General features: G+C 71.1%; 57 protein-coding genes and 2 tRNA genes (1 of these 59 only partly in view). 26 read left to right on the forward strand and 33 right to left on the reverse strand.

Going from position 1 to position 55,549, the window contains the following annotated elements; translation table 11 throughout:
- The 5 genes from ABZK10_RS09955 to ABZK10_RS09975 all read left to right on the forward strand — a co-directional run.
- On the forward strand, window positions 1–1,073 hold the 3' portion of the coding sequence (locus ABZK10_RS09955; RefSeq protein WP_353809032.1) for a hypothetical protein. It extends 889 nt beyond the left edge of the window; only the last 1,073 of its 1,962 coding nucleotides appear in the window; the start codon falls outside the window, past its left edge; the stop codon is at window positions 1,071–1,073.
- 92 nt (window positions 1,074–1,165) lie between these two features.
- Window positions 1,166–2,329 (forward strand): sensor histidine kinase, encoded by a 1,164-nt coding sequence (locus tag ABZK10_RS09960; RefSeq protein WP_353809033.1) that lies wholly within the window; start codon window positions 1,166–1,168, stop codon window positions 2,327–2,329.
- Window positions 2,326–3,474 (forward strand): hypothetical protein, encoded by a 1,149-nt coding sequence (locus ABZK10_RS09965; RefSeq protein ID WP_353809034.1) that lies wholly within the window; start codon window positions 2,326–2,328, stop codon window positions 3,472–3,474. Before ABZK10_RS09960 ends, ABZK10_RS09965 begins: the two co-directional genes overlap by 4 nt.
- Complete coding sequence (locus tag ABZK10_RS09970; RefSeq protein ID WP_353809035.1) at window positions 3,464–4,201, forward strand: helix-turn-helix transcriptional regulator; 738 nt, start codon at window positions 3,464–3,466, stop codon at window positions 4,199–4,201. The genes ABZK10_RS09965 and ABZK10_RS09970 overlap by 11 nt, the downstream gene beginning before the upstream one ends.
- Window positions 4,202–4,813 (forward strand): thymidine kinase, encoded by a 612-nt coding sequence (locus ABZK10_RS09975; protein ID WP_353809036.1) that lies wholly within the window; start codon window positions 4,202–4,204, stop codon window positions 4,811–4,813.
- A 3-nt stretch (window positions 4,814–4,816) separates the two neighbouring features.
- Here ABZK10_RS09975 and ABZK10_RS09980 read toward each other — a convergent pair whose 3' ends face one another.
- Window positions 4,817–7,681 carry a hypothetical protein gene (locus ABZK10_RS09980; protein ID WP_353809037.1) on the reverse strand — a complete coding sequence of 955 codons (2,865 nt, stop codon included), beginning with the start codon at window positions 7,679–7,681 and terminating at the stop codon, window positions 4,817–4,819.
- 144 nt (window positions 7,682–7,825) lie between these two features.
- Here ABZK10_RS09980 and ABZK10_RS09985 point away from each other — a divergent pair, with 144 nt between their 5' ends.
- The 4 genes from ABZK10_RS09985 (at window position 7,826) to ABZK10_RS10000 (ending at window position 13,059) form a co-directional block, all read left to right on the forward strand.
- Entirely contained in the window at window positions 7,826–8,908 is a 1,083-nt protein-coding gene (locus ABZK10_RS09985) for a DUF418 domain-containing protein (protein ID WP_353809038.1), read from the forward strand.
- 62 nt (window positions 8,909–8,970) lie between these two features.
- The gene (locus ABZK10_RS09990; RefSeq protein ID WP_353809039.1) at window positions 8,971–10,269 is read left to right on the forward strand and encodes a UDP-glucose dehydrogenase family protein; all 1,299 of its coding nucleotides are present in this window, start codon (window positions 8,971–8,973) and stop codon (window positions 10,267–10,269) included.
- 192 nt (window positions 10,270–10,461) lie between these two features.
- Window positions 10,462–11,916, forward strand: a complete 1,455-nt coding sequence (locus tag ABZK10_RS09995) for a sugar transferase (protein ID WP_353809040.1) — start codon at window positions 10,462–10,464, stop codon at window positions 11,914–11,916.
- A gap of 93 nt (window positions 11,917–12,009) precedes the next feature.
- Window positions 12,010–13,059 (forward strand): LCP family protein, encoded by a 1,050-nt coding sequence (locus ABZK10_RS10000; protein WP_353809041.1) that lies wholly within the window; start codon window positions 12,010–12,012, stop codon window positions 13,057–13,059.
- 12 nt (window positions 13,060–13,071) lie between these two features.
- Here the strand turns inward: ABZK10_RS10000 and ABZK10_RS10005 are convergent, their stop codons facing one another.
- The gene (locus ABZK10_RS10005) at window positions 13,072–13,554 is read right to left on the reverse strand and encodes a VanZ family protein (protein WP_353809042.1); all 483 of its coding nucleotides are present in this window, start codon (window positions 13,552–13,554) and stop codon (window positions 13,072–13,074) included.
- Between the two features lie 26 nt (window positions 13,555–13,580).
- Here ABZK10_RS10005 and ABZK10_RS10010 point away from each other — a divergent pair, with 26 nt between their 5' ends.
- Window positions 13,581–15,437 (forward strand): glycoside hydrolase family 15 protein, encoded by a 1,857-nt coding sequence (locus ABZK10_RS10010; protein WP_353809650.1) that lies wholly within the window; start codon window positions 13,581–13,583, stop codon window positions 15,435–15,437.
- A gap of 56 nt (window positions 15,438–15,493) precedes the next feature.
- On the opposite strand, the gene ABZK10_RS10015 is transcribed toward ABZK10_RS10010, so the two are convergent.
- From ABZK10_RS10015 to ABZK10_RS10025, 3 genes are all read right to left on the reverse strand, one after another.
- Window positions 15,494–15,570: transfer RNA gene (locus ABZK10_RS10015), tRNA-Pro, on the reverse strand.
- Window positions 15,571–15,639: 69 nt separating this feature from the next.
- Window positions 15,640–16,620, reverse strand: a complete 981-nt coding sequence (locus tag ABZK10_RS10020; RefSeq protein WP_353809043.1) for a metallophosphoesterase — start codon at window positions 16,618–16,620, stop codon at window positions 15,640–15,642.
- Entirely contained in the window at window positions 16,617–19,238 is a 2,622-nt protein-coding gene (locus ABZK10_RS10025) for a transglycosylase domain-containing protein (RefSeq protein ID WP_353809044.1), read from the reverse strand. Before ABZK10_RS10025 ends, ABZK10_RS10020 begins: the two co-directional genes overlap by 4 nt.
- 79 nt (window positions 19,239–19,317) lie before the next feature.
- Here ABZK10_RS10025 and sp36 point away from each other — a divergent pair, with 79 nt between their 5' ends.
- Window positions 19,318–19,545: a Sp36 family protein gene (gene sp36 / locus ABZK10_RS10030; RefSeq protein WP_353809045.1), complete on the forward strand. Its 228-nt coding sequence runs from the start codon at window positions 19,318–19,320 to the stop codon at window positions 19,543–19,545.
- Window positions 19,542–20,015 carry a RidA family protein gene (locus ABZK10_RS10035; protein ID WP_353809046.1) on the forward strand — a complete coding sequence of 158 codons (474 nt, stop codon included), beginning with the start codon at window positions 19,542–19,544 and terminating at the stop codon, window positions 20,013–20,015. The genes sp36 and ABZK10_RS10035 overlap by 4 nt, the downstream gene beginning before the upstream one ends.
- Window positions 20,016–20,112: 97 nt before the next feature.
- Here ABZK10_RS10035 and acs read toward each other — a convergent pair whose 3' ends face one another.
- The gene (gene acs / locus ABZK10_RS10040; RefSeq protein WP_353809047.1) at window positions 20,113–22,065 is read right to left on the reverse strand and encodes an acetate--CoA ligase; all 1,953 of its coding nucleotides are present in this window, start codon (window positions 22,063–22,065) and stop codon (window positions 20,113–20,115) included.
- A 504-nt stretch (window positions 22,066–22,569) separates the two neighbouring features.
- Between acs and ABZK10_RS10045 the strand changes: the two genes are divergently transcribed.
- The 8 genes from ABZK10_RS10045 to ABZK10_RS10080 all read left to right on the forward strand — a co-directional run bounded on the left by ABZK10_RS10045 (window position 22,570) and on the right by ABZK10_RS10080 (window position 28,302).
- Window positions 22,570–23,037: a sugar 3,4-ketoisomerase gene (locus ABZK10_RS10045; RefSeq protein WP_353809048.1), complete on the forward strand. Its 468-nt coding sequence runs from the start codon at window positions 22,570–22,572 to the stop codon at window positions 23,035–23,037.
- Window positions 23,034–24,257 carry an FAD-dependent oxidoreductase gene (locus ABZK10_RS10050; protein WP_353809049.1) on the forward strand — a complete coding sequence of 408 codons (1,224 nt, stop codon included), beginning with the start codon at window positions 23,034–23,036 and terminating at the stop codon, window positions 24,255–24,257. The genes ABZK10_RS10045 and ABZK10_RS10050 overlap by 4 nt, the downstream gene beginning before the upstream one ends.
- 14 nt (window positions 24,258–24,271) lie before the next feature.
- Complete coding sequence (locus tag ABZK10_RS10055) at window positions 24,272–25,126, forward strand: glycosyltransferase family 2 protein (RefSeq protein ID WP_353809050.1); 855 nt, start codon at window positions 24,272–24,274, stop codon at window positions 25,124–25,126.
- Window positions 25,127–25,243: 117 nt separating this feature from the next.
- Window positions 25,244–26,320 (forward strand): TadA family conjugal transfer-associated ATPase, encoded by a 1,077-nt coding sequence (locus ABZK10_RS10060; protein WP_353809051.1) that lies wholly within the window; start codon window positions 25,244–25,246, stop codon window positions 26,318–26,320.
- Window positions 26,317–27,315 (forward strand): type II secretion system F family protein, encoded by a 999-nt coding sequence (locus tag ABZK10_RS10065; protein ID WP_353809052.1) that lies wholly within the window; start codon window positions 26,317–26,319, stop codon window positions 27,313–27,315. The genes ABZK10_RS10060 and ABZK10_RS10065 overlap by 4 nt, the downstream gene beginning before the upstream one ends.
- Before the next feature lie 118 nt (window positions 27,316–27,433).
- Entirely contained in the window at window positions 27,434–27,616 is a 183-nt protein-coding gene (locus ABZK10_RS10070) for a DUF4244 domain-containing protein (protein ID WP_353809651.1), read from the forward strand.
- 28 nt (window positions 27,617–27,644) lie between these two features.
- Window positions 27,645–27,953, forward strand: a complete 309-nt coding sequence (locus tag ABZK10_RS10075; RefSeq protein ID WP_353809053.1) for a TadE family type IV pilus minor pilin — start codon at window positions 27,645–27,647, stop codon at window positions 27,951–27,953.
- A 1-nt stretch (window position 27,954) separates the two neighbouring features.
- Window positions 27,955–28,302 (forward strand): helicase, encoded by a 348-nt coding sequence (locus tag ABZK10_RS10080; protein ID WP_353809054.1) that lies wholly within the window; start codon window positions 27,955–27,957, stop codon window positions 28,300–28,302.
- 11 nt (window positions 28,303–28,313) lie between these two features.
- Here ABZK10_RS10080 and ABZK10_RS10085 read toward each other — a convergent pair whose 3' ends face one another.
- Window positions 28,314–28,553 carry a hypothetical protein gene (locus tag ABZK10_RS10085; RefSeq protein WP_353809055.1) on the reverse strand — a complete coding sequence of 80 codons (240 nt, stop codon included), beginning with the start codon at window positions 28,551–28,553 and terminating at the stop codon, window positions 28,314–28,316.
- A 59-nt stretch (window positions 28,554–28,612) separates the two neighbouring features.
- Between ABZK10_RS10085 and topA the strand changes: the two genes are divergently transcribed.
- The 6 genes from topA (at window position 28,613) to ABZK10_RS10115 (ending at window position 35,741) form a co-directional block, all read left to right on the forward strand.
- Window positions 28,613–31,597: a type I DNA topoisomerase gene (gene topA / locus ABZK10_RS10090; RefSeq protein ID WP_436408509.1), complete on the forward strand. Its 2,985-nt coding sequence runs from the start codon at window positions 28,613–28,615 to the stop codon at window positions 31,595–31,597.
- Window positions 31,594–32,238 (forward strand): dTMP kinase, encoded by a 645-nt coding sequence (gene tmk / locus ABZK10_RS10095; RefSeq protein ID WP_353809057.1) that lies wholly within the window; start codon window positions 31,594–31,596, stop codon window positions 32,236–32,238. Before topA ends, tmk begins: the two co-directional genes overlap by 4 nt.
- 9 nt (window positions 32,239–32,247) lie before the next feature.
- Complete coding sequence (locus tag ABZK10_RS10100; protein WP_353809058.1) at window positions 32,248–33,408, forward strand: DNA polymerase III subunit delta'; 1,161 nt, start codon at window positions 32,248–32,250, stop codon at window positions 33,406–33,408.
- Window positions 33,405–34,934, forward strand: coding sequence for an alpha/beta hydrolase (locus ABZK10_RS10105; protein ID WP_353809059.1), 1,530 nt, complete (start codon window positions 33,405–33,407; stop codon window positions 34,932–34,934). The genes ABZK10_RS10100 and ABZK10_RS10105 overlap by 4 nt, the downstream gene beginning before the upstream one ends.
- A gap of 55 nt (window positions 34,935–34,989) precedes the next feature.
- Window positions 34,990–35,628 (forward strand): TetR family transcriptional regulator, encoded by a 639-nt coding sequence (locus ABZK10_RS10110; protein ID WP_353809060.1) that lies wholly within the window; start codon window positions 34,990–34,992, stop codon window positions 35,626–35,628.
- Window positions 35,629–35,668: 40 nt separating this feature from the next.
- Window positions 35,669–35,741, forward strand: a tRNA-Thr gene (locus ABZK10_RS10115).
- Window positions 35,742–35,922: 181 nt separating this feature from the next.
- Here the strand turns inward: ABZK10_RS10115 and ABZK10_RS10120 are convergent.
- The 26 genes from ABZK10_RS10120 to ABZK10_RS10245 all read right to left on the reverse strand — a co-directional run bounded on the left by ABZK10_RS10120 (window position 35,923) and on the right by ABZK10_RS10245 (window position 55,470).
- Window positions 35,923–36,162, reverse strand: a complete 240-nt coding sequence (locus ABZK10_RS10120) for a hypothetical protein (protein ID WP_353809061.1) — start codon at window positions 36,160–36,162, stop codon at window positions 35,923–35,925.
- Window positions 36,163–36,186: 24 nt separating this feature from the next.
- Window positions 36,187–36,525, reverse strand: a complete 339-nt coding sequence (locus tag ABZK10_RS10125; RefSeq protein WP_353809062.1) for a hypothetical protein — start codon at window positions 36,523–36,525, stop codon at window positions 36,187–36,189.
- Window positions 36,522–36,971, reverse strand: coding sequence for a hypothetical protein (locus ABZK10_RS10130; protein ID WP_353809063.1), 450 nt, complete (start codon window positions 36,969–36,971; stop codon window positions 36,522–36,524). Before ABZK10_RS10130 ends, ABZK10_RS10125 begins: the two co-directional genes overlap by 4 nt.
- A gap of 8 nt (window positions 36,972–36,979) precedes the next feature.
- Window positions 36,980–37,906 carry a M23 family metallopeptidase gene (locus tag ABZK10_RS10135; protein ID WP_353809064.1) on the reverse strand — a complete coding sequence of 309 codons (927 nt, stop codon included), beginning with the start codon at window positions 37,904–37,906 and terminating at the stop codon, window positions 36,980–36,982.
- 63 nt (window positions 37,907–37,969) lie between these two features.
- Window positions 37,970–40,315, reverse strand: a complete 2,346-nt coding sequence (locus tag ABZK10_RS10140) for a LamG-like jellyroll fold domain-containing protein (RefSeq protein ID WP_353809065.1) — start codon at window positions 40,313–40,315, stop codon at window positions 37,970–37,972.
- A gap of 3 nt (window positions 40,316–40,318) precedes the next feature.
- Window positions 40,319–41,236, reverse strand: coding sequence for a hypothetical protein (locus tag ABZK10_RS10145; protein WP_353809066.1), 918 nt, complete (start codon window positions 41,234–41,236; stop codon window positions 40,319–40,321).
- Window positions 41,237–41,239: 3 nt separating this feature from the next.
- Window positions 41,240–41,662 (reverse strand): phage tail fiber protein, encoded by a 423-nt coding sequence (locus tag ABZK10_RS10150; protein ID WP_353809067.1) that lies wholly within the window; start codon window positions 41,660–41,662, stop codon window positions 41,240–41,242.
- Between the two features lie 2 nt (window positions 41,663–41,664).
- The gene (locus tag ABZK10_RS10155; protein WP_353809070.1) at window positions 41,665–42,546 is read right to left on the reverse strand and encodes a hypothetical protein; all 882 of its coding nucleotides are present in this window, start codon (window positions 42,544–42,546) and stop codon (window positions 41,665–41,667) included.
- Between the two features lie 10 nt (window positions 42,547–42,556).
- On the reverse strand, window positions 42,557–43,369 hold the full coding sequence (locus tag ABZK10_RS10160) for a phage tail family protein (RefSeq protein ID WP_353809071.1): 813 nt from the start codon (window positions 43,367–43,369) through the stop codon (window positions 42,557–42,559).
- Window positions 43,362–45,404 (reverse strand): phage tail protein, encoded by a 2,043-nt coding sequence (locus ABZK10_RS10165; protein WP_353809072.1) that lies wholly within the window; start codon window positions 45,402–45,404, stop codon window positions 43,362–43,364. Before ABZK10_RS10165 ends, ABZK10_RS10160 begins: the two co-directional genes overlap by 8 nt.
- Before the next feature lie 42 nt (window positions 45,405–45,446).
- A complete protein-coding gene (locus tag ABZK10_RS10170; protein ID WP_353809074.1) occupies window positions 45,447–45,749 on the reverse strand; it encodes a hypothetical protein in 303 nt (100 codons plus the stop codon).
- Between the two features lie 50 nt (window positions 45,750–45,799).
- Entirely contained in the window at window positions 45,800–46,087 is a 288-nt protein-coding gene (locus tag ABZK10_RS10175) for a hypothetical protein (RefSeq protein ID WP_353809075.1), read from the reverse strand.
- Window positions 46,088–46,179: 92 nt separating this feature from the next.
- The gene (locus tag ABZK10_RS10180; protein WP_353809076.1) at window positions 46,180–46,731 is read right to left on the reverse strand and encodes a phage tail tube protein; all 552 of its coding nucleotides are present in this window, start codon (window positions 46,729–46,731) and stop codon (window positions 46,180–46,182) included.
- 70 nt (window positions 46,732–46,801) lie between these two features.
- Window positions 46,802–47,200, reverse strand: coding sequence for a hypothetical protein (locus ABZK10_RS10185; protein ID WP_353809077.1), 399 nt, complete (start codon window positions 47,198–47,200; stop codon window positions 46,802–46,804).
- The gene (locus ABZK10_RS10190; RefSeq protein WP_353809078.1) at window positions 47,187–47,456 is read right to left on the reverse strand and encodes a hypothetical protein; all 270 of its coding nucleotides are present in this window, start codon (window positions 47,454–47,456) and stop codon (window positions 47,187–47,189) included. Before ABZK10_RS10190 ends, ABZK10_RS10185 begins: the two co-directional genes overlap by 14 nt.
- A gap of 11 nt (window positions 47,457–47,467) precedes the next feature.
- The gene (locus ABZK10_RS10195; RefSeq protein ID WP_353809080.1) at window positions 47,468–47,806 is read right to left on the reverse strand and encodes a hypothetical protein; all 339 of its coding nucleotides are present in this window, start codon (window positions 47,804–47,806) and stop codon (window positions 47,468–47,470) included.
- The gene (locus tag ABZK10_RS10200) at window positions 47,803–48,231 is read right to left on the reverse strand and encodes a hypothetical protein (protein WP_353809081.1); all 429 of its coding nucleotides are present in this window, start codon (window positions 48,229–48,231) and stop codon (window positions 47,803–47,805) included. The genes ABZK10_RS10195 and ABZK10_RS10200 overlap by 4 nt, the downstream gene beginning before the upstream one ends.
- 114 nt (window positions 48,232–48,345) lie before the next feature.
- Window positions 48,346–49,254 (reverse strand): phage major capsid protein, encoded by a 909-nt coding sequence (locus ABZK10_RS10205; RefSeq protein ID WP_353809082.1) that lies wholly within the window; start codon window positions 49,252–49,254, stop codon window positions 48,346–48,348.
- A gap of 50 nt (window positions 49,255–49,304) precedes the next feature.
- The gene (locus ABZK10_RS10210) at window positions 49,305–49,757 is read right to left on the reverse strand and encodes a hypothetical protein (RefSeq protein WP_353809083.1); all 453 of its coding nucleotides are present in this window, start codon (window positions 49,755–49,757) and stop codon (window positions 49,305–49,307) included.
- A 93-nt stretch (window positions 49,758–49,850) separates the two neighbouring features.
- Window positions 49,851–50,579 carry a VG15 protein gene (locus ABZK10_RS10215; protein ID WP_353809084.1) on the reverse strand — a complete coding sequence of 243 codons (729 nt, stop codon included), beginning with the start codon at window positions 50,577–50,579 and terminating at the stop codon, window positions 49,851–49,853.
- 3 nt (window positions 50,580–50,582) lie between these two features.
- Window positions 50,583–52,133 carry a phage portal protein gene (locus ABZK10_RS10220; RefSeq protein ID WP_353809085.1) on the reverse strand — a complete coding sequence of 517 codons (1,551 nt, stop codon included), beginning with the start codon at window positions 52,131–52,133 and terminating at the stop codon, window positions 50,583–50,585.
- Window positions 52,016–53,470, reverse strand: coding sequence for a P-loop NTPase family protein (locus ABZK10_RS10225; protein WP_353809086.1), 1,455 nt, complete (start codon window positions 53,468–53,470; stop codon window positions 52,016–52,018). The genes ABZK10_RS10220 and ABZK10_RS10225 overlap by 118 nt, the downstream gene beginning before the upstream one ends.
- Entirely contained in the window at window positions 53,421–53,672 is a 252-nt protein-coding gene (locus tag ABZK10_RS10230) for a hypothetical protein (protein WP_353809087.1), read from the reverse strand. Before ABZK10_RS10230 ends, ABZK10_RS10225 begins: the two co-directional genes overlap by 50 nt.
- Window positions 53,665–54,204 (reverse strand): HNH endonuclease, encoded by a 540-nt coding sequence (locus tag ABZK10_RS10235; RefSeq protein WP_353809652.1) that lies wholly within the window; start codon window positions 54,202–54,204, stop codon window positions 53,665–53,667. The genes ABZK10_RS10230 and ABZK10_RS10235 overlap by 8 nt, the downstream gene beginning before the upstream one ends.
- Before the next feature lie 97 nt (window positions 54,205–54,301).
- A complete protein-coding gene (locus ABZK10_RS10240) occupies window positions 54,302–54,604 on the reverse strand; it encodes an HNH endonuclease (RefSeq protein ID WP_353809088.1) in 303 nt (100 codons plus the stop codon).
- A gap of 176 nt (window positions 54,605–54,780) precedes the next feature.
- Entirely contained in the window at window positions 54,781–55,470 is a 690-nt protein-coding gene (locus ABZK10_RS10245; RefSeq protein ID WP_353809089.1) for a hypothetical protein, read from the reverse strand.
- Window positions 55,471–55,549: the final 79 nt, after the last annotated feature.

Consider the following 55,549-nt stretch of genomic DNA (forward strand, 5'->3'; position numbering starts at 1 on the left):
GGACGGTCGCGATCGAGTCCGCGGCGCGGCGGCGCTCGCCGATGCCCGGCGACCGCTACGGCCTCGCCGTCGCGCTCGCGATCGCGGCGGCCCTCGCCGAGAACGTGAGCACCCAGGGTGCGAACACGCTGCTCTACGACGACTTCGGCCCGGCGCTGGCCGCACTGCTGATCGTGCTGCTCGCCCCGTTCGCCAGCTGGCGCACGGCCGCGGCCGTCGGGGCCGCGGCGGTGATCGCCACCGGGGCCATCGCCGCCGGCGCAGCGGCCTTCGTGCCGATCGCGGCTCCCGTGCTCACGTTCGCGGTCGTGTCCGCGACGCCGGTCGCAGTCGCCGTCTCCGCCGCCGTCGGCTTCTCGGCCACGTTCGCGCACTTCGTCACCCGTCGTGATCGCACGACCGTCGCCACCGAGTTCGCGCGTCGTCGCGCCGCCCATGCCGACCGTCCCGTCGCGGTGGCGGCACCCGGTGCGGGGCACGACGGCGCCGCGGCGGAGTGCGTCGATCGCATCGAGCTGCTCGACGCCGAGGTGCTGCCGTTCCTGCGCGCCGTCGCGACGTCCGGCCGCCTGCGGTCGGAGGACATCGCGATCGCGCGCCGGCTGGGTGCGCGCCTGCGCGTGGCATCCGCCTGCCGCACCGACGCGACCTGGCTCGACGACCTCGCGCGGCTCGAGTCCGGACACGCGATCCGGGTCCGGGTCGATGACCCCGCGGGAATCGCCGACCGGCTCGACGCGACGCAGCGGGACTGCCTGGCCTCGCTCATCGAGGCGGTGGCACGCCAGTCGCGGCGCGGATCGGTCGAGGTCCGCCTCGACGCACCCGAGCCCGGTGAGTGGAAGCTCGCCGTGCAGGCGCCGCCGCCCGCCGCGGGTGCGGCCCCCCGCCTGCTCGACACCATGGTGCAGGCGCTGCGGGCCGTGTTCGATCGTGCCGCCCTCATCTCCGATCCGGATGCCGTGCGCGTCGTGCTGCGTCACCGCGACCCGCCCCAGCGGCCCACGGCCCCGGCCCCGCGATCCGACACGGATGCATCGGCATTGGCGCCCGTCGCGGCGCAACTGCGATAATCGGCGGACGCGGTCGCCGATCCGGCGGCGACCCACCGATGCCGTAGGCCGCAGCTGCACGCGACGTACGGCCCACCCGAGAAGGCTGCCCCATGTCCATCGGCGTACCGCGCGAACAGGTCGCGGAGGTCTTCGGGCGGTCGCTGACGGTCAGCATGCTGTGGGGCGCCTGGGCGGCGATCGCGATGGCGTTCTCGCTCTCGGCAGCGACGGCGCTGGTCGAGGGCACGTCGGCCGCCTGGATCGGATTCGCCCTCGTGACCACGACGACGCTGACGCTGGCGGCGGTGTCGTGGCGTCCCTCGGTCTGGGCGAGCCTGCTCCACCTCCTGGCCGGCGCCGGCGCCACCTACGGCATCGCGGTGCTGGTGCTCGTCGAGTACCCGGTCGAGGGATTCGCGAGGACCGCGCTCGTCGCCGTGCCGTGGATCGTGATCGTCCTCACGGCGTCGCCGCGTCCGCGCTCGTCCGTCGCGATCTGGTGGGCGACCGCCGGGTACGCGGCCGGCTCCGTCGCGATCATCGTCGCGCTGGGGGTCGTCGACCTCCCCTGGGAACTGAACGTCCCCGCCACGGTGGCGTTCGTCCTCGTCTTCGTCGTGCGCGCCTACGACGCGTGGAACCTCCGATCCGGTCGACGCGAGGCGGCCGGCCTGCACCGTGCACAGCGCCGGGTGCGCGAGATCGAGATCCGTCGCGAGTTCGAGGAGCGTGCGACTGCGCGACTGCACGACACCGCCCTGAACCACCTGCTCGCGATCGGAGGGCGCGGCTCGGGCCCGCTCGACCACGCACTGCGCGCGGCGATCCTGCACGACCTCGACCTGATCGTGGGGCGCGACTGGAGCGAGGAGAGCCGTGCCGAGGACCCCTCGGTGCTCGAGTCCGCGGTGTCGGTCGCGCGTCGACGGGGACTCGAGGTGCGCGTCTCGGGCACGCCCGAGGTGCTCGAGCGGCTGGACCCGGAGGTCACGGCGGCGCTCCGCGACGCCGTCACCCAGTGCCTCGTGAACGTCGCCGACCACTCCGGAGCCGACCGGGCCGAGGTCTCGGTCGCGACCGACGGGGACGAGCTGACCGTGGCGGTCGTCGACGACGGGGCCGGCTTCGACCCGGGATCCGTCCCGCCGGACCGCCTCGGACTGCGCACCTCGGTGCGCGGCAGGATCGAGCAGGTCGGCGGCGAGGTGCGCCTCTGGTCGACTCCCGGCGTCGGGACGACGGTCCTGCTCGCCGTGCCCGAGGCGGACGCGTGACGGGCGAGCGGCTGCGCCTCACGCAGCAGGCGGTCGACCCCGTCGCATCGGTCGCGACGTGGCTGCTCGCCGTCCTGCACGGCATGCTCGCGGCCGCGGGCATGATCGCCGTCATGGTGATGCACGCCGACGAGGTCGTCGCGCCCGTGCTCGGCACGATGGCGATCGGGTTCGCCGTGGCCGCGGCCGCCGCCGTCGCCGTCTGGACGTCGCCGCGCCTGGCGCCGATGACGAACGAGCGACTGTGGGTCGTCACCGCCCTCGCCCTCGGCGCCGCCATCTCGGAGAGCGCCAGCACCGCCGGCGCGAACTCCCTCCTCTCCGACGACGTGGGCCCGATCGTGGTCGGGCTCATGCTCGTCGCGCTGGCGCCGTACTGCACCTGGCAGTCGCTCCTCACGGCGTGCGGCGTGTCCGCCGGCATCCTCGGGATCCTGACGATCGAGACGGCGCAGTACTCGCTCGTCGATGCGCCCGCCGTGTCGTTCGTCGCGGTCGCCGCGTTCCCGGTGCTCGTGCTCGGCGCCGCCGCCGCGGGGTACTCGCGCACGGTCGTGCGCGAGGTGCTCGCATTCGACCGGGCGGCCGCGGTCGCCGTGCTGGCCCGGGACCGGGAGCTTCGCGCGGGCATCGCACGATCGGTCCAGCAGAACCGCGTGACGCTGCTCGGCCGGGACGTGCTGCCGCTGCTGGCCGACGTGACGCGCACCGGCACGGTCGCGCCCGCGCAGGCCGACCGGGCGCGCGAGCTCGCGCACCAGTTGCGGATCGCGCTCGTCGCCGGGGCGGACGCCACCTGGCTCGACGACCTCGTGCGGTTCGAGCAGGGCCGGGGTGCGACCCGCATCACGCTCGACGACCCGCACGGCGCGGCGGGCCGACTGCCCGAGGCGCAGCGCGCGACCGTCGCCGCCGTCGTCTCCTGGGTCTGCGGTGGGCGCGTGACGAGCGAGGCGCTCGAGATCCGGGTGCACGACGAGGCGCCCGGGTGCCTCATCACGCTGACCGCCACCGGGGTGCCCGTCCGCACCGGCGTGCGGGCCGAGGTCGAGAACTTCGTCGGGGTGGTCCGGATGAGCTTCGCGCACGCCGCGCTCCGCGTCGGGGACGACTCCATCCACGTGGAGCTCGCACATGCGGGCTGATCACCCCGCCGACCGCGGCGCGCACCGCAGCACCCTGGCCGTGCTGGACGACCACCAGGTCGTGCTCGACGGCCTCGTCTCCTGGGTGGAGGCCAACGCCCCCGACCTCGTCGTCGCGGTGCGTGCGACCACGTGGCTGGAGCTCGTGCGGTCACCGCGATTCCCGGTCGAGCTGGTGCTCATGGACTACCAGCTCGCCGAGCCCGTGTCGATCGAGTCGCGCGTGCGGACCTGCCGTGCGGCGGGAGCAGCGGTCGTGGTCGTCAGCGCCCTCGACTCGCGCGAGGCGCGCACCCGTGCGATCGACGCGGGCGCGGCGGCCTTCATCCCGAAGTCGCAGCCCGGCACGCGCGTGCTCGCGGTCGTCCGCCGGGTGCTCGCACGCCTGTCGTCCGGGGCGGTCGGCACGGCCGACCGGGACCGCGTGACCGAGGACGGCGTCGTCACCTACGCGCACTGGATGGGCGTGTCCGAGGTGGAGGCCGCGTCGGCCCTCGAGGCATCCGGTGCGCCCGCACCTTCGCTCAGCGCAGCCGAGCTCACCGCGCTCCGACTGTACGTCGGCGGACGGACCACCGCCGACGTCGCCGACGAGATGGGCGTCAGCTATGAGACCGTGAAGACGTACCTGCGGCGAGTGCGCGAGAAGTACGCGCGCCTGGGCCGCTCCGCGAGTCGCAAGGGCGACCTCACCCGCCGTGCGGCGGAGGACGGATTCCTCGAGTAGATGGCGAAGCTCTACTTCCGATACGGCGCGATGAACTCGGGCAAGAGCACCGCGCTCCTGCAGGCGGCGTTCAACTACGAGGAGCGCGGACAGCGCGTGCTGCTCGCCAAGCCCGCCGTGGACACCAAGGGCGCCGAGCACATCGTGTCCCGGCTCGGCGTCACGCGCGAGGTCGACTTCGTGTTCGCACCGGGCGACGACGCGCTCGCCGCGTTCCGGCGGCATCGCGCGGCGGTCGTCGCCGCCGACGGGCAGGACGTCAGCTGCCTCCTGGTCGACGAGGCCCAGTTCCTCTCGCCGCGCCAGGTGAACGACCTCCTCCGGGTCGCGCTCGTCGAGGGCGTCCCCGTCCTGGCGTACGGCATCCGCACCGACTTCCAGACGACGGCGTTCCCGGGCAGTCGACGGCTGCTCGAGGTGGCCCACAGCCTCGAGGAGCTGAAGACCATCTGCCGGTGCGGTCGCAAGGCGATCTTCAACGGACGACTGGTCGACGGGCGCTACGTGTTCGACGGGGACCAGGTCGCCATCGACGGCGTCGAGGTGACGTACGAGTCGCTCTGCGGCGCCTGCTACCTGCAGGAGTCCGGCGGGGCGCTCGACGGTTCCTGACGCTCACCGCGCGCGGTCGTCGCGGCCGGACGTCCCCCGGGCCTCCGGCGGCTGGAGCGCGGCGACGAGCTCGTCCCGGGCGTGCAGGTACTGCCGGGTGGCCAGGTAGTCGTTGTGCTTCGCCACGCCCCAGATGTAGCGGTCCGGTGCGCTCTCCGTGGCGCCCAGGTCGATCGGGTTGCCGGCCGCGTTGTAGCTGAAGGCGGGGAAGCCCAGGTAGTCCGTCCGCCGCCACAGGCTCCGCCAGCGCGGGGGAGTGGCGGGGTCGCCGTCGTACCCGAGCACGCTCGCCAGCGTCTCGTCGGCCCGGTCGGCCGCGAACGGATCGACCCCGCGGCGGCGCCGGTCCGGGAAGACCTCCGGCCACTCCAGCCGCACCTGCGACCACCAGGGGTCCGCCTTGCGCAGCGAGGGTGCGCGGCACCCGGGGACGCCGAGCACCTGGTGCCCGAGCACGGAGGGGAAGAACCGGCTGAAGTAGGCCCGCAGCTGCGTGCCGTACGAGAGCAGCCCGACCCGGTCGGCCGCGCACGCCGCGTCGTCGCCGCGCACGAGGTGCGGCAGCGACCGCGTCGTGCGCTCGTTGGAGAGCGCGAGCACCGATGCCGCGGCGATCACCGTTCCCATCGAGTGCGCCGAGATGACCACGCCCGTCGGAGCCAGCTCCGGACGCCGCAGCCACGTGCAGGTGCGGGCGGTGAGCTCCGGCACGGCGCGCTCGCCGTAGCAGGGCGGTGCGAACGGATGTCCCGCCCTCGGGAAGAAGCACATGATGTCCCAGAGCAGCGCGAGGGGGCGCTCGGTGTGGGACGCGGCACGCGCGGCGACCGCGCCGACCGCGGCGATCGCGACCGCGGCCAGGATCGCCACCGCGGCGTCTCGGATCCCGACCCGGACGTGGTCGGCGGGCACGACGCTCCGGAGCAGCTCGAATCCGAGGCTCGAGGTGAGCGGCAGGAACCCGACGGCCGCGAGCGCCGCGACGAGTCCGAGCACCCCCTCGCCACGATGCACGATGGTCGCCGACGTGCGGGCGCCGACGATGCGTCGCGCTCGGCCCACCACGGCGTCGCCGTCCTCGCGCGCCGCGTAGTCCGGAGCCGGGTCGGTGATGCCGAGGAGGTTCGCGTCCGAGGTCGCGTCCTCGACGTCGTCGTCCGCGAGGGGCGGCACGGTGAACTGCGTGCGCCGGGTCACCGCGCGCAGCGCGGAGACGCCGCCGACCACCAGCACGAGCACGGCGATGGCCGCGATGACCACGCTGTAGCGCTCGTACGCGTCGGGCGCGTCGAGCGGGGTCGCCCCGGGCGCCGGGGGCGTGCGCCAGATGAAGCGCGTCTCACCCGCATCGGTGGAGGTGCCGAGCCATGCGCTCACCCCGAGCACGAGCAGGCTCGAGATGACCATCGACGTGAGCAGCGCGAGCAGCATGCCGACTGCGGGGCCGGTCCCCGCCCAGGCGACGAACCGGGTGTCGGTTCGCCGACCGCGGCCCCAGACGACCAGGAAGAACCCGACGACGCAGGCGACCCCGGCGCCCAGCAGCGCCCAGTCGAGGCGGATGCCGGCGACGGCCACGTCCTCGGGCACGAGTTCGCTCGCCAGCAGGAGGAGCAGCGCTCCGGGCAGCAGCGTGAACGAGACCGCCCTCGGCACCCCGCGGACCCATCCGGCGCCCGCGTACGCGACGCCGAGCGCGACCACGGCGAGCGCGTTCGGCGTCGCGACCAGGCCCAGGAAGGGAGCGCCGTCCGGGCCCGTGCCGTCGCGCGTCGAGGTGGTGGCGAGCATGCCCGCGACGTAGGTCAGGTACGCGACGATCGCGACGGCGAGGATCAGCGTCGCCCACCTGCGGTTCGACGCGGCGCGCCGCGGGGTCCGCGGACTCGTCGCGAGCCAGACGAACACCGCCGAGGCGACGAGGATCACGCCGCCGACGAGGATCACGCTCGGGAAGAGCGGTCCCGAGGCGGTGACCGCCTCCCAGCAGATGCCGTCGCACGCGTCGGGATCGCCGTCGAGTGCCGCATCCCAGCCGAGGAGCAGGAGCACGAGGCCGATCGAGGCCGCGAAGTGGAGCTGCTCGCTGGTCGCGGTCACCCGGGCCATCGACCAGAATCCGCGGGTGGCGAGCAGCGGGCGGCGCCGGGCGTCCGACATGAACGTGCTGCTGAACTCCGCGACGTTCGACTCGTAGTTCACGCGCCCGCGGCGCGCGATGAGGTAGATCAGCGTCATCGCCGCGATCGGCGCCAGGCTGAAGAGGGCCGCGCGCGCGGTGCGGTCCAGGCCGAGCAGGCCGTCGAACAACGCGGGCAGCGCCGCGCACACGCGGTCCCCGCGGAAGCACTGCGCGGCGATGAGGTCGACCGCCACGGACATGAACGCGGTCACGTAGATCAGGGTCAGCGTGAGCGCGAAGATGCGGAGCGTCGCCGCGCCGCGTCCGGCCGTCCAGCCCTGGTGGTCCGCGCGGTCGGGGAGCGGGATGCGGCGCGTCCAGTAGGCGATGTTGGTGAGGCCGAACGGGAGCAGGAACAGCCAGCCCAGGTGCACGAAGACCCGGCCGACGACCGCGAGCGCCGTGCCGCCGGTGCGCGCGAGGCTGCCCCACGAGTACGCCTCGGTGGAGGCGATGCCGGTCGCCGGGTCGATCGTCTCGTTGTCGTCGTCCTTCCGGCTCCAGAAGGATCCGAGGTCGTCGCCGAGACGGCGGGTGATCTCCTCGGGCTCCGACTCCAGCATGACCGCGGGCGGTGCGTTCGCGATGCCGTGCACGCGGATCTCGAGCACGTGCGCCGGTCGTCCTGCGCCGGTCGCCGTCGCCGCACTGCCCGGCGTCGCGTCGTCGGTGGCCTCGTCCTGCATCCGGAACACCCCCCATCGCTCGGGCGGGCGCGCGTGGCGTCCGGGGCCAGTCTCGTGCGCGCCGGTGGTCGCTCGGAACCGTGCAGGCCCGGATCGGGGGCTCCGCGTGGGCGCGGAGGCGGGCACCGTGCGACGATGGCTCGCATGACCGGTCCCGACGTGCGCACGCGCACGTCGGCCGAGCGGTTCCGGCTCGGTCGCCGGATCGTCGGCGTCGACGCCGCGCGCGGACTCGCCCTGGTCGGCATGTTCGTCGCGCACCTGGCGCCCGACCCGCCCGAGGGCACGGTCGGCGCGGTCGCGCTGTCGCTCGCCGACGAGCGTCCCCGGCTGCTCTTCGCCCTCACCGCCGGCATCGGCCTGGGGCTGCTGACGGGCGGCGCCGTGCCGGCCGGGGCCGACCAGCGGGCGGAACTGCGTCGGCAGGTCGCCGTGCGCGCCGTGCTCCTGCTGCTGCTCGGCCTCGCGCTGGCCACGTTCCTCCGCCCGCTCGCCTCGGTCATCCTGGACGAGTACGGCATCGCCTTCCTGCTGCTCCTGCCGCTGCTCTTCCTGCCGCGAGGCGTGCTGCTCGGCATCGGCGCGGGCCTGCTCGCGCTCGCGCCGGGGGCCGCGGTCGCGCTCGCCGCGACCGACGCGGTCGGCGACGCCCGCGGCGGCGCCTGGCGGCTCGTCGTGGACTGGTTCGTCGCCGGTGCGTACCCGGTGCCGGTCTGGGTCGGGGTGATGCTCATCGGCGTCGCGATCGCGCGGGCCGACCTGCTGCGTCCGGCGACGGCGTCGGCGATGGCGCTCGCCGGGTCGGCGGCCGCCGTCACCTGCGTGCCCGCCGCGGCGTGGGTCCGCGACGTGGGGGCTCCGGCCGACGCGGCCGTCGCCGAGTCGCTCGCCGCGATCGGCAACGTGGGCGTCGGCCTGGTCGTCACGGCTGCGCTCGTCGGTGCCACGCAGTGGGGAGGGGAGCGGATGCGGCGCGCATCGCGGATCACGCTCGCGCCGTTCACGGCGATGGGCGCGATGCCGCTCACCGTCTACACCGCCCACATCGTCGTCGTCTCGCAGGCGATCCGGGTCGAGGACGGCGCCCTCGCCGACGATTCCTGGCCGCTGCTGGTGCTGACCGTCGCCGGATCGATGCTGTTCGCCCTCGCCTGGGGACGCTGGGTCGGGCGGGGGCCCCTGGAGGCGCTGTTCCGCCTGCTCAGCGGTCGCGATCGCACGGCCTGAGCGCGCGCGTGTGCGCCGCGCGTCCGCGTGGGAGAGAATTGAACCCGCTCTTGAGGAGGAACATGAGAATCTCGGTGATCGGCTGCGGCTACCTCGGCGCCGTGCACGCGTCCGCGATGGCGGAGCTCGGACACGACGTGATCGGCATCGACGTCGACGAGGGGAAGATCGCACGACTCGCCGCGGGCGATCCGCCGTTCTACGAGCCGGGCCTGCCCGAGATCCTGACCTCGGCGGCGCAGAGCGGACGCTTGCGGTTCAGCACCGACTTCTCGGAGGCTGCCGACGCCGACGTGCACTTCATCGCGGTCGGCACCCCGCAGACGGCGGGCGGCTATGCCGCGGACCTGACCTACGTGCACGCCGCGGTCGACAGCCTGATGCCCCACCTGAAGCCGGGTGCACTGGTGGCGGGCAAGAGCACGGTGCCGGTGGGCACCGCGGCCGAGCTCGCCGAGAAGCTCGCCGCAGGCAGCGAGGCGAGCCTGGCCTGGAACCCCGAGTTCCTCCGCGAGGGCTTCGCCGTCGAGGACACGATCCGGCCCGACCGGCTCGTCTACGGCGTCGCCGACCAGCGCGCGGCCGACCTGCTCGACGAGGTGTACGCGCAGGCGCTCGGCGCGGGGACGCCGAGGATCATCACGGACTACGCCACGGCGGAGCTCGTCAAGGTCTCCGCGAACGCGTTCCTGGCCACCAAGATCAGCTTCATCAACGCGATGGCCGAGATCGCCGAGTCGACGGGCGCCGACGTGACCGCGCTCGCGGATGCGATCGGGCACGACGCGCGGATCGGCCGACGATTCCTGAACGCCGGCGTGGGCTTCGGCGGCGGGTGCCTGCCGAAGGACATCCGCGCCTTCAGCGCGCGCGCCGAGGAGCTCGGCCGCGGCCAGTCGGTCGCATTCCTCAAGGAGGTCGACGCGATCAACCTGCGGCGCCGTCAGCGCGTCGTCGACCTGGCGGTGGGTGCGCTCGACGGGGAGATCCACCACTCCAAGATCGCCGTGCTGGGGGTGACCTTCAAGCCGGACTCGGACGACGTCCGCGACTCCCCGGCGCTCGACGTGGCCGTGCAGCTCAAGGGGCTCGGCGCCCGGGTCGTCGCGACCGACCCGCAGGGGATCGAGAACGCCCGGGCGCGGCACCCGCAGCTCGAGTACGCCGTGTCGACCGACGACGCGCTCCGTGATGCCGACCTCGTGGTGCTGGTCACCGAGTGGACCCAGTACCGCGAGCTGGACCCGGTCGCGGTCGCCGGGCTCGTGGCGACGCCGACGGTGATCGACGGGCGCAACGTGCTGTCGCCGGAGGCCTGGCGCGCCGCCGGGTTCGCCTACCACGGCATGGGTCGTCCCTGACCGGGCGCCGGGCGCCGTAACGATCCGGGCCCGATCACCCCAGAACGGGGGGCATTGTAGTGCGTGGCGCGCGCCCGCATGCCACGATTGCAGGACCCGCGTGTTCGAAAGGTCGAGCACGATCCTCGACCGACCATCCCCTGCGTCGGAGGCACGCACGCGGGTTCGGGCGGGAACGGGAGGAGCCGGCGCGTGACGACGACCAACCAGCGGTCTCGGGCGGCCAGCCGCCTCGAGCGCTGGCAGCGTGACTACGCGGCCCGCCTGTTCGCCACCGACCTCGTCGTCATCGTCGTGGCCGTCTTCGGCTCGCAGCTGCTGCGCTTCGGCGAGAACGCCGCGGCCCAGCGCGTGGCCGAGCAGGAGATCAGCTACACGCTGGTGTCGATCCTGCTCATCGTCGTGTGGATGGTCTCGCTGGACCTCTTCTCCACCCGCGACCACACCGTCATCGGCGCCGGCGCGGCCGAGTACCGACGCCTGGTCGACGCGACGATCCGCGTCTTCGGCGTCCTGGCGATCGTCGCCTACCTGCTCCAGTCGCAGCTCGGTCGCGGATACGTGCTGATCGCGTTGCCGGGCGGCGTGCTGCTGCTCATCGCCAGCCGGTGGTGCTGGCGCCAGTGGCTGGTGCGCCAGCGCGCACGGGGCGCGTACAGCCGCCGGGTGCTGCTCGTCGGCGAGCGCGCGAAGTCCGTCCACGTCGCCGAGCAGATGGGGCGGGCGCCGACCGGCGGCTTCCGCATCGTCGGGGCGGTGACCGACCACGGCTCGGTCGACCAGGACCTCGTCCGGGGCGTCCCGGTGCTGGGCGACTTCCCGCGCGTGCTGGAGGCGCTCGAGGAGGCGGACGCGGACACGGTCATCTACGCCGGTTCCGACCTCGTGCGACCCGATCAGCTGCGGGAACTCGGATGGGACCTCGAGGAGCGGGAGGTGAGCCTCGTCATGGCGCCCGCGCTGGTCGACGTCGCGGGGCCCCGCATCCACGCCACCCCGGTCGCGGGCCTGCCGCTCATCCACGTGGACTACCCGAGGTTCATCGGGCGCAAGTACGCGACCAAGCGGGTGTTCGACATCGCGGTCTCGTCCGTCGCGCTCCTGGTGCTGAGCCCGGTGTTCCTCGTGATCGCCCTGCTGGTGCGACGCGACAGCGCCGGGCCCGCGTTCTTCGCCCAGGAGCGGGTCGGCCTGAACGGCGGCACGTTCCACATGCTGAAGTTCCGCTCGATGGTCGTCGACGCCGAGGGCCAGCTCCCCGGCCTCCTCGACAAGTCCGACGGCAACGACGTCCTCTTCAAGCTGCGCGCCGACCCCCGGGTCACGCGCGTCGGCGCGGTGCTGCGCCGATACAGCCTCGACGAACTGCCGCAGCTGGTCAACGTGCTCCGCGGGGAGATGTCCCTGGTCGGGCCGCGCCCGCCGCTCCCGCGTGAGGTCGAGCGCTACGGTCGCGCGGCCGAACGGCGGCTGCTCGTCCGCCCGGGCATCACCGGGCTCTGGCAGGTCAGCGGCCGCTCCGACCTGTCGTGGTCGGACAGCCTGCGTCTCGACCTCTTCTACGTCGAGAACTGGTCGCTGACCGGCGACATCATCGTGCTCATGCGCACGGTGCGTGCGGTGGCGAGCTCCCGCGGCGCGTACTGACCCGCGAGTCCGGAAACACGCACCCCGAACAGGGGATCCGTTCTCGGTGGATACTCGGCTGTGAGGTCCCCCGTGCGGGATACGATTGCGCTCGTGTCACTGAATCTCGACGAGTCCGAGGTCGCTCCTCGCAAGCGCACCGGGCTGCGCGTCACGCTCATCACGCTCGGGGCGATCCTCGGCGTGATCGCGATCGGCATCGCCGTCGTCGCGATCTTCATCGGCACCATCGCGCGCACCTGGGACGAGGAGACCGCGAAGCTGCTCGAGGAGGACACCTTCCCCGAGGAGAGCCTCCGCCCGCCCGTGATCGAGGACGGCGACGCCGCCAACGCGGTCAACATCCTGCTGCTCGGATCGGACACGCGCGACGCCGTCGGCGACGACATCACCGACCTGCCCGGCGGCCAGCGCTCCGACACGATCATGGTCGTCAACATCTCGGGCGACCGCGAGCACGTCACCGTCATGTCGATCCTGCGCGACAGCTGGGTCGAGATCCCCGGCCACGGCACCGCGAAGATCAACGCGGCGCTCTCCTACGGCGGCGTCCCGCTGGCCGTGCAGGTCATCGAGGGCCTCATCGACGCGCGCATCGACCAGGTCGCCATCGTCGACGCCGAGAGCTTCAAGGGCCTCACCGACGCGCTCGGCGGGGTCGACCTCAACAACCCGATCGCGTTCCAGAGCACCCACATCGACCACTTCTTCCCGCAGGGGATGCAGCACCTCGACGGCGAGCTCGCGATGGCCTATGCCCGGGAGCGCAAGGCGTACGCCGACGGCGACTACCAGCGCGTGCGCAACCAGCAGCTGTTCATCAGTTCCGTGATGGACACGGCACTGAGCGCCGACACCGCACTGAACCCCGGTCGCGTCGCCGACATCGTGAGCGCCGTCTCGCCGTTCATCACGGTGAGTGAGGGGCTGAACGCCGCGTACGTGGGCGGGCTCGCGCTCGAGATGACCTCGATCCGCAAGGACGACATCACGTTCTTCACGATGCCCACGTCGGGCATCGGGGTCTCCGCCGACGGGCAGTCGATCGTGATCGTCGACGAGTCGCGCATCCCCGAGATGCAGGAGGCGTGGGCCGAGGACGAGGTGAACGAGTTCGCGAACCTCGTGAAGTCCGGCGGCTGATCGGGCCGTCGCTCAGGCGCCCGTGACGCGTGCCGCCGTCGCGCGCCGTGCCTCCCGGTGGTCGAGGGCCATGGCCAGCACGCAGCCGAGCAGCACCCCGATGGTGTTCGAGATCACGTCGCGCAGGTCCGCAGTGCGCTCGGGGAGGAACCGTTCCTGCAGCGCCTCCGCCGTGATGCTGAGCGAGGTGCCGACCGCGAGCGTGAGTGCGGCGCGCGCCCACCGCGCTCGTCGCACCCCGGGGACCCGGCCGGTGAACGCGTAGCCGAACAGTCCGAGCGGCAGGAACAGCAGCACGTTCGACGTGAACTCGATGAGGATGTACGTGTAGCGCGAGGCGATGCCGATGCTGCCCATCGCGTCGAGCACGAGCACGAAGCGCGTGCCCCGCTCGCCGTCGATCGGGTACGGATAGCCGAGCGTCAGGCCGAGCAGTGCGAAGTAGGCCACGACCAGCACGGCCGTGAGCCACGGGCGCCGGCGGAACCATCCCACCCGCACAGCCTAGGTGGCGACGACGGATCCGGGAAGCGCCCGGGGGCGCCGGCGGGGCGCACGTCGGCGGATGGCACGATGGGGGGATGGCACGACCCATCGAGGACTACGCACTGATCGGCGACTGCCACACCGCCGCCCTCCTCGCGAGCGACGGGAGCATCGACTGGCTCTGCCTGCCGAGGTTCGACTCGGCGTCGGTGTTCGGCGCGCTCCTCGGCGACGAGGAGCACGGCATGTGGCGTGTCGCGCCCGCAGGGGCGGCCACGTCGACCACCCGCGCGTACCGTGACGACACCTTCGCGGTGACCACCCGCTGGGAGACCGAACGCGGGGCGGTGGACGTGATCGACGTGATGCCGCGCGGCGACCGGCGCGCCGACGTCATCCGGCGCGTCCGGGGGGTGCGGGGCACGGTGGACATGGTCGAGGACCTGCGCATCCGGTTCGACTACGCCGCCGCGCTGCCGTGGATGCGGCAGGTGGGCACCGAGGAGCGACCGGCGCTCCTGGCGGTCGCCGGGCCGGACGCGATCATCGTGCGCGGACCGCAGCTGGTGGCATCCGACCACCGCCACCTGGCGCACTTCACGGTCGCCGAGGGCGAGACCGTCGACATCGTGCTCACCTGGTACCCCGCCTACCGTGAGCCGCCGCCCGCGATCGACGTCGACCGGCGGCTGGAGGAGGACCACGAGTGGTGGCGCGCCTGGGCGTCCGCGTGCATCGAACCGGGTGCCTACGACGACGCGGTGCATCGCTCGCTGCTCGTGCTGCGCGCGCTCACGCACGAGGACACCGGCGGCATCGTCGCGGCCGCGACGACCAGCCTGCCGGAGCGGTTCGGCGGCTCGCGCAACTGGGACTACCGGTACGTGTGGCTGCGCGACGCCGCGCTGACCCTCGAGTCGCTGTTGCTGCACGGCTACGACGAGGAGGCGCTCGAGTGGCGCAACTGGCTCCTGCGTGCGATCGCGGGGGACCCGGGCGACGTGCAGATCATGTACGGGCTCTCCGGAGAGCGGCGCCTCATGGAGTACACGCTGGACGTGCTGCCGGGCTACGACGGCGCGGCGCCGGTGCGGATCGGCAACGCGGCGTACGCGCAGGTCCAGACCGACGTGTTCGGGGAGGTGCTGGTCGCGCTCGACCGCGCCCGTGCGGCGGGCGTGGGGGAGGACCGATCGTCCTGGTCGCTCCAGGTGGCCCTGCTGGGCTTCGTCGCGCGCACGTGGCGGCAGGCCGACCGGGGCATCTGGGAGATCCGGGGGGCCGAGCGGCACTTCACCCACTCGCGCGTCATGGTCTGGGCGGCGTTCGACCGGGGTATCCGCGGGGCCGAGCGGTACGGGCTCGACGCCCCGGTCGAGGAGTGGCGTCGGATCCGCGCGGAGATCCGCGAGGAGGTCGAGCGCACCGGGTACCGAGCGGACCTCGGCTGGTTCGTCCAGCACGACGCGACCGACGAGGTGGACGCCTCGCTGCTGCAGCTGCCCCAGGTCGGATTCGTGCGCCCCGACGATCCCCGGATGCTCCGCACGGTCGCCCGCATCGAGGAGACGCTGCTGCACCACGGCCTGCCCCTGCGGTACCGCACCGGCTCCGGCGTCGACGGACTGGACGGCGAGGAGAACCCGTTCCTCGCGTGCGCGTTCTGGCTGGTGGAGCAGTACGCCAGGTCGGGGCGCGTCGAGGACGCCGTACGGCTCATGGACCGCTTGGTCGGGTTCGCGAACGACGTGGGGCTGCTGTCGGAGCAGTACGACCCGGTCGCGCGCCGGCACGCGGGCAACACCCCGCAGGCGCTGTCGCACCTGGCCCTCGTGCGCGCCGCCGACGCGATCGCGAAGTCGCGTGCGGGCGAGGACATGGACGATCGCTGACCCGTGGTCGCGGAGACGACGAGACCCCCTCCGCGGAGGGGGTCTCGTGCACCTGGTGGTCGGGGTGACAGGATTTGAACCTGCGACCTCTTCGTCCCGAACGAAGCGCGCTACCAAGCTGCGCCACACCCCGGTGGCCCGAAGGCCTCAACAAGGATAGCCGATAATCCGAGTGCTGCTGACCACCCGGCGACCGGCCCTGCTAGGGGGCCGGCACCAGCGTGAGCAGCGTCGCCTCGGGCGGGCACGCGAAGCGCACGGGTGCGGTGATGGCCGTTCCGAGGCCGGCCGACACGTTCAGGTACGCCGTGTGCAGCCCGTGGCCCCACAGGCTCAGCCCACGCGCCTGCGAGCGCGGGATGTCGCAGTTGGTCACCAGTGCCCCGTAGCCGGGCACGCGCACCTGGCCGCCGTGGGTGTGCCCGGCGAGGATGAGCTGGGCGCCGTGGTTCACGAAGGAGCCGAGCACGCGCCGGTACGGTGCGTGGGTGACCCCGATGGTGACGGTCGGGCGGTCGGGACCGCCTGCGTCGTCGTCAGACCACGAGTCGTCGCCCCACGGGTCGCCCTCGCGCAGCTCGTCGATCGCGGCGGTGATGAGGTCGAGCCGGTCGTAGCCCTTGTGCGCGTCGTCGACGCCGAAGAACTCCAGGTGCGTGCCGCGGAGCTGCATGGCTGCGGCCGCGTTGTCGAGGTCGATCCAGCCGAGCTCGTCGAAGAAGGCGTGCAGCGCGTCGATGTCGAGCCGTGCGGCGTTCGGCCCGCCGACCTTCGACGGCCCGGCGAAGTAGCGGAACGGGTTCTTCAGCGTCGGGCCGAAGTAGTCGTTCGAGCCGTTGACGAAGACGCCGGGGATGCCCGCGAAGGGCTCGAGCGCGCGCCGGACTCCCTCGAGTCCCCGCTCATGGCCGAGGTTGTCGCCGGTGTCGACGACCAGGTCGGGCTGCAGTTCGGCGAGGCTGCGCACCCACTCCTGCTTGTCGCGCTGCCAGGGCGCCATGTGCAGGTCGGAGAGGTGCAGCACGCGCAGCGGTTCCGCGCCGTCGGGGAGCACCGGCACGGTGACCTCGCGCAGCGTCCACCGCGTGCGCTCCACGAGGGAGCCCCACGCGAGGGCCGCGAGGCCGACCGCACCGACGAGCGTCAGTGCGGTCGAAGCCCCGCGGTGCCCGGCTCGAGTCACCCGCCGCCGCCGCTGTTGCCGTTGGTCCCGCCGCCGTCGCCGCCGCCGTCACCGGGGCCGGGGTCCACGAATCGGCCGATCACGATGGTGACGCGCGAGCCCTGTCGGGCGTTCTCGCCGGCGCCGGGGTCCTGCGAGATCACGACGCCGTCCTGGGTCGGATCGGTGACGTCCTCCTCGCGCACCCGCACGTTATAGCCGCTGAGCTGGTCACGCGCGGCCTGCTCGGTCATCCCGACGACGTTCGGCACGTTGGCGACCTTGCCGTTCGAGGTGTTCACGGTGATGACCGTGCCGCGGCCGGCCTGGCCCTCGGGGCTGATGCTCGAGACGGTGCCCTTCGGCTGGCTCGAGTCCTCCTCGCTGCCCTCCTGGTACACGAAGCCGGCCTCCTCGAGTGCGGTCTGCGCCGCCTCGGGGCTCAGCCCGATGACATCCGGAATGTCGACCAGCACCTGCTTGAAGTACTCGGGGTTCGCCTCGGGGAACGCGTCGCCGCCGTACTTCGCGTCGGCCACCGTCATGATGTCCTTCCACATGCGGTGACGCGCGGTCGCGGCGGGACCGGAGTCCCAGTAGATGTTGCGCAGCGCGACCTGCCTGCCGGGAGGAGCGGTGACGTGGCCGACCCAGACGGCGGTGGCGACCTTCGTGCTGGCGCCGTTCATCCAGGTGTCCTTGGAGTCGTCGGTCGTACCCGTCTTGCCGATGTGGGGCACGCCCGAGTACGTGTTCGACGCGACCGCGGTGCCGCCGCCGGCGAAGGTCTGCTGCATCGCGTACTGCATGGCTGCGGCGACGTCCTCGGTGACCGACTGGGTGCAGTCGGGCTCGGGGACGTAGACGTCGTCGCCGGCCGAGTCGCGCACCAGGTGGATCGGGTTCGGGGCGCAGGTGAGGCCGTTGTTGGCGATGCCCGCGTAGGCGGCCGCCATCGTGATCGGCGCGATCTCCTGCGTGCCCAGCACGTCCGAGGGGTTCATCTGGAGCGCGTTGCCGTCGGCGCGGTGGATGCCGAACGCCTGGGCGGTCTCCTTGATGCCGCAGAGGTCGAGCTGCTGCGCCATCGCGACGAAGCTGGTGTTGACCGACCACTTCACGGCGTCGACGGCGTTGGTCGCCACGCGACCGTCGTCGTTCTTCGGGTCGAACGAGCCGACGAAGTTGCCGTCGCACGTGTTCGTGAAGTTGGTGAACACCCGACGCTGGCCGTTGAACGACTCCAGCAGCGAGTGGCCCTCGTTCAGCCACTCTGCGAGGGTGAACACCTTGTACGTCGATCCGGGCTGGAACCCGCTCGAGCCGCCGTACGCGTAGTCGGTGTTGTAGTTCACCGCGGAGTACTGGGCGCCCTTCGCAAGCACGTCCGGATCGTTGGAGAAGGTCTTGTTCTGCGTCATCGCGAGCACGCGGCCGGTGCCCGGCTCGACGCTCACGGCGGTCGATCCGACGTCGAATCGCGCGTCCACCGACGGCACGTTCGCCTTCATCGTCGCCACGGAGGCCTTCTGGAGGTCCATGTCGATCGTGGTGTAGATGTCCAGGCCGCCCTTCTGGAGCAGCTGGAGGCCCTCGTTGACGTCCTCGGTCTCGGGGTCGTCGAGCTTGTTCTTGATCTCCCAGGTGACGTAGTCGCAGAAGTACCCGAGGTCGCCGGCCGACTGGCAGCCCGTGCTGGGCTCGGTGATCTTCGGTTCGACGGGCGTCGCGACCGCCTCGTCGTACTCCTCCTGGGTGATCTTCTTGTACTCGAGCATCTCGCCGAGAATGTAGTTGCGGCGCTCCATGTTGGCCGCATAGGGCACGGCCTCGCCGTCGGCGTTCACCGTGTCCTTGCCGTTGGTCTCGCTGTCGGGGTAGTCGAGGCGGAACTTCTCGGGGTTGTTGACGATCGCGATCAGGCTCGCCGCCTGTGCGAGCGAGAGGTCGGCCGCACTCTTGTCGAAGTAGTACTTCGACGCCGACTCGACACCGTACTGGCGCCCGCCGAAGTGCGCGATGTTGAGGTACCCGAGGAGGATGTCGTCCTTCGAGTTCTGCTTCTCCAGGGTGATCGCGTAGCGCATCTCCTTGAGCTTGCGCTCCGGGGTGGTCGCGGTCGCCTCGGCGTAGGCCGCCTGTTCCTCCTCGGCGGTGGTCGCCTCGGCGATGCCCTGCTGGATCAGCACGTTCTTCACGTACTGCTGCGTGATCGAGGAACCGCCCTGGACGTCGCGGTTCAGCACGTAGGTGCTGACGGCACCGCGAATGGTGCCCTGGAGGTCGACGCCGCCGTGCTCGTAGAACCGGGGGTCCTCACCCGAGATCGCGGCGTCCTTGATGTACTGGCTGATGTTGTCCCAGGAGACTTCCTCGCGGTTCTGGTCGAAGAACGAGGCGATCTCCTTCCAGTTGTCCCCATCCTTGGCGTAGATGGTGGACTTCTGCGACAGGTCGTCGATCTCGAGGTAGCCGGGGAGGTTCTCGAACATGCTGATGCTGCTGTTCGCGGCCATGCCGGTCACGGCGAGTGCGGGGGTCACCGTGGCGGTCACGAGCACACCGGCGAGGGCGCTCAGGCCGAGGATGCCGAGCAGGCCTCCGGCAGCCCCGCTCAGGGTACGTTTTTCGGCAGACATATAGTGGAGCCTAGCGCCGGAGGCTGGCAAACCGCTCCACCGGCGCCCGCCTCCGCCAGACCTGCGACGAAGGAGCCAGATGCCCGCCTGGGAGTACGTGACGACCCCCCTGCTGATCCACAACACGGCAGCGATCCTGAACAACTGGGGACGCGATGGATGGGAGCTCGTGCAGATCGTCTCCGGGCCCGAGGGCGGGCTCGTCGCCTACCTCAAGCGCCCCGTCGGCGGCGGCGACTCGCAGGCCGCGTCCGCCGGCGCCGCCGCAGCCGCCGAGGCCGCGAAGCAGTTCGAGGGCGAGCAGTGACCGGTTCGGTCGCCGCGCGCCTCGCCGAGCTCGGCCTCGAGCTCCCCGCCGTCGCCGCGCCGGTGGCCGCGTACGTGCCGGCCGTCGTGAGCGGCAACCTCGCGTTCACCTCGGGGCAGCTCCCGTTCGTCGCCGGTGCGCTGCCGGAGACCGGCAAGGTGGGCCTGGGCGAGGGCCTGGTCGACCCGGATGCCGCGAAGGGCTACGCCCGCACCTGCATCCTGAACGCGCTCGCCGCCGCCGAGTCCGTCATCGGCTCGCTCGACCGCGTGACGCGCGTCGTGAAGGTCACCGGCTTCGTGGCATCCGACCCGTCGTTCACCGGCCAGCCCGGCGTGATCAACGGCGCGTCCGAGCTGCTGGGCGAGGTCTTCGGCGATGCCGGCCGCCACGCGCGCTCGGCCGTCGGCGTGCCCGTGCTGCCGCTCGACTCGCCGGTCGAGGTCGAGCTCGTCGTCGAGTTCGCGTAGGCGACGACCGCGCCCCTCGGGAACGCGGACGACGACCGCGCCCCTCGGGAACGCGGGGGAGGGGCGGACGCCGGCGCGCGGCATCCGCCCCGCCGCGTCAGCGCACCTGCGCGCTGATGATCTCCATGATCGACGTGTCGGCGAGCGTGGTGGTGTCGCCCACCTCGCGGCCCTCGGCGAGGTCGCGCAGCAGGCGCCGCATGATCTTGCCCGAGCGCGTCTTCGGCAGCTCGTTGACGATGAACACCTGGCGCGGGCGGGCGATGGCCCCGATCTCCTTCGCGACGTGCGCACGCAGCTCCTGGCTGGTCGCGTCGGTGTCGCTCGCTGCCGAGACCTGGCGGTCCTTCAGGATCACGAAGGCCACCACGGCCTGGCCGGTGGTCTCGTCGGACGCGCCGACGACCGCGGCCTCGGCGGTCATGGGGTGCGCGACGAGCGACGACTCGATCTCGGCCGTGGAGAGCCGGTGGCCGGAGACGTTCATGACGTCGTCCACGCGGCCGAGCAGCCAGATGTCGCCGTCCTCGTCGCGGCGGGCGCCGTCGCCGGCGAAGTACTTGTCGCCGAACTTGTCCCAGTAGGTCTCCTGGAAGCGCTGCGGGTCGCCCCAGATGCCGCGGAGCATGCTCGGCCACGGCTCGGTGACGGTCAGCAGTCCGCCGTCGGTGCCGGAGACCGGCTCGCCCTCGTCGGTGAGGATGTCGATCGAGATGCCGGGCACGGGCACCTGCGCGCTGCCCGGCTTCAGGTCGGTGATGCCGGGCAGGGCGGAGATCATGATCGCGCCGGTCTCGGTCTGCCACCAGGTGTCGACCACCGGGATCGACCCGCCGCCGATGACGTGGCGGTACCAGATCCACGCCTCGGGGTTGATCGGCTCGCCCACCGAGCCGAGCACGCGCAGGGTGCGCAGGTTGAACGACTGGGGAATCTGCCGGCCGGCCTTCATGAAGGAGCGGATGGCCGTGGGCGCCGTGTAGAAGATGGTGACGCCGTACTTCTCGATGATCTCCCACCAGCGCCCGGGGTGCGGGGTGTCGGGGGTGCCCTCGTAGATGACCTGGGTCGCGCCGTTCGCGAGCGGACCGTAGACGACGTAGGAGTGACCGGTGATCCAGCCGACGTCGGCCGTGCACCAGTACACGTCGGTCTCGGGGTGGAGGTCGAACACGTTCCTGTGCGTGAAGGCCGCCTGCGTCAGGTAGCCGCCCGAGGTGTGCAGGATGCCCTTCGGCTTCCCGGTGGTGCCCGAGGTGTAGAGGATGAAGAGCGGATGCTCCGCGTTGAACGCGGGCGCCTCGTGCTCGTCGGACGCCTCGGCGGCGAGCTCGTGCCACCAGTGGTCGCGGCCCTCGACCCAGTCGACCTCGTTCTCGCCGCGTCGCACCACGAGCACGTGGCCGACGGAGCCGGCCGACTTGGCGACGGCCTCGTCGACGGTCGGCTTCAGCGGGAAGACCTTGCCCTTGCGGTAGCCACCGTCGGCGGTGATGACGACGGACGCCTCGGCGTCGTCGATGCGCGAGGCGAGGCTGTCGGCGCTGAACCCGCCGAACACGACGGAGTGGATCGCCCCGATGCGGGCGACCGCGAGCATCGCGACGACGGCCTCGGGGATGAGCGGCATGTAGACGGCCACGCGGTCGCCGGGCTTCACGCCCAGGCCGACGAGCACGTTGGCGGTGCGCTTGACGTCGGCGGTGAGCTCGGCGTACGTGATCGAGCGGCTGTCTCCGGGCTCGCCTTCGAAGTGGAGTGCGACGCGGTCGCCGTTGCCGGCCTCGACGTGACGGTCGAGGCAGTTGGCCGCGACGTTCAGTTCACCGTCGTCGAACCACTTGGCGAACGGCGGGTTCGACCAGTCGAGCGTGCGGGTGAACGGGGTGCTCCAGGTGAGCAGGGAGCGGGCCTGGTCGGCCCAGAAGGCGAGGCGGTCCGCGGACGCGGCCTCGGCGAGCTCGGTTCCGGCGACGGCCTGGGCTGCGAACTCGGGGCTCGGCCGGAATCGGCGGATCTCCTCGAGCGTGTGATCGATCTGGACGTTCATGTCGTACGGTCGCTCCTTCGCGAACGGGATCTTCGGTGGGTTTCGCCTGCCCGGTACGACCCTATCCCGCGGTCGGGCCGGGCGTGGAATCGGCGGTTTGTCCCCCGTTCGGTCCCGAATCGTGTCCCCCATCTGTGCCTCAGCCCAGAGAAATCTGCGCGTCCGCACAAATGAGGACAAAAGGTACTTGCGCATGGATCCCTGACCCCTAAACTGGGGCGTGCCTGAACGAGTTTTCCAGGCCTGCAGTGTGGTGATTCCCCCCAATCGCCCGCTGCCGAGGCGGCACCTGTTCCCCCCAATGGGTGCCGCCCCCTCCTTTTAAGCGGGGCGTCGCGACGAGGCGCCATCACCGCTCCCGCATGACCCACCCCGGCCCCGGCCGCCACGACGGCGCCGGGGTCGAATGCTTGTCGCACGGCGCGCACGGCCGCTAGGTTCGATCCACCGATCGTCCCATCAGCTGGTCCGAGGACCGCATCCCCGCGAGGAGTCCAGGCGCGCATGCCGTCCGCCCCCAGGCCGCACGCCGGCCCGTCCGTCGCCGTCGCCGCGACCGACGCGCTGGCGTCGCGCGTCCGCATCCTCGACGTCGATCGCTTCCGCGACGACCGCGGCACGCTGGTGCCGATCGACCTCGCTGCGCTCGCGTTCGACGTGACCCGCGTCTTCGTCGTCACCGCGCCCGCCGGCGCGGTGCGCGGCGGGCACGCGCACCGGCGCGTCCGCCAGATCCTCTTCCGCGCGGCCGGGGAGATCGAGCTGGAGGTGCGGTACGGACACGAGCGGGCCCGACTGGTGCTGGACGCGGAGCGGCCCGCGGTGCTCCTCGAGCGGGGGGTCTGGGCCCGTCAGGCCTCGCCGGGCGGCGCCACGACGCTCATCGTGCTCGCCGACGGGCCGTTCGACCCGGACGAGTACGAGTACGAGGCCGAGGATCCGAGCGCGGCATCCACGGATCCGCTGCCGTGACGCGCCGCAGGATCGCGATCCTCGGTGCGGGGATCATGGGCGGCGCGCTGGCCATCGAGCTCGCGCGGCGCGGCCAGGACGTCACCGTCCTCGATCGGGCCGAGGCGCCGATGTCCTCGGCCAGTCGCTGGAACGAGGGGAAGATCCACCTCGGCTACCTGTACGGCGCGGACCCGACGCTCGCGACGGCCCGGCACGTGCTGCCCGGCGGGCTGGCGTTCGGCCCACTCGTGCGCGACCTGGTCGGCACCGACCTCGACGGCCACGTGACCCGCGCCGACGACGTCTACCTGGTGCATCGCCACTCGGTGTGCGGGCCGGACGAACTGGGCGCGCGCTTCGCGGCGATCGACGAGCTGGTCCGGGCGCATCCCGACGCGGGCCGCTACCTGGTCGACGTCACGGCCGCGCGCTCGCGTGCGCTCGGTGCGGCCGAGCTCTCGGCGATCGCCGGGCCGGAGGTCGTCGCGGGGTTCCGCGTGCCGGAGCGTTCGGTCGAGACGCGCTGGCTCGCCGATCGCCTCGCCGCGGCCGTCGCGGCGGAGCCGGGCGTCACCGTGCACGGCGGGGTGGAGATCGTCGGCGCGGAGCCGGTCGGCGACGTCGACGGCCGCTGGCGGGTCCGCGCCGTCGCCGGCGCGGCATCCGTCGACCTCGGGCCCTTCGACGCGGTGGTGAACGCGCTCTGGGGCGGGCGGCTCCCGGTCGACGTCGCGGCGGGCGTCGCACCGGAGCCCCCGTGGACGCATCGCATCCGCCTGTCCGCCTTCGTGCGCACCCGGGGCGAGCACCAGACGCCGAGCGCCGTCGTGAGCATCGGGCCGTTCGGCGACGTCAAGAACTACGACGGGCGGAACTTCTACCTCTCCTGGTATCCCGTCGGCCTCGTCGCGCAGGGCGACGGGCTCGAGCTGGCGGAGCCCGCTCCGCCCACGGGGGGCGCGGCGGACGCGTTCGTCGCCCGCGTGCGCGCGGGGCTGGAACCGGTGCTGCCCGGCATCGGCGCCGTCTTCGACGACATCGAGGACGCGGTGGTCGCGGGCGGGCCCGTCTTCGCGCGGGGCGCGGGCGCGCTGGACGACCCCCGATCGGGCCTGCACCGTCGGGACCGCTTCGGCGTGGCCCGACGCGGTTCGTACCACTCGGTCGACACCGGGAAGTACTCCACGGCGCCCTGGCTCGCTCGTCGCCTGGCCATCGAGATCACCGAGCGCGACTGACGGACGGAGCCCCCATGGATGCAGGAACGCCGACCCCGCTGGTCACGGCGCTGGTCCCCACCTACAACGGGGCGCGCTTCATCCGGCGCACCCTGGACAGCCTGGCCGAGCAGACCTGGCCGAACCTCGAGATCCTCATCGGCGACGATCGCTCGACGGACGATACGCTCGAGGTGGTCCGCCGGTTCGCGGCGGGCCGCACGGACACCCGCATCGTCGAACGCGCGGAGAACCTGGGCTGGCTCCGCAACTCGAACGACCTCATGTCCCGGGCGCGCGGCGAGCTCATGTGCTTCGCCTTCCACGACGACGTCGTCGCACCGACCTACGTCGAGCGCCTCGCGGGGGCGCTCGCGACCGACCCGCAGGCGGTGCTCGCCTTCAGCGACATGACCGTCCACGAGCTGGACGGAGACGGCGTGCAGGTGGCCTTCACCGACCTCGACGGCGTCGATGGGGCGCTCGAGCGGGGCCGGGTCATGGTGCGCCGGTCCGGTGCCTGGTGGGTCCCCAACCGCGGGCTCTTCCGCACGTCGGCCTTCCATGCCGTCGGCGGCATCCGCCCGAACGCCCGCGGCGAGTACTCGGCCGACTGGACCTGGCTGCTCGGCCTCGCGCTCCGCGGCGCCTTCGTGCGGGTGCCGGAGGACCTCTGCACGAAGTACTACACGGCGGGCAGCCTGTCGAAGACGTGGCCGCACGACGCGGGACAGCTGCGCGCGCTGCGACGTTCGGGCATCGAGGAGATCCGCCGCAGCCCACTGCCGTGGCGCCAGCGGGCGGAGCTCGCGGGCTACCTCCGGCGCCGGGTGATCGGCCACCGGCTGCCCGGGCGGATCAAGCGGGCACTGCAGCGCGTCGGGTTCTGATCCGGGGTCGTCGGGGCGGCCATCGCGCGTCCTCCACACCGGGTGGTCGGGGGCAGGGCGGCCGGATGCCCCGGGGCCGCGCCCGCCCGAGACCCGCCGCCGCCTACCGTCGAGGCCATGCCAGCGAACCCGCACCACGTGCCCTACGTCGCCCGGCCCTCGTGGGCACCGGCGGCCGGTGCCGTGCCCGCGCCGGGGCCCGACGGCGCGCTCCTCGTGCGCGGCGCGCGGGCGGAGGAGGCGCACGATGCGGCCGAGGCGGTCGACCTCGCGGTGCTCGGGCCGCTCGCCGCGCACGCGGTCGACGCGACCGACCTGTTCGTCAACGGCGACCGCGGGCTCTGGGTCGACCGGGGCGACGGCGCGGTGCGCGAGGCGGCGTGGACGGCAGGGGAGTCGATGGTGCGGGCGCTGGCCGTCGCGCTCATCGCGCGCGGCGGCCGCCATGTCGACGAGGCGTCGCCTGCGGTGGACGCCCGGCTTCCCGGGGGCATCCGCGTGCACGCCGTACTGCCGCCCGTGTCGACGGCCGGAACGCTGCTCTCCGTGCGCATCCCGCGGCACCGCACGCCAGGGTTCGACGCGCTCGTCGCGGCCGGGCTCTGCGGTGCCGCCGTGGCGCAGCGCCTGCGCCGCGCCGTCGTCGCGCGCGAGAACCTGCTGGTCACGGGGGCTGCGGGCTCGGGCAAGACCACGCTGCTCGGCGCGCTCCTCTCGGAGGCGGCGCCCGCCGAGCGCATCGTCCTGATCGAAGACGTGGCGGAACTGCGCATCCGGCACCCGCACGTGGTGTCGTTGCAGGCCCGGCAGCCCAACCTGGAGGGCGCCGGGCGGGTGGGGCTCGACGCGCTGCTGCGGGAGGCGCTGCGCATGCGCCCCGACCGGCTCGTCGTCGGCGAGTGCCGCGGCGCCGAGCTGCGCGAACTGCTGTCCGCGCTCAACACCGGGCACGACGGCGGTGCCGGCACGCTCCACGCGAACGCGCTGGCCGACGTGCCGGCACGGCTGGAGGCGCTCGGGTCGACCGCCGGTATGGGGCCCGACGCCGTGGCCCGCCAGGCGGCCAGCGCGTTCGACCTCGTGGTGCATCTCGAGCGCACCGGCGCGACCCGTCGCATCCGCGAGGTGGGTCGCCCGCGACTGGAGGCCGGACGGCTCGTCCTCGCGCCCGATCCGGCGGGGTCCGGCGCATGATGCGGTGGCGCTCCGGCGCGCGGGCGAGGCGACGCGCGCGGCCCGGCGACGGGGCCGACCGGGTCGCGACGACCGTGCATCGGCTGGCCGTGCTGCTGGCGGCCGGGGTGGCGCCCGCGGCCGCGTGGCGGCACCTCGCCGAGGCCGGGCCGGCCGACCGCGGTGACGCCCGCATCGGCGACGGCGTCGCCGGCCCGCCCGTCGTGTCGGTCGCGGCCGACGCCGCCGCTCGCGGCGCTGACGTCGCCGGCGCGATCGTCGCGCACGTGGGCGCGGTCGGGGACCCCGGCGCCCTCGGCTGGCGGGCGGTCGCCGCGGGCTGGACGGTGGCCGAGCGGGCGGGGAGTCCCATCGCGGGCATGCTGCGCGACACGGCCGGGACGCTGCGCGACCTCGCGGCGCTGCAGCGGGACCTCGACGCGACGCTCGCCGGGCCGCGGGCGACGGCGCGCCTCGTTGCGCTGCTGCCCCCGGCGGGGGTGGGCCTCGGCATGGTGCTCGGCTTCGACCCCCTCGGCGTGCTGATCGGGTCGCCCCTCGGCGTCGCGGCGGGCGCCACGGGGGCGGGGCTCCTGCTCGCCGCCCGGGCCTGGTCGAGGGCGCTGGCCGATCGCGCGGCGCGCCCGGACCCGGCTCCGGGCCTGGCGATGGACCTGCTCGCGATCGCCCTCGCCGGCGGGGCGAGCGTCGCCCGCGCCCGCGCCAGCGTCGACGCGGCGCTCCGGGCCTGCCTGCCCGAGGTCCACGCGGGCCCGGAGGCCGACGACGCCGTCGAACTCAGCCGGCGCGCCGGCGTGCCGGTCGCCGAGCTGCTCCGAGCGGAGGCAGGGCAGGCGCGCCTGGCCGCGCGGGCGGCCGGCCAGGCGCGCGCCGCCGCCCTCGCCGTGCAGCTGATGGCGCCGCTGGCGCTCTGCACCCTGCCGGCGTTCGTGCTGCTCGGCGTCGTGCCGATGCTCGCGTCGGTCGTCGCGTCCACCCTCGCGGACCTGTCGTGACGGCCGCCGCACCCGCTGCTCGTGCCACCAGACCGGGCGAGTACCCGGACCAGAGAGAGGAGTACGCATGCACGACGAACCCACCGGCGGGGAGGACCTGCCCGCGCGGCGGCGCTGGATGCGCGCGGCGGCGCGCACGCGGCTGCGCCTGGCGCAGGAGCGCGGTGCCGCGACGGCCGAGTACGCGGTGGCGACCATGGCGGCGGTGGGCTTCGCCGGCCTGCTGGTCCTCATCCTGCGCGGCGACGAGGTGCGCGGCATCCTCACCGACCTGGTGCGCGATGCGCTCACCGTCGGCTGAGACCGGCCGTGCCGGCGACCGGGGGAGCGTGGCGGCGGAACTGGCCGCCGCGCTCCCCGCGGTCGCGCTCGTGCTGGCGGCCTGCCTCGGCGGCGTCGGCCTCGTCGCCCGCCAGGTCGTGCTGGCGGATGCGGCCGCCGGCGCCGCCCGCGCGCTGGCACGCGGCGAGGACGAGTCGCGAGCGCGTGGGCTCGTCGAGCGGGCGGCGCCGCGTGCGGCGGTCGGCGTGGAGCGGGACGGCGACTACGTGTGCGTCCGGCTGCGCGAGCGGGCGCCGTTCGCCGCGCTCCCGATCGATGTCACGGCACGATCGTGCGCGCTCGACGGCGGGTGGTGACGTGCGATCGGAACGCGGCGCCGGATCGGTGCTGGCGCTCGCCGTGGTCGGCGCGACCAGCGCGCTGGCGTCGGCCGTCCTCGCTGCCTGCGCCGTGCTGCCCGCCGGCCGCATGGCGGCGAACGCGGCCGACGCGGCGGCCCTCGCCGCAGCCGATGCGGCCGCCGGGGCGGTCGGCGGCCAGCCGTGCGCACGCGCCGCCGAGGCGGCGGCCCGGAACGGCGCGGTGCTCGAGGCGTGCGCGCTCGACGGCCTCATCGCCGAGACCGGCACGAGCGTCACCATCGCCGGGTTGCCCGTGGGCGCACGTTCCCGTGCCGGACCACCCGGTGGGGCGTCCGTGCCCTGACCCGACTCAGTTCAGTCGAAGACCGCTTCGATGTAGCGGTACGAGACCGACGACGGCCGGTTCGCGTGCTCGGCGTCGAACTCGACGCCCGAGCCGCGAGAATAGATGTAACGCTTGCCGCCCGACTCGGCCGGGATCTCCAGCCGTGGCTTCGGATCGCCCGAGTCGAGGAACGCGACCGTGATGGTCTTGCCCTCGAGCGGCCCGTCGGTCAGCTTCGCCGTGTACGTGCCTGCGGTTGACGTGTCCATATCGCCATTGTCCTCCCGCTGGCGGCGCTCGCAAGGGGTGGCTCCCGGTGTGTATGTGTATGGTGTGCGATGAACGGGAGGGGTGCTCCCGCGAAAGGAGTCCGGTGCCGGGCAAGAAACTGGTCATCGTCGAGTCGCCGACCAAGATGAAGTCCATCGCCAGCTATCTGGGCGAGGGCTACGAGGTGCTGTCCTCGGTCGGTCACATCCGCGACCTCGTCGAGCCGAAGAACCTCCCGCCGGAGCTCAAGAAGGGCTCGATGGGCAAGTTCTCCGTGGACGTGGAGAACGGGTTCGAGCCGTACTACGTCGTCTCCGACTCCAAGAAGAAGACGGTCGCCGAGCTCAAGCGCGCACTGAAGGGCGCGGACGAACTCCTGCTCGCCACCGATGAGGACCGCGAGGGCGAGGCCATCGCGTGGCACCTCCTGCAGGAACTGAAGCCGAAGGTGCCCGTGCGCCGCATGGTCTTCCACGAGATCACCAAGGACGCGATCCTCGCGGCCAAGGACCACACCCGCGAGCTCGACACCGCCCTCGTCGACGCGCAGGAGACGCGGCGCATCCTCGACCGCCTCTACGGGTACGAGGTCTCGCCCGTGCTCTGGCGCAAGGTCGGCCCCGGCCTCTCCGCGGGCCGCGTGCAGTCCGCCGCCACGCGCCTGGTGGTCGAGCGCGAGCGCGAGCGACTCGCGTTCGTCGCCGCGTCCTACTGGGACCTCACGGCCACCTTCGCCGAGTCGGATGCCGCGGACGCGACCGCGTTCGAGGCGCGCCTGGTGCGCCTCGACGGCAACCGCGTGGCCACCGGCCGCGACTTCGACGACGCCGGGCGGCTGAAGAACGACGCGGTCGTCCTCGACGAGGCATCCGCTCGTGCGCTGACCGCCGCGCTGCGCGCCGACGCCGTGCCGTCGACGGTCGCGAAGGTCGAGTCCAAGCCCTACTCCCGCAAGCCGGCCGCGCCGTTCACCACGTCGACGCTCCAGCAGGAGGCCGCCCGCAAGCTGCGGTTCTCGGCCCGCCAGACCATGTCGGTGGCCCAGTCGCTCTACGAGAACGGCTACATCACCTACATGCGCACCGACTCGCCGTCGCTGTCGAAGCAGGCGATCGACGCCGCGCGCGCCCAGGCCGTCTCGCTCTACGGCGCCGACTCGATCCCGGCGTCGCCGCGCATCTACAAGGGCAAGAGCAAGAACGCGCAGGAGGCGCACGAGGGCATCCGGCCGTCGGGCGACACCTTCCGCACCCCCGCGTCGCTCGCCTCGACCCTGCGGGGCAACGACTTCAAGCTGTACGAGCTGATCTGGAAGCGCACCGTCGCCTCGCAGATGGCCGACGCGAAGGGCAAGACGGCGACGCTCACGATCGCCGTCGGCCCGACCGCCTCCGACACGGCGGTGGCCGCGGATGCCCCCGCGCCGACGTCGCCCCGCCCCGAGCTGGCCGGCGCGACCGCCGAGTTCACGGCGAGCGGCACGGTCATCACGTTCCGCGGGTTCCTCGCCGCCTACGAGGAGGGCAAGGACGAGGAGCGCAACGCCGACGACAAGGCGGGCAACGCCAAGCTGCCGCCGCTCGAGGAGGGCCAGTCGATCACGCTGGCGAACCTCGAGTCGAAGGACCACGAGACCAGCCCGCCCCCGCGCTTCACCGAAGCGAGCCTCGTGAAGCGGCTCGAGGAACTCGGCATCGGCCGTCCCTCGACGTTCGCGTCGATCATCTCGACCATCGTCGACCGCGGCTACGTGACCCCGCGCGGGCAGGCGCTCGTGCCGAACTGGATCGCGTTCAGCGTCGTACGGCTGCTCGAGGAGCACTTCACCGACCTCGTGCAGTACGACTTCACCGCCGAGATGGAGGAGGACCTCGACCGCATCGCCGGCGGCGACGCCGACCGCGTCGACTGGCTCAAGGGCTTCTACTTCGGCACCGACGACTACCTGGGCCTCCGGCAGATCATCGACAACCTGGGCGACATCGACGCGCGCAGCATCAACTCGATCCCGATCTCCGACGACATCACGCTGCGCATCGGCCGCTACGGGCCGTACCTCGAGACCCCCGACCCCGAGGCCGGGCCGGATGCCCCGCCGCGGCGCGTGAACATACCCGCCGAGCTCGCGCCCGACGAACTCACCGAGGCCAAGGCCCGCGAACTCGTCGACGCGCCGGTGCAGGGCGACCTCGTGCTCGGCCTGAACCCGGAGAACGGCAAGCAGGTCGTCGCCAAGGACGGCCGCTTCGGCCCGTACGTCACCGAGCTCGAGCCCGAGCCCGAGCCCGAGCCGGAGGCGGCGCCCGGGGCGTCCGTCGACCCGAAGACCGGCGAGGTGCTCGAGGCGCCGAAGAAGAAGCCCGCGAAGAAGGCCGCCGCGCCGAAGCCGCGCACGGCGTCGCTGTTCAAGTCGATGGACCTGCAGTCGATCGACCTCGACACGGCGCTCCGGCTGCTGTCGCTGCCCCGCACCGTCGGCGACGACCCCGAGTCGGGCGAGCCGATCACCGCGCAGAACGGTCGCTACGGACCGTACCTGAAGAAGGGCACCGACACCCGCTCCCTGCCGAGCGAGGATGCCATCTTCGACATCGACCTCCCCGGGGCGCTCGAGCTGTACGCGCAGCCCAAGTACGGCGCGCGTCGCGCGTCGAGCTCGCTGAAGGAGTTCGACGCCGACCCCGTGAGCGGCAAGCCGATTCGCGTGAAGGACGGCCGCTTCGGCCCCTACGTCACCGACGGCACGACGAACGCGACCATCCCGCGCGGCGACACCGTCGAGGAGATCACGTTCGAGCGCGCCGCCGAGCTGCTGCAGATCAAGCGCGACAAGGGCCCGGCGAAGCCGCGCGCCGGCGCTGCGAAGAAGGCGCCGGCCAAGAAGGCGCCCGCGAAGAAGGCGCCCGCGAAGAAGTCGACGACGGCGAAGGCCACCACGGCGAAGCAGGCGACCGGTACCTCCACGTCGAGCGCGAAGCCGTCGACGACGACGCGGAAGGCGACCACCGCGAAGGCGTCGGGCTCGACCGACCCGGCCTCGTGAGCGGCTCCGCACCGGGCCTGTTCGTCACGCTCGAGGGCGGCGACGGCTCGGGCAAGTCGACGCAGGCGGAACTGCTCGCCGACTGGCTGCGCGCCTCCGGCCGCGAGGTCGTGCGCACGCGCGAGCCCGGCGGCACCGACGTGGGGCTCGAGATCCGCGAGCTCGTGCTGCACCACCGCGGCGACATCGCGCCACGGGCCGAGGCGCTCCTCTATGCCGCCGACCGTGCGCACCACGTCGCCACGCTCGTGCGCCCCGCCCTCGAGCGCGGCGCCGTCGTGCTGCAGGACCGCTACCTCGACTCCTCGGTCGCCTACCAGGGCGCCGGTCGCGTGCTCGATGCCGACGAGGTGCGGCGGCTCTCGCTCTGGGCGACAGACGCGCTCCTGCCCGACCTGACGATCCTGCTCGACCTCGACGAGACCGCGGCGCGGGCGCGCCTGGACGGCGCGCGCACGCGGTACGACCGGCTCGAGGCCGAGGGGGCGTCCTTCCACGCCAGGGTCCGCGCCGCCTACCTGGACCTGGCCGCGGCCGAGCCCGACCGGTTCCTGGTGCTGGATGCCACGCGACCGGTCGACGAGATCGCGGCCGAGGTGCGCGATGCCGTCGCCGCCCGTCTCGTCGGCGGCGACGGGTAGCGTGAACGCGTGAGCGTGTGGAGCGAGCTGACCGGGCAGGATGCGGCCATCGACGTGTTCCGGTCCGCGGCCGGTGCGGCGCCCGCCACCGCCGACGGCATGACGCATGCCTGGCTGATCACCGGGCCGCCGGGCTCCGGGCGCTCCAACCTCGCCCTCGCGTTCGCATCGGCACTGCTCTCCGGTGACGCCGACGGCGACCCGGGCGTCGTCGCCCAGGTGGACGCGCGCTCCCACCCCGACCTGCACGTCGTGGCGACGCAGGGCGTGATCATCTCGATCGACACCCTCCGCACCGTCGTCGAGCGCTCCCACTACTCGCCGTCGGTCGCCCCGTACCGCGTGGTCGTGATCGAGGACGCCGACCGCATGAGCGAGCGCTCCTCCAACGTGCTCCTCAAGGAGCTCGAGGAGCCGCCGCCGCGCACGGTCTGGATCCTCTGCGCGCCGAGCGAGGCCGACCTGCTGCCCACCATCCGCTCCCGGGTGCGCACCGTGCGCCTGCGGGTGCCGAGCATCGACGACGTGGCCGCGCTCCTCGTGCGCCGCGACGGCGTCGACCCCGCGCTCGCCGAGCGCTGCGCGCGGGAGGCGCAGAGCCACATCGGCATGGCGCTCCGCCTCGCGACGAGTGCCGAGGCGCGCGCCCGCCGCGAGGAGACCCTGCGCTCGGCACTCGGCATCCGCTCGACGCGCGACGCCGTGCTCGGCGCCGCCCGCATGCTCGAGATCGCGGGCGACGACGCGAAGGCCATCACCGCCGAGCGCGACGCCGAGGAGCGCGAGCACGCGCTGCGCTCGCTGGGCGTCGCACCGGGGCAGGCGGTGCCGGCCGCGCTGCGCTCCCAGATCCGGGCACTGGAGGAGGACCAGAAGCGCCGCGCCACCCGCAGCCTGCGCGATGGCATCGACCGCATCCTCGTCGACCTCTGCTCCCTGTACCGCGACGTCCTGCTGCTGCAGGTCGGTGCCGACGTCGACCTCGTGAACGTCGAGCTGCGATCCGAGCTCGAGGAGGCGGCCGCCGCGGCGAGCCCCGCGACCACGCTCGCGACCCTCGACGCGATCGCCGGGGCCCGCGAGCGCATCGACGGCAACGTCGCACCCGCGCTCGCGCTCGAGTCGATGCTCGTGTCGGCCGTGCGCGGTCGCTCCGGGGCGGTGCGGTGAGGGGCGCTCGCGCGACGGGCGCGGTCGCCCTCGCGGCATCCGTCGCCCTGCTGCTCTCCGGCTGCATCAGCTGGCCCCTCGGCACGGAGCGCGGCACCCCGGCGCCGGTGCCGGAGGACGTCCCCGCCGACCTCGCGGACTTCTATGCGCAGGAGCTCGAGTGGTCGCGCTGCTTCGACGGCATGCAGTGCGCCACCGCCGAGGCGCCGCTCGACTGGGACGACCCCGCCGCGGGCAGCATCGAGCTCTCGCTCGTGCGCCACACCGCGACGGGGGAGAAGATCGGCTCGCTGCTCGTGAACCCCGGCGGCCCCGGGGCGTCCGGCGTCGACTTCATCGCCGACACGCTCGACTACGCGGTCGGCGACGCCGTCCAGGCGGCCTACGACGTCGTCGGGTTCGACCCGCGCGGCGTCGGCCGCTCGACCGCCGTCGAGTGCCTCGACGCCGACGGCATGGACGACTACCTCTACGGCCTCGCCGATGCGGAGCGAGGCACCGACGCGTGGATCGCGGAGGCGCGCGATGCGCAGGAGGCGTTCTCGGCGGCCTGCGATGCGCGCAGCGGCGCGCTGCTCGGCGAGATCGACACGGGGTCCGCCGCCCGCGACCTCGACCTGCTCCGCGCGGTGCTGGGCGACGACGAGCTGTACTACCTCGGGTACTCGTACGGCAGCACCCTGGGCGTCACGTACGCGGGCCTGTACCCCGACCGCATCGGGCGCATGGTGCTCGACGCCGTGCTCGACCCGAAGACGACCGACTTCGAGATCACGAAGACCCAGGCGGTGGGCTTTGAGCGTGCCCTGCGCGCCTACCTCTCCTCCTGCCTGACCGGCGCCGACTGCCCGTTCGACGGCAGCGTGGACGACGCGGCCGCCACGGTGCGCGCGTTGCTCGATTCCGTCGACGCCAGCCCGCTGCGTGCCGCAGACGGGCGCTTCCTCGGCGCCGACACGCTGCTCACGGCGATCCTCTACCCGCTGTACGACGAGGGCTCCTGGCCGTTCCTCGACGCGATGTTCGAGCAGGTCATGTTCGGCGGCACCGAATTCGCCTTCCTCTCCGCCGACGCCTACCACGGCCGCGACGAGGACGGGAACTACGTCGACAACTCGAACGAGGCGTTCCACGCCATCGGCTGCGCCGACCACGCGGGCGACCCCGACGACGTCGACGGCATGCGCGAGCGCGCGGCCGAGCTCGAGGAGCTGGCACCGGTGTTCGGCACCTGGTTCTCGTACGGCGACCTGTCCTGCGCCGGGTGGCCGGTGCCGGCGGTGGACTCCACCGAGGTCGTCACGGCCGACGGGGCCGCCCCGATCCTCGTGGTCGGCACGACGAACGACCCCGCCACGCCCTACGAATGGGCCGTGGCGCTCGCCGAGCAGCTCGACAGCGGCGTGCTCGTCACCTACGAGGGCGAGGGCCACGCCGCGTACCCGTCGCGCGACCCGTGCATCGTGGCGGCGGTCGAGGGGTACCTCGTCGGCGGCGTCGTGCCGGCCGACGACACCCGCTGCTGACGCGGCCCGGCGTCGCATCCGACTGCAATCTTGCATCTGGTGCAATACTGGCGGCATGGCGCACGAACCCACCGAGCCCGGCCTCCGCGAGCGGAAGCGTCGCGCCACCCGGCGGGCGATCCAGCTAGCCGCCCTGCGCCTGGCGCGCGAGCGCGGCTTCGACCACGTCACGGTCGAGGAGATCAGCCGCGCCGCCGACATCTCGCCGCGCACGTTCTTCAACTACTTCCCGTCGAAGACGACCGCCCTCACCGGCGACCTGCCCACCCTGCCCGAGGAGGCGGCCGCCGTGTTCGCCGCAGGCGGCCCGACCGGTCGACTCGTCGACGACCTCGGCGCGCTCTTCGTCGCGGTGGTGGAGGAGCAGGCCGACGACCTGGACGTCGTCACCCTGCGGCGCGATGTCATGCAGGAGCATCCGGAGCTGTTCGAGAGCCAGTTCGCGGGGCTCATGGCGTTCGAGCACGGCCTCCGCGACCTCGTGGGTCGGCGCCTCGAGGTCACCGATCCGGAGCTCGCGGCCGACCGGGCGGCGCGCGACGATCGCACCATGCTCGTCGCCATGATGACCGTCGGCGTGATCTCCTACGCCTGGCGCAGCTGGGCCGAGCAACTCGACCCCGATCGCCCGCTGGAGACCCGCATGGGGGAGGCGTTCCGGCACGTGTACGAAGTGCTCGGCGAAACCCGCTAACATGGTCTCTCGTGCCCGTCGCGAATCGCGCCGGTCGCACGCCGCCTTAGCTCAGTCGGCAGAGCGATTCACTCGTAATGAATAGGTCGTGGGTTCGATTCCCACAGGCGGCTCCGCAACTCCCCCGGAATCATGCGGGTTTCAGGGTAACAGCAACCATAGCGGGTGCGGTTAGTACCCACAGCACTACCCACATAGGCGCGATTCGAAGGTCTGGACGGGCGCCATCCGGGTACGCCGAAAGCCGCCCCCACCCTCCCGGAGGAAGGTGGGGGCGGTGTTCGCGGAATGTGTCTACAGCAGCGAGACGACGGCGGCGACGGCTCCGATCAGAACAGCCTCGATGCCGAGCATCCGCCCGGTCGGCGTGATGGAGCGGATCGCGCCGAACGCGCCGACCACGGCAGCGGATGCGGCGACAGCGAACGTGACTGCCGGCGCGAGCCCGAGGAGCGCCGCGATGAACGCCAGGGCACCGACGATCGCCGCGGCCTGGGGCAGCTGCGTGGCGCGCTGCTCAGCTGTCTGGGTCATGCCGACAACCTAGCGCACGGGCTGCTAGTCGGTGAGCTCGTCCGGGTCGACCGGCACCGGGGGCGGCGTGTACGTCGGGGTCTTCGCCGAGCCGAGCAGGAACCGCTCCACCGCGGGGAACCGCTGCCCGACGAGACGGGCCAGCCAGTAGTACAGCGCCACCACACCGGCCACCGCGAGGGACGTCAGCACCGCGGCTGCGGTCACCGCCCCATCGGGGAACACGTCGAGGAGGATGCCATCGACCGTCTCGAGCACGTCACCCACGGCGGGGATCTGCGAGATCAGCCACGCGAGCAGCGAACCGATCGCGGTCGGGACAGCCGTGCGGATCACGGCGACGAACATGTCAGAGCGGGTCATTCTGGTTCCTCCTGGTCGGGGTACGGGGTGGCGTGGAACTGTTCGAGGCGTGCGATGCGACGGTTCGTCTCCGCCGACTGCTCCGCCTGGTCCTTCTGAGACGACTCGATGCGCGACACGATGTCCTTGATCGACGAGCCGTTGTTCGTGTGCGTCTCGTGGTGGATGTCGGCGAGCATCTGGTCGGTCTTCGTGATGTGGTCGGGGAGGCCCTTGACGGAGTCGATGATCTTCGCCGTGTTGATGACGGCGCGGGCGAACTCCACCGCCCATGGGCCGAACTTCTGGGCGGCGCGCGCGGCGAAGTAGATCAGCGCGCCGAGGCCGAGGAGCCAGAGGAGCGCTTCGAGAGCGGAGATAGTGTCGAGCCACCCGGCGAGCCAGTCCGGCAGCCACTGCGGGCTCCCCTCCGAGGCTGCCCGGGCGAGGGCGAACATTGCGAGCACTGCGACCCCTACTCTGCGCTGAGGCCGAGCAGTCGGCGGCCAACCTCATCGGCTGCGGCCTTCGCGATGGCCTCCTTGTCGATGGTGATGTCGAGCTCACCGATCGCGGCGCTGACTGCCTCGATGACGTCCTCGGTGACGAGGGTCGCGACCGCAGTGGCGAACTCGGCTGCGTCGACGTCGGCCGGGGGGTTCGCTGCGGCCGACGCGGCGGCCTGCAACTTCCGCTGCTCGTTGCCGATCCGGCCGTACACGGTGCGCAGGTAGTCGTAGTGGTTCTTCGACAGCTCGACCGGATCGCCGTGCAGGTGGTTGAGCGCGCCCGACGCGTCGTACCCCTTGTCCTGCAGGTCGCGTCCGTAGTCGCCGGGGTAGATGACCCCGAGGTTTGTGAACTGGGTGCGCTTGTTGCCGCCCGCGCGAGTGAACACGGTCATGATCTCTTCCTCCATGGGGTCGATGTCGGTGTTGTCGATGGGTGTGCCTCCGCCGGCGGCGGGCGCCGTGGCGTTCAGCGCGGCCACGATCAACGGGTCCGGATTCCACGTGGTGCCTTCGTACACCGAGGTCGGGTTCGGGCCCCAGGTCGTGTGCGTGTGCGGCCCCGTGCTCGTACCCGTGTCGCCCAGCGGGCCGACCGTCTCGCCGAACGCGACCGGGTCACCCACCTCGTGCGGCGAGCGCCGGTCCATGTGGCAGTAGCCGACATACCCGGTTCCGTCGCTCGAGCGCACCGACACGTACCAGCCAAGGATTCGGGACCACGCGTTGATGACGACCTCGCCGCGCTTGAGCGCTGGGATCGGGGTGCCGACGGCATGCCCCCCGATGTCACGGCCGCGGTGCGGGCCCAGCCCGGCGTCTTTGCGCCACTGGGGCCAGCTGCCCCACCAGTCGCGCCAACGGTCCTTCGACCAGAACGTTTGGATGCTCACCTCGTCGCGTCCCTTCCGTGTCAGGCGTGCGGATCACCCCGACGGTGCGGGGAGCGCTGTCGGCTATGCGACGCCGGCGGCTTCTGCGTGGGCGAGGATGCGTGCGGCGGACAGTGCGGTCGTGTGGTACGCGACACCCGCGATGCGGCCGTCCCAGTCGTTGTCAGACGTCGAGTCTCGCGACCCGATACCGAAGTGCGTCAGGCTGGGAGTCATCGCCCCGGCGGCGACCGCTTCGGAAGCAACTTCCGCACCGTCGAGGTAGACACGAGCGGTCGTCCCGTCCCACGTCACCGCATAGTGGTGGATTCCGAGCGATGAGGGGATGGCGTAGCTCGAGCCGATCTGGTCAGCCCACGAGTTGCCGGTGAACACGCTGAGCAGGCCAGCGGCAGTGACGCGGATCAGCATGACGCCTTCCCACGCCAGGACGGCGTACTGCTTAGTCGCGTCGTCGCGAATGGCGATCGCCTCGAACGTGTAGGCGGTCGGGTTGGCGAGCCCGGACGTATCGACGTGGATACCACCATCGCGGCCGCCACCGCTCGCGCCCTGCCAGGACGTCGCACCGTCACCGATTCCGGCCGCCCCGAGCGCCCCGGTGTCGATCGCGGCCGTGGTGTTGCCCGTCGCGTCGGTCGGCGTCGACACGTCGTCAAGCGGGTAGTAGAACGCGGGCGAGTCGGCCATGACCTCGTCGTAGTACGTGTCGCCGCCCGGGTCAGTGGCACCTCCCAGATCGCCGCCGACGATCCACGTGTCGGCCGCGATCTTCACCACGTGCGCCGTGCTGTACTGGTCGCGGAACGTCGTCGACGGTGTGCCGTCAGCGTCCGCGCCCGCGCCGGCGAGGAACGACCCGCCGCCCTCGCTGAGAAGCGTGAAGTCGACGCGGGCGCCAACCGGGAATGCTGTTACGGCATCCGCGGGGAGCGTGACGACGACCTCTGCGGCGTTGTCGAGGGTGACCATCTTACCGATGTCCGAAAGCACGGGCGTGTACGTGGTCCCGGTCTGTGCGTTCACCCCAACGTAGAGGCCGGTCGCGCCGCCGCTGCCGGGCTTGAACAGGCCGCTCGCCTGGTCGAAGAAGATGCCGTCGCCGTCGGCGAGGCCGGTCAGGTCGACGTCGTCGAGTTCCCCGAGCTCGAACGTGGGGATGAACTTCGACACCGGGATCGGGGTGCTCGACTGGCTCGGCGTGGACTCGGCGCCCAACCGATCGAGGGCGCGCTGCAACCGGAGCGCGCGCGCCTCAACACGGGACTGCAACGTCAACTCGACCTCGGGCACGAGACTGTCGCCGATGTTGAGCGAGATCGCGACCACCCGGTTCGATCCGGACTCCGAAGCACCGTCCTCGAGTTCGATGGTGATCCAGTCGTGCACGTCGAAGTTGTCGAACGGCTTCCGACCGGCACGATCCGCCGGGACCTTCACCGTGCGCGACGACTTCTGATTCCGGACGAGCTCGAGGTTCGCGCCGGCGACGATGGAGCGCGACGCGTCGTCCGACGCCTCGCCGGCGGATACCCACGTCGCGCGCTTCCGCCACTTCGTCTGCGAGTCCGACGACGACGCGATGGCGATTCCGTGGTCACCGCTGTCGACGTAGACCGTGTTCGCGATCTCGCGCCGCGATATGGAGCGCTTGTGCTCGGCCTGTGCGCGGTGCTGGGTGAACACGACCTCCGCCTCGCGGTGGTTCCCGCCGCCCTGCTGCACGAACAGCTTGAACCCGGGGAGCATCTTCCACGTCAGGTCGTTCGCCTCAGCCCACCGGATGAGCAGTGTCAGCAGCGACGTGCCCGACGAGACGGTGAGTTCCTGCACTGCCCCCCACGGGTTGCCGGCGGAGTCCTCGGCGGCGTTGAACAGTGGCGTGACCCACGTCAGGTAGCCGTCCGCCTGCGCCTCGAGGAACAGTGCGTGCCAGGCCGCCATCGGGTGCATCGAGAAGACACGCTCCGTCGACGTCGGGTTCGGCATCCCCTCCGGGAGCACCTTCGCCCACTCGAGCACGAGACCAGTCCCACGGCCGGCGATCTGCGTGATGCGGCCGCCATCGTTGGGTAGCAGGATGTCCTCGGCGATGTCCTCGGCGAGGAACTCGAACCGAACCTGACCGTCTTCGAGGATCTGCCACAGTGCCTCTTGCTCGACGATCGACGCCGTCTCGCCGGACGGGAGGGGGTCGGTGAAGACCCGGTCGTCGTAGGCGAGCTGCACCCGGCCGCCGCCTTCGGCGTTGCCATCGGAGGTGAACCCCAGACCGACGTACCGGTGGATCTCCGCGATCGGTGACGTGAAGTCACGCTCGGAGAGGACCCTCGCAGTCCAGCCGACGTTCTCGAGCGGTGCCGTGTCGATCACCGTGAGGAACGCGCTGTTGGAGGTGCGCTGCGTCATCGTCTACGCCCCATCTGTGATGACCCGAACCGGGAAGCCTGGCGACTCCGCCGTCGCGGGCACGGTGAACTCGATGACCGTGTGCTGCATGTCGATGATCCCGAGCACCGCATCGAGCACCCGGTCGTCGGTGTACGCGTTCGCGGTCGGCGGGAACGTCTGCCAGGACGTCACGGCGAGGGCCTGCCACACGAGATCGGGCCGGTACTCGACAATCCCGCTGTACGTGGTCTGCAGGTCGCCGAACCCGAACCCGACGATCTGGATTCCATCGCCGGAGCGCCCGCTGGTCGGCCGGAGGAACCAGATGTGCGGCTCCGGCGTGTTGGTGCTCACGTCGCCCTCGTCGGCGTAGTGGTAGGCGTTGAGCGGGTCGGTGACGATCAGGTATGCGATGTTCGTCTCGACGTACGCGACGCCGTCGAACTCGTCGATGTCGGCGATCCCGTTGTTGATGTAGACGTAGGTCGAGTCGGGGAGCGCGACCATCGGCTCGGGGGTGACGTTCTGGAACGTGTAGAAGCTACTCCGGCCGACGAGGAGGTCGACGCTGAACGCGGCGGTCTTCCATGCCGTCCACGCCGCCATCCCGGCTTCGGAGGCACGCACCCGCCAGTAGTAGTCGACGCCGTCGGTGAACCCGGCGATCGTGGGCGTCAGCTCGCCGTCGCCGAGGTCGGTGTGCACGTTGGAGTAGAGCGGCGACCCGAACGCGGGGTCGTCGTCGACCTGCACCTCGACGTCGGTGAGCGTCGCGCCGACCGACGACACCGCGACCCGGAACGGGATGTTGGTGGCGGGGACCGTCGACCCGTCGGCCGGGTCGATGGGGATTGCGTCGTAGACCGCCGTGAGGGCGTGCGCCGGCTCCGTGCGGAGGACACGGAGCGTACCGGCGCCGGTGGTGTCGAGGTACGCCATCGCCTACTCCTGAACGATCGTGAGTCCGCTGCCGATGATCCTGGGGATGTCGCCGGCACCGGTGACGACGATGTCGTCCGCGAGCTCTCCGCTGTACAGCAGCGTGCCGCCGGTCGAGTTGTCGAAGATGGCCCAGTGGGTGCATGCGGCTTCGGACCAGACCGCGGTCGCCGCGGGCCACGTGATCTCACCGGACGCGCCACCGTTCGACACCTCGGTGTCGGTGCTGCCGATCGTGCCCCACAGGGTGTCGTCGTTCGTCTTCGCGACGCGCGCGTAGCTGCCCGTCGAGGTCGGCTCGACTCCGCTCCCCTCGGGGTTGCCGTTGAACAGGGCGAAGTAGAACGTCCCGACCGTCAGCGCGGTGTTCCGGTCGTTCCCGAAGTGGGATCGGAGGCTGATGTTCCGAGCTTCGACGGTGCTCACGATCAGCTCCAGTCGTCGGACTCGGCGAACAGACGCATGGCCCACACGCCCAGCTGCGCGTTGCTCGGCGTGATGCGCCGCAGCGTGACCACCCCGGAGATCGCACCGGGCGCGAGGTCACCGACAGTCACGATGGACGAGAACGCGCCGCCACCGATCGACATGGTGTGCTGCCCTGGCGTGGAGGGGGTCGCATCCGTGAGGGCGTTCATCGCGACCTGCACGTCGTTCGCGGTCAGCGACGGCGAGGAGTTCTTGATGCGGAAGTCGCGATCCTGCGACGAGCTGCGCGGCGTGTCCCCCCAGTCCAACCATGCGGCCGGGAGTCGCTCGTCGTTCGTCGGGTGCCAGAACTCGAGGCGGTGCGTCGAAGCGCCCGGGGATGCGTCGCCGTAGACGTGGAACACGCGGAGGCGTGCGTAGAATCCGTTCGACCCCAGCAGCCGGTAACGGACACGGATGCCACGCACCGCGAGCTCAGAGATCGTGATGAACGTGGTCCGGTACGCGGGAGCGATCGCGGGCACCTCGGTGGAGTCGGGGATCTCCACCCATGTGCCAACCTGCGTCCAGGTTCCGTCCTGACCGTTCGTGGTGTCGTCGGAGACCTCCACCGCACGCTCCGCCCCAGAGAACGTGACGAGGTCCTGCACAAAGATCGACGTGATGTCGCGCGCGTCCGGGAAGATGATCGACATTGCGGTCACGCTCGAGGTGACGTTCGAACCCAGATCGAAGTACCCGGACGACTCGTCGTTCAGGCTCTCCCGCTGCAACTCGGTGAGCTCGGTCAGCACGCCCGCAGCGCTTGTGTGGACCGCGATCGAACCGTCCTGGTCGTACGCCATCCGTGCCGCCGGCGCGTCGGGGTAGTTGCCTGCCATGGGGTGCCTCCTAGTACCAGAGCGGCCGGAACCGCAGATCGACGGTGCCCGCGCCGGCGTCGGCCGACAGGGTGATGGTGTTGTCGCCACGCAGCAGCCCGAACCATGCCCGCGCGCCGGAGTGGCTGACCGCGCCGATGATGTTCGCCGAGTCGGACTCGCGGATCACGGTGGTCTCAGCAACATCGACGGACACGGAGTCGGCGTCAGCGACTGACGACCCGAGCTTGACCCACACATCCGGGGTCGGGGTGGAGTTCGTGACGGTCGCGTTGGTGAGTTGCCCGTTGAAGTCCAAGACGATCGCCGTCGTCGCCATGTCGCCGACGTTCGACACGACAGTCGGAGTGTCGACGTCGAGCTCGACGACCTCCTCGGCGCCGTAGAAGAACGGGTCCGCGAGGTACAGGTCGACGGTGATCGCCGCCTGATAGGCGCCGATGTGCCGGCGCTCGAACGCGGTCGGTGCGACCGCCATCGCCTCGGCGTAGTGGGAGCCGAGGTCATCTGTCCATGACCGGCCGAGGACGAACTGCCGGCCGCCGTCGGGTCGGAACAGTCGCCGCAGTGCCCGCCAGTGCTCCTCGAACGAGTCCGCCCAGTCGGCCTTGGTCGTACCGCCGTGGTCCTGCCCGAGGACGTGCATGCCCAGGGTGATCGAGTACGAATCCTCCACCCGTCCGGTGAACGCACGACCCGGGATGCGTGAGAACACGAGGTCGTCGCCTCGGAGCGGTGGTGCGGCGGTGTCGTCGACTTGGACCACGTTGAACGCATGATCGGACAGGTCGACACCGTCGATGGACCAGAGGTACTCAGGCATTCGCGGCCTCCATGTCGTCGAGTCCGAGGTACGCGATCTTCGAGTACGTCTTCTGGATCGACGTCGACGGCGTCTCCCGCTCCGGGTTGTAGATGTTGACCGTCACCCCGTCGCGCCCCGCACGGGCAGCGGTGCCGCCGACCGTGAGGTCGTCTGTGGCGATCGGCGCGGGGACTGCGACGCGCGGCGCCAGCGCCCCGTTCAGGCCACCGAACTGCAGCATGTCGTCGGCCGTGTTGAACCCGCCCGTGAACTGGTCCATCAGCGCCGCCCCACCGGACGCGACGTTCCGCCACCCCTGCCCGGAGAACGGGCCCCGCTCTGCCGGGGAGTTGGGGAAGAACCCGGCCGCCCAGTCGAGCACCCCACCGACCGCATCCCCAACGGCACCGATCATCGACGTGATGCCGTCGATGAACCCCTGGATGAGGGACTGGCCGGCGTTCACCAGCCAGTCACCGACGCCGGCGAACAGGTTGAAGATGAAGTCGACGATGCCGCCGAGGATGTCGAACAGGCCGTTGATGATCCCCGCGACGCCGTCGACGAACCCGTTGAAGATCTGCTGGACGCCCTCCCACGCCTGCTCCCAGTTGCCGGTGAACACGCCGATGACGAAGTTGATCAGGCCGGTGAGGATGTCGATGAGGGCCTGGATGACGGGCATGAGCGCGTCGATGATGACACCGACGAGCTCGAGGACGGGGGCGAGGATCGCGATGAACAGGTCGATCACGGCCGTGATGATCGGCATGAGCGCGTCGAGGATCGGCATGAGGAGGCCGAGGATCACGCCGACGAGTTCACCGATCGCGGTGATCAGTGGTGACAGGGCGACGAGGATCTTCGCGAACACTTCCGCGACGAGCGTGATGATCGGGATGATCGCCGCGAGCACCTGCTGGAACACGCCGGACAGGATCGTGACCAGCTGCACGATGACCGGCATGAGGGTCTGCAACACCGTGGACAGGGCGCCACCGATGACGGATGCCAGCTGCCCCAGCGCTTCGGCGATGATCGGGAGGACGGGCTGCAACGCCTTGAACAGGATCATCAACGGTGACGCGTTGAGGAACAGGTCGAGGAACAAGGGGGCGATCTCCCCGATCGCAGCACCGATGGGCCCGAGCACGGAACCGATCGACTCGAACACCCCAGCGAACCCGGACGCGTCGCCCGAGTTCAACGCCTCGAAGAACCCCGCCAGCGCGGGCACGACGGTCGATGCGAGGAACGTCACGACCTGCGTCACGATCGGGAGGAACAGTTCACCGATCTGCGTGACGACGTTGTCCCACCCCGCGGCGAGGATGCGCTGCTGGTTCGCCAACCCGCCCGACGTGCGCTCGAAGTCGCCCTGCGCGTCGGCGGTCTGCGCCATGATCTCGGCCTGCGCGGCGAGGACCTTTTGCTGCTGCGTCAACGCCCCGGCACCGTCGTAGATGCCGAGCTCCATGGCGCGGGCCTTCAACGTGGCGTCGTCGAGCAGCACACCGTACTGACGCAGCGGCTCCGACTCGCCGCGCAGGCCGGCGGCGAGGGCGTTCACCGCCTGATCCGTTGAGGTGTTGTAGAACGACGCGAGGTCCGTGCCCAGGCTCACGAGGTCGGTCGTGAACCCTGTCAGGTCCTCATTCGCGAGACCCGCCGCCTTGCCGTACACGCCGAACGACTGCGCCGCCCGGAGAACGTTGATCTCGTTCTCACCGAACGCCGTCGCACCGGCCTGCGCGAACTCCTCGATCGCACCGGCCTGGTCACCGAACACCTGCGCGATGGCCGTGCCGGCTTCCTGCAGGTCGGATGCCTGCGAGATGCCGTCGGCGATGGTGTTCCCGACGGCCTTCCCGATCTGCAGCCCACCGAACGCGAGCGCGATCGGGCCGGCGAACTTCCCGGCAGCGGCGATGATGCCGCCACCGACGCCCTTCCCGGCCTTCTTCCCCGCGCTGGTGCCGGCGGGGACGACGGCGGTGTTCATCTCCTGGTTGAACTTCCGACCGAACCCGGAGAAGTCGGGAACTACTTCCATCCAGGCCGTATAAAAGGCGTCCGCCATCGTGGCCCTCCCGGGTTACTCGGTGGGAGCGGGCTCCCGGTTGGGTCGGAGGATCGCGCGGACCTCAGCGGCGGTGCGGCGGACGGTCTTCTTCCCGCCGAGCTTCGACCGTTTCGCGATGGGCCGCGGGTACGGGCGCTGTCGGCGCCTCGAGCCCTTCGCTCGTTCGACGTCGATCAGGTCGGCGAGCGCGAACCACTCCCACGACGCGGGCCGTTCCCAGCCCTGCGTGGCAGCTGTGAGGCGCGACTCGGGCGACGCCATGAGCGCTTGGACGAGTGCTCGCGCCTCGCGCACTTCGGTGTCCCAGAGGGACACGCCGAAGAAGCTGCGGAAGTCGGCGGCAGCCTCTGGCAGGTGTCGGGAGACTACTCGCCAGAGGTCGAGGATTCCCCCGGCGTGATGCCCGCCCACCGCTTGAACAGGTCCTGCAGAGCCGACGGGTCGAGGGTGTTCAGCGCGTTCATCGTGCGCTTGTCGGTCTTCGACGAGAGGAGCTCGTGCATGAGCTTGATCGCGGCGAGGGGGTTCTGCTGTGCGGCCGCCTGCACTTCGGCGGCCTGCTCGAGGTCACCGAAACCCAGCCGCTTCATCGTGTACGCCGTCCCGTCGATCTTGAACGAGAACGGGGTGGTCGTGTACTCGGGCACACTCATGGGAGATTCCTTCTTTCGTGATGGGAGAACGGGAGATGTTGGGTTGGAGGGGCGGTGATCGTCTCCCGTCAACCACCGCCCCCGTCAGGGGGTTACACCGACGCGGCGAGCGCCGGGTACCACTTCTTCACCGAGCCGCCGAGGGTCTCGTTGTAGGCGCACTCGACGGTGACCTCGTACCCGACCGGCTCACCGGACGCGAACACCTGGTCGCCGACCTCGACGACCTGCGCCTCCGGCGCGTACGCACGGATCACGTCGTCGCCGTCGATCACGTCGAGGATGAACGCGATCACCGGACGCTCGACCGACACGTCGATGACGATCGACCCGTCCGTCCCGACCGTGCCGCCGTAGTAGAACGCGACGGTGTCGGCACTGGTCTGCAGCAGCGTGAACGCGTACCGCACGGTGCCTTCCTCGATGAGGGTGCGGACCTTCTTCGCACGCTGCCAGGCGCGCAGCACGGTCGTGGACTGCTCGGTCGTCTCGGTGACGCCGTCCTCGGACACGTACCCGAGGTCGGACCACGTGACGCCGAGTTCGGTGGTGCCGTCGGTGGGCGCGGTGGCCACACCGAACTCACCGGTCGCCACGATGCCGTCGACGGCCACGCGAACTTCCGCGATGTCCTTTCCAGCCATGGTGATTCTCCTAGATGGGGTGGGTGGCGCACTGCGCCGTTGACCCCGCGCCGGGAGATTCGCGGGTTGGTCAGAGGTTCGTTGCGCGCACCGGCAGGGTGAACGCCACGAAGTAGTGGGTGAGTTTCGACGAGCCGACGGTCAGCACCTCGTCGGCGTCGTCCTCAACTTCGAGGATCGAGATGTTGGTGGCGTGGAGTTCGGAGCGGACACCAGCGGCGACGTCACGCGCGATGCCTTCCGCGTCGACCGGGTTCCCGCCCCACACGTTGAGGCCGTGCCGGCGCCGTTCGATGCCGTTCCGGTCGGACCCGCCGTCGTCGCGGACGGTCACCATGCGGGCCGTCTTCACAGTGGGGAGCTTCGGCTGCACCGTCACCGACGACCAGCCACGCGCAGACAGGAACGTGCGCAGGGTCGTGACGATCAGACCGATCGTCGACGGGAACGTGATGTCAGAGGCCTGCACGACTGATCGCCTTCGCCATCGTTCCGCGCTTCGCTTCGACCCGGGCACCGATGCGGGACTCCGTACCGATCTGGATCGACACACGTCCACGCGCACCAGACGACACGAACCGCTTCATGCGGAGCGTCTTCCGGTAGAACTCGTTCGGGTCCTCCGCCATCGCATCGTGCACAGGCTGCGCCTGCGCCTCGAGGACCTGCGCGAGCTCCTCCGACGTCGCAACGATCGTCAGGGGCTTGTTCGCCCGCCACCGCACCTTCCGAGCCATCACGCACCCCTCTTCACAGCGACCTCGACACCCCAACCGGTGCCTGTGAACGGTGACGTCCACTGCCCGGGCTCACCGTCGACCTGCCAGATTTCCCCGCGGATGCGGAGCATGTCGGACGGACGGAACACGGTCCCCGACGGTGCGTACACGGTGCCGCCCGAGATGACCCGACCGCCGTACGTCGTCCCGGACTCGTCCGAAGCGGCCGGCGCGAACGCACACCCGGTGACGGGAACCTCCGTCGTCCCGAACACCGGGTTGCCCTGGGAGTCCTCACCCGACGGGGAATCGTTCTGACGGATGATCGTGACCGTCTCACCGAGGAGCGAGATCACGTGTACCTCCGGTACCCGCCAGTCTGGGCGGACTGCAACGCGACGGGCACCATGCCGCCACCGCACCGGTACGGCCGCAACGCGACCTTGTCCGACGCTGCGATCCACGGGGCGCCAGACGTGGTGCCGGCGCCGTACCGGGTCGTGCGGGAGAACGGACCCACCGCTTCGGTGAGACCTTCCGCCCCAGTCACGACCACGCCGGTCTGCTCGAGCGTGCGCGCGACCATGCGGGCCACGACACGCGTCACAGCCTCCGGTACGGTCGGGGTGGCCGTCTCGTCCGTCGGGTCACACCCGAGGAACCCGACGACGAGGTCCGACGCCTCACTGAGGAGTGCTGGTGCCTTCGCCGCCTGATCCGTCGTCAGGCTTTCGACTCCGAGCGCCGCTTCCACGTCCGCTGTTGCTGCGAGATCCGCCACGGGGCGCCTCCTTCACGAGTTCGTAGCCTGCGGCCTGCTCGACGAGCCGGTGCAGCCGCGATCCGGAGATCGGCGACTGCACCTGACCCGTCAGCTTGTTGCGGAACCGTGCCATCAGGCGGACGGCACCGTGACCGCGCCGACGCCGTACGACGCGACACCGGTCTCCGGGGTGGCCGGGTTGCCGAGGACGTAGGCGAACCGCGCCTTGAACCGCAGCGCGACCATGTCCTTCTCCGCGAGGTTGATGCCGCCGGTCAGGGTCGCCTCCGTGAGGAGCTTCACCGTGACGTCCTGGCGGACACCGATGCGGACGGTGTTCGGGTCGACGACGATCGAGGTTGCCTCGTCCGGCTCCCAGGCGCCGTTCCGCGACCAGAAGGTGTCGAACCCGCGCAGGCCCGAGTCCACGAGGACCGGGTCGCCGTTCGCGTTGCGGATGTTCGCGAGCTTGAACGCCAGCGAACGCTTCGCGATCAGGGTCGTCGGGTCGAACCCGGCGTCCGCGATCAGGCCGGCGACCTGCAGCGACGCACCGTACGCGTCGGCCGCGTTCGCGTCACCCGAGACCTCCTCGACCGTCTGCGTCGCGGCGACGGCCGCGGCGAGCAGGTCGAGCGAGGTCCACGACGACGGCTTGTTCGTTCCGAAGAACACCGCCTGGTCGAGGGTCTTGCCGATCGCCTGACCACCGAGCTCGGCGAGCTGCGCGAGGATGTCCTCGGTCGCGTCGTCGAGGGTGTTCTCGTGGATCGGGATGATGACCGCGACCTCCTCGGCGACGAGGGTCTTGTTCGCCCACGTTGCCTGCGAGGTCGGCTTGACGCCGGTGTTGTCGGTGTCGCCGACCCACTCGGCGGTCGGGATGGTCGCGAGGACCGGCATGTTGCTGGTCTTCGTTCCCATGTTCACGGTCGGGAACGCGGCGAGGGCCGTGGAGCCCTGCGTCGCGGCCTTGATGACCTGGGGGCCGTACTCCTCGCCGATGAGCGAGGCGACCTCGGCACGCGTGATGTCAGCCATTGCTGACCTCCTCTTCTTGTGTCACCCGCCGAGGCCGTTCCTCGCGGGGGTCAGTTGGCGCCGCGAAGCTCTCGCAACGCGGCGGCGGCACGCGAACCACCACCAGCACCACCGGCGGGGGTGCCGGCGGGGACGGGGGTTCGCTTCTTCTGGGGGGTGAGGGCCTGCAGGTCGGCGAAGTGCGCCTCGAGCTCCTCACGGGTGCTGCCTCGCAGCACGTGCGCGGGGATCTCGGAGTCCTTCGTGATCTCCTTGGCCCAGTCGGCGACCTGTTCCTTCGCCTGGTACTTCGCGACCTGCTCCTCAGCGGTCGTGCGCCCCGTGCGGGCCTCTTCGAGGGCCTGCTCGAGGTCGGACACGCGACCGGCCGTGGCCTTCAGGTCGTCGTAGTCGGAGTAGCGGTCGGTGAGCTTCTCGGTCACTGTGCGCTTCTGGTCGGCGAGGAGCCGGTTCACGTCCTCCTGCGTGAACTTCTTCTCGTCGTTGTTGTTGTCCTCGGGCATGCCGATACCTCCGTGTGGAGTGGTCCGACGGATCACCCGCACCGGCGGTGCCGCCGTCGTTCAGCACCCACCCCGCAAGGGGGCCCGGTTCGGTTAGCTCTGGGCGAGGTAGTCGCGGATCGCCTTGTTGTGCGCCGCGCGCTGCGAATCCGACATGCGCGTCGTGCGCTTCGACGCCTCGTACAGTTCGACGTCAACCTCTGGCGCGGACGGGTCCCACGACGGCACGGCGCCGCAGTTGCAGTCGCCGTGCGACGCGAAGTGCACCGTCTCGCGCTTGTACACCCCGCCACGGCCGGCAAGCATGTCGCAGAACGAGCACGCCCCGGCCCGGGTGACTCGCTGCCAGCCCTGCGCCTGCGGGTCACGCGACGTGTTCTGCATGATCGTGCGGCGCGGCGCGTCGAGCGTGTACTTAGGGATCGTCGACTGCAGCGTCTTGATGATCGCCGCGGTCACGTCGTCCGGGTCGTCCGACACGACCTGCTGGAACAGGGCCCGCTGCACCGTCCCGTCGACCGCGTCGAGGTACGACGAGGCGAACAGTTCGGCACGGAACCGGCCCGACGCCTGCACCGTCGCCCTCGCGTCGTCGTACCACTCGGCCGCGAACGCCGCACCGGCCTCGCCGTACCGTTCGACGATGCCGCGCATGACGAGCGCGAACTCCTCCGACGCGGAAGACGTCTTCCACCACTCGTCGTCTCGAGCATCCCGGTACGTGTGGACGAACGTGGAGATCTCCTGCTCCACGAGGCGCCGCATCCCGACGAGGGACGTGCGGAACTCCGTCGCGGCTTCCCGCGACACCTGCCCGACCACGGGTTACCCCTCAGTGGGCGGCTCGTCCGGCTGCGCTGCGGCCGCGATGCCGAGGGCAGACAGCTGCGACGTCAGCCGGCGGCGACGCATCGCGTCCCGAACCGCCGTGATGCGCTGCTGCGTCATCCCCGGGATCAGGTCGAGGAGCTCCTCGATCGGCACACCGTTGTCGAGCTGCGCGAGCTTCACCATGCCGTCGACGACGGCACCGAACGAACGGGCCTCCGTCTCACGCCACACCATCTCCGCAGCCTCGTCGGGGGCGTCACCGCCGGACATCTCGACCGCGAGGCGCAGCACCTGCTCCCACGACTCACCGAACGACTCACGCTTGAGCAGCAGCTTCCGCTGGTGTGCGGACTCCGCCAACGCGGCGGTCTCCGTCGACACGTTCGACAGGTTCCCCGTCGCCTGATGCAACGGAATACCGGCCTGCAGGGCGACCTGCTCCGTCATCTCCCGCAGCAGCGCATCGTAGGGGCCGATCGGCGAAGCTGCGAGGGAGTCGACCTTCACATCCGCCGGGTGGTCGGGGAACGCCCACACATCCGCTGCGGACGCCCGAGCGACCTCCTCAGCGGTCGCAGCCCACCCGATGACGACCTTCTGCCGGAACGCGGAGAACCGCGACGTCACGAGCCGGTCGAAGTTGACCGAATTGATCGCCCGCTGCGCCTGGATCAGCGGCTCCACCTCGCCGCGAGGGTCACGGTCCTCCGCCGTGCGCTCGTTCACGAACCGCACCACCGGGCACACCGGCACGCCACCGTACGTGGCGCCGTGCTCCCACGGCTCGTCGGTGAAGATCACGTCGTCGGCCGTCGGCGACTTCGCCTCGTCCGCCTTCTTCGACGTCTTCGCACGGATGAACGCGGGCTGCACCAGACGCTCGTCGATGAACAGCACCGACCAGCCACGCCCCAGCAGCGGGGTCGTCACGTCACGGATCAGCATCGCCGACACCGGGAACAGGTCGACCCGCGGGTCATCCCACTCCGCAATCACGTTCCGCGGCGTCCACGTCGCCGGCACCGGCTCCTTCTCGTCGTCCGGGAGGACCGACACGAACGAGAACCCGTACGTCAGCGCCGCATCGTGAACCTCAGCCTGCCGGGCATCCAGGTTGTGCTTCTGCCACCACGCCCACCCGTTGTCGTCGTCATCCGACGCCGGAGACCGGAACCCGACACACGACAGCCCACGCAGGAACGTGTCGACGACCACGCCGCACACGTTCCGCACCGACATCTTCGCGAGCTCCTCGATCTCGTCCGAGGAACCATCCTTCACGTCAGGGATGCCAGCCAGCCCGTCACGGTACAGGCGGAACCGGTTGAACTTGTCCTTGGCCGTGGCACGATTCCAGGCGTTCCACACGACACTCCGCGCGACCGACGACAGCTCATCCGAGATGGGCTCGAGCTCGAGGGTGGTGGTCATACGAACACCGCCTTTCCGTTCGTGCGCTTCCCGGTAACAGCCGCCCAGTTCGCAAGGCTGATCGCTTCGGTCGGTGTCTCGTCCCCGTCGGGCGTGGTCGCTTTCCAACCCCACCCGCCGTCACGAGTGCGGTTCTCCTTGTCGCAGATGCTGATCGAGTCGTCGAGCCGCTTCTGCCCATCGATCGCGAGATGCGTCACCGACCGCTCGAGGATCGAGTCGTAGAGCATCGCCGCGGCCGTCAGATACTCCGACGTCGTCGCGACGTGCACGATGCGGGTCGACACGCGCCGCTTCCGCAATGCCTCCTGCAGTACCGTCGCGCCCGCACGGCCGGAGATCACGATCTGGGCCGTGTCTGTGGCGCGTTCCGCGAGCCAGTCAGCGAGCGACGCGACCCCGGCATCCACCGGGCCCGAGTGGGCGCCGACGAGCTCGACGTGCACACCGCCGTCATGCTTCACCGACCCGGCGACCGAGACGCGCGTACCGTCCTTGCTGAACGCGACACCGAACGACTTCACACCAGATGCCGGCGGGGTCTTCACGCCCGTGTCGTCCCACTGCGCCACCGTGACGAGCCGTGAACCGCCGAGCTCGGACGACCAACGCCCGAGGCGCTCGCGCGCGAAGCCTGCATCGGAGAACCGGGCACGCTCACCCGCGATCACATCTACCTGCAACCTGCCGGCGTCGATGCCGGGGTTCGTCTCGTGCCACAGGCGGCGATCGTCGAGGTCGACCGACCCCTCCACCGACCACTCGTGCCACGCGATCCGTCCCGGCCTATCGCCGAGCGCCTCGTGACGCACACGGGTGAACACCTCACCGACCGCAGACGGCCCCGGAGGTGTGCCCGTGAAGATCCACTGCGGATTCCCCAAAGGTGCCGCGGACGTAGTCGGCATCAGCGCCTCGAGCGCGTCCTCGGACAGTTCCTGCGCCTCGTCCATGACCAGCACATCGACCGTGAAACCACGACCCGAGTTCTTCGACCTGGCGACGAGCTCGATCGACCCACCGTTGGTGAGGAAGATCGCCTCCTGCCCGTTCACCGACCGCACGTTCTGCACGAGCGCGTTGAGCTCCGGGAACTTCGCGCCCGGATCGTCACGCTTCTGCCCGAAGAAGAACTTGAGCCGGCGGAAGTGCTTCTGCGCCGTCTTCACCTCATGCGCCGTGTGCAGGATCTTCTCGCCACGGCCAACCATGCCGAACAGTTCCCGCACCTCGAGCAGCGCGTTCTTCCCGTTCTGCCTCGGAACCGCGAGCCCGCACGTCAGCGACGCGAACTTCTGCCGGCGCATCGCGAGCCAGTCGTCGAGGACCAGCCGTTGCCACCCGTCCGGGTCGAGCTGGTAGTCGGCAGCGAACTTCGCCGCCAGATCACCGAACGTCGAATCAGCGCGCGGGGCGACGTGATGCCGCGGCCTCTGACTGTCGCTTGGCAAGAGCCTCCTGGAAGTCAAGAAGACCGGTCCTCTCCGCAGGCGCCGCATCGGAACGACCGCCGAGCTCCTCGATCTCCTGCAGCAACGCACGCATCTGCCCGATCAGAGGCGACCGCTTGTCAGCCGGCGCCTCCGCGAGCGAGTCCCTCGTGACCTCGACCAACCACCGGAGCTCCTCGAGCCGCGACTTCTCCTCAGCCATGAGCCGCCTCCACGATCCGCGTGCCCTTCCGCGCGTTGCACAGCGCGTGAGCCGCCCGCAGATTCCCCGGATCATCCGATCCGCCACGCGCGCGCGGCACGACATGATCGAGCGTCGGATACCGGCCAGAATCCGGCGACGCACCCGGCTCCGTCGGATCACCGCACAGCCAGCACACGAACGCGTCACGCTCGAGCACCTCACGCCGCAACGACGCCGACGGTCGGAACCGATCGAACCGACCACCCTCGCCCGCCGGCGCACCGTACAGGTCTACCCGGCAGCACGTATCCGAGCACCATCGCTGGACCGAGCCGCGCTGCACCCGCGCGTCGAACTTCGCGCCGCAGAGCTCGCACACGCCAGGAACCGTCTCGCGACGGAAGGTCAACCGGCGGCCGTCAGCCTCGCGACGGGCTCGATACTCGCGCTGGTACGCGCTGTTCGCGAGCCGGCACGCTTCGCAGCGACACCCTCGTCGGTAGCCGCTGTACCTGCCATGGCGCGAGTTCGAATCGTGGCTCTGAGGCATCGTCTCCGGCACCTCCGAACCTCCCGACCATCCGGGGGGGTATCTCGTTATGCCTCCGGGAGCGAGGGAGTCGAGGGGGAGGGTCACCCCCCACCCCTCACCAGTTGAAGCCGGTTGTGATTGGTGGTTCGGGTGCTGTGGGCTTGGGATCTTGGAGTCGGTTGCCGCGTGCTTGGTTGCAGCGTCTGCAGAGGACTCGGCCGTTGCTTGGGTCGTTGGTGCCGCCGCGTGTGATTGGGATGATGTGGTCGGGTTCGGCGCTCTGTGGTGTTCTGCCTTTGGTGTAGTCGAGGGTGCATCCGCAGAGTGGGCAGTGGGTGATGCCTTGGTCTTGTCCGGCTTGGAGGACGCGGCGTCGGAAGTGGATGTGGGGGGCGGTGCCTGTGCGGGAGGTGGCCATGGTCCCTCCCGGGGGCGCCCTCTGCTAGGGGTGGGGTGGGCGTCGGTGCCTGCCCTACCCGGGGGTGTTGGTGGGGGTGGGGGTCTGTTCTGGGGTGGGGCCCTCGGCTGCTACCCCCTGGTGGCAGGGGCAGGTGCATTGCTTGCCGAAGTTCGTGACGTGGCACCAGCACTTCGTCATGCGTGCTCCTCGTGGGGTGACGGTTCGGGGAACAGGGCCGCGAGGGTGCGGTGGTGGGTCTTGTACGTGTTGTCGCTGGTGGAGACGAACAGGGTGGTGGGGAAGGGCGCGTTGGGGTGGAGGATCTTCACGTCGCGGATGGTGCGGCCTCTGAGGCCGGCGATCGCGCCGTAGGCGGTGCGGTAGTGCCAGCGGGTGATGCCGGGGTTGAGGGCGAGCGCGTCGAGCATCGCGGCCTTGTGGATGAGCAGGGGGACGTGGAGCTCGAACGACAACGGGTTGCGGTGCCCGTGCTGCTCAAGCACGGCGGCGGTGTCGGCCACGGCTTGGGGGTAGGGGCCGCGGTTGCCCGCCCGGTGGAGTTCCCCGATCACGTCGGTCACGTGGCCGCGGTTGTACAGGGGGAGCTCGGTGGTGGGGCGGGTGATGTAGAAGTCGTCGTTGAACAGGATGAACGGGTCTGTGATGAGGGGGTGGCGGCAGGCTTTCTCGAGGTTGCGGCGGACGTTGCCGAATCGGGTGGAGCCTTGCCGGGGGACGGGCACCACGTGGGTGGTGTTGCGGTTGACCCAGTGGGGCGCGTCGCCGACGATCCACACGTTGTCGTGGGGGAGGTTGACCAGGGAGCGGAGTGAGTGGCGGAGTTCGGGGTTCTCTCCGGGGCGGCAGAGGTAGACGACATCCATGTCAGTCGTCTCCGCGGTCGAAGCGGGGGTCGCAGCATGCGTCGGCTGCGGTGGGGGATTCCCAGCGGGAGCCGCAGTC

It is taken from the genome of Agromyces sp. SYSU T00194 (genome assembly GCF_040496035.1).
Lineage (GTDB): Bacteria > Actinomycetota > Actinomycetes > Actinomycetales > Microbacteriaceae > Agromyces > Agromyces chitinivorans.

What these genes read in the sequence shown, in the direction of transcription:
- ABZK10_RS09960 (WP_353809033.1), top strand. Translation starts at nt 1,166, where the DNA reads ATGTCCATCGGCGTACCGCGCGAACAGGTCGCGGAGGTCTTCGGGCGG.
- ABZK10_RS09970 (WP_353809035.1), top strand. Translation starts at nt 3,464, where the DNA reads ATGCGGGCTGATCACCCCGCCGACCGCGGCGCGCACCGCAGCACCCTG.
- ABZK10_RS09975 (WP_353809036.1), top strand. Translation starts at nt 4,202, where the DNA reads ATGGCGAAGCTCTACTTCCGATACGGCGCGATGAACTCGGGCAAGAGC.
- ABZK10_RS09980 (WP_353809037.1), bottom strand. Translation starts at nt 7,681, where the DNA reads ATGCAGGACGAGGCCACCGACGACGCGACGCCGGGCAGTGCGGCGACG.
- ABZK10_RS09985 (WP_353809038.1), top strand. Translation starts at nt 7,826, where the DNA reads ATGACCGGTCCCGACGTGCGCACGCGCACGTCGGCCGAGCGGTTCCGG.
- ABZK10_RS09990 (WP_353809039.1), top strand. Translation starts at nt 8,971, where the DNA reads ATGAGAATCTCGGTGATCGGCTGCGGCTACCTCGGCGCCGTGCACGCG.
- ABZK10_RS10025 (WP_353809044.1), bottom strand. Translation starts at nt 19,238, where the DNA reads ATGTCTGCCGAAAAACGTACCCTGAGCGGGGCTGCCGGAGGCCTGCTC.
- sp36 (WP_353809045.1), top strand. Translation starts at nt 19,318, where the DNA reads ATGCCCGCCTGGGAGTACGTGACGACCCCCCTGCTGATCCACAACACG.
- acs (WP_353809047.1), bottom strand. Translation starts at nt 22,065, where the DNA reads ATGAACGTCCAGATCGATCACACGCTCGAGGAGATCCGCCGATTCCGG.
- ABZK10_RS10045 (WP_353809048.1), top strand. Translation starts at nt 22,570, where the DNA reads ATGCCGTCCGCCCCCAGGCCGCACGCCGGCCCGTCCGTCGCCGTCGCC.
- ABZK10_RS10055 (WP_353809050.1), top strand. Translation starts at nt 24,272, where the DNA reads ATGGATGCAGGAACGCCGACCCCGCTGGTCACGGCGCTGGTCCCCACC.
- ABZK10_RS10060 (WP_353809051.1), top strand. Translation starts at nt 25,244, where the DNA reads ATGCCAGCGAACCCGCACCACGTGCCCTACGTCGCCCGGCCCTCGTGG.
- ABZK10_RS10065 (WP_353809052.1), top strand. Translation starts at nt 26,317, where the DNA reads ATGATGCGGTGGCGCTCCGGCGCGCGGGCGAGGCGACGCGCGCGGCCC.
- ABZK10_RS10070 (WP_353809651.1), top strand. Translation starts at nt 27,434, where the DNA reads ATGCGCGCGGCGGCGCGCACGCGGCTGCGCCTGGCGCAGGAGCGCGGT.
- ABZK10_RS10085 (WP_353809055.1), bottom strand. Translation starts at nt 28,553, where the DNA reads ATGGACACGTCAACCGCAGGCACGTACACGGCGAAGCTGACCGACGGG.
- topA (WP_436408509.1), top strand. Translation starts at nt 28,613, where the DNA reads ATGGTGTGCGATGAACGGGAGGGGTGCTCCCGCGAAAGGAGTCCGGTG.
- ABZK10_RS10110 (WP_353809060.1), top strand. Translation starts at nt 34,990, where the DNA reads ATGGCGCACGAACCCACCGAGCCCGGCCTCCGCGAGCGGAAGCGTCGC.
- ABZK10_RS10120 (WP_353809061.1), bottom strand. Translation starts at nt 36,162, where the DNA reads ATGACCCAGACAGCTGAGCAGCGCGCCACGCAGCTGCCCCAGGCCGCG.
- ABZK10_RS10125 (WP_353809062.1), bottom strand. Translation starts at nt 36,525, where the DNA reads ATGACCCGCTCTGACATGTTCGTCGCCGTGATCCGCACGGCTGTCCCG.
- ABZK10_RS10140 (WP_353809065.1), bottom strand. Translation starts at nt 40,315, where the DNA reads ATGACGCAGCGCACCTCCAACAGCGCGTTCCTCACGGTGATCGACACG.
- ABZK10_RS10145 (WP_353809066.1), bottom strand. Translation starts at nt 41,236, where the DNA reads ATGGCGTACCTCGACACCACCGGCGCCGGTACGCTCCGTGTCCTCCGC.
- ABZK10_RS10155 (WP_353809070.1), bottom strand. Translation starts at nt 42,546, where the DNA reads ATGGCAGGCAACTACCCCGACGCGCCGGCGGCACGGATGGCGTACGAC.
- ABZK10_RS10160 (WP_353809071.1), bottom strand. Translation starts at nt 43,369, where the DNA reads ATGCCTGAGTACCTCTGGTCCATCGACGGTGTCGACCTGTCCGATCAT.
- ABZK10_RS10165 (WP_353809072.1), bottom strand. Translation starts at nt 45,404, where the DNA reads ATGGAAGTAGTTCCCGACTTCTCCGGGTTCGGTCGGAAGTTCAACCAG.
- ABZK10_RS10175 (WP_353809075.1), bottom strand. Translation starts at nt 46,087, where the DNA reads ATGAGTGTGCCCGAGTACACGACCACCCCGTTCTCGTTCAAGATCGAC.
- ABZK10_RS10180 (WP_353809076.1), bottom strand. Translation starts at nt 46,731, where the DNA reads ATGGCTGGAAAGGACATCGCGGAAGTTCGCGTGGCCGTCGACGGCATC.
- ABZK10_RS10205 (WP_353809082.1), bottom strand. Translation starts at nt 49,254, where the DNA reads ATGGCTGACATCACGCGTGCCGAGGTCGCCTCGCTCATCGGCGAGGAG.
- ABZK10_RS10210 (WP_353809083.1), bottom strand. Translation starts at nt 49,757, where the DNA reads ATGCCCGAGGACAACAACAACGACGAGAAGAAGTTCACGCAGGAGGAC.
- ABZK10_RS10230 (WP_353809087.1), bottom strand. Translation starts at nt 53,672, where the DNA reads ATGGCTGAGGAGAAGTCGCGGCTCGAGGAGCTCCGGTGGTTGGTCGAG.
- ABZK10_RS10235 (WP_353809652.1), bottom strand. Translation starts at nt 54,204, where the DNA reads ATGCCTCAGAGCCACGATTCGAACTCGCGCCATGGCAGGTACAGCGGC.
- ABZK10_RS10240 (WP_353809088.1), bottom strand. Translation starts at nt 54,604, where the DNA reads ATGGCCACCTCCCGCACAGGCACCGCCCCCCACATCCACTTCCGACGC.
- ABZK10_RS10245 (WP_353809089.1), bottom strand. Translation starts at nt 55,470, where the DNA reads ATGGATGTCGTCTACCTCTGCCGCCCCGGAGAGAACCCCGAACTCCGC.